Origin of the sequence: Microbispora bryophytorum, from assembly GCF_006874465.1 — a bacterium.
Classification (GTDB): Bacteria; Actinomycetota; Actinomycetes; order Streptosporangiales; family Streptosporangiaceae; genus Microbispora; species Microbispora bryophytorum.
Map to the genome: position 1 here is coordinate 57,672 of NZ_VIRL01000026.1, position 48,584 is coordinate 106,255.

The following is a 48,584-nucleotide window of genomic DNA, read 5'->3' on the forward strand; positions in this document are numbered from 1 at the left end:
CCTACTCCTACGACAAGTCCGGCAACACGACCGGGCGCAACGGCCAGGTGCTGACCTGGGACGCGCAGGGCCGCATCGCGACCCTGACCCAGGGCACGCAGAAGACGGCCTACCTGTACGACGCCGACGGCGGGCTGCTGATCCGCCGCGCGGTGGGCGACGGGGAGAGCGTGCTCTACCTCGGCGCCACCGAGATCCACTCGAAGAAGAGCGGCAGCGCCGTCACGAACTGGGCCAGCCGCTTCTACGCCGCGGACACGCAGGTGATCGCGGTGCGCACCACGCAGGGCGGGAAGAACGCGGTCTCCTTCCTCGCCGGCGACCAGCACGGGACCTCCTCGCTGTCGGTCGACGCGGCCGGTCAGGCGATCAGCAAGCGCTTCACCACCCCGTTCGGCGCGCCGCGCGGGAGCACGGTCGGCGGCGCGTGGCCCGACGACAAGGGGTTCCTCGGCAAGCCCGCCGACGCCGCCACCGGGCTCACCTACGTCGGGGCCCGCATGTACGACCCGGTCGCCGGCAGGTTCCTGAGCGTGGACCCGGTGCTGTCCACCGGCCAGGCCCAGTCGCTCAACGGCTACTCGTACGGGAACAACAACCCCGTCACGTTCAGCGACCCGACGGGTGAGGAGGTCGGCTCGCGGCCCAACTCGTGCCAGTACGACCTCAAGTACTGCGACAAGGAGACGCAGGCGGACGTCGGGTACGACCCGAAGACGGGCAGGGTCGACCCCGACAAGGGCGCCGCGCATCGGAAGAACAAGAAGAAGGCCCGGGCGACGCCGAGCCCCTCCCCGGGCCCGTCGCCCAAGCCTCCGGCGGGCGGCTGCCACTGCAAGCCGGTCCACCACGACAACGGCGTCAACCTGCTGAAGGCGCTGGCCACTCACCCGTTCCACTGGCGGAACAACCTGAACGGCGCGAACACGCTGGCGATCGCGATGTCATTCGCCAGCGACGGGTGTGAACGGCGCGCGCTGCAGTACGTCTGCTACGGCGCCACGCTCAAGGATGGCCGTCCGATGACCGTCGGCGACGTCCACTTCTATCCGTACTCGAGGAAGGATTTCGAGGAGCGGCTGCGGCAGGAGAAGCAGGCCAGGGACGACATCGCCAAGGTCGCCGGGCGTGCGACCGCGGACAAGTACGGGCCCGACCTCGAGAGGCACGAGGCGGTGCACTCCGAGCAGTGGTCCCATTACTTCAGCGCCACCGATTACATAATCGACTACGGTTTGGCCACCGCGAAATCGCACCTGGAGACGGGCAGCGACGTGGCCACCAACAGCTTCGAGGTGGGGGCCAACCTGTGGTGGGGCGGCTACGTGAACTGGCGGCCGCTCGAGTACCGCCTGCCAGGGACCTAGGCTCGCAGGCAGGCGAAGGGAGAGGGAGACGATGACGCGTGGAAGAAGGCCGGGGCGCGGGCGCACCGCCGTCGCGCTGGCCGCTCTGGCCTTCTTCGGCGCGGCGTGCGACACCACCGCGCCCACACCCAAGGGCGTCCTCGGCGTCGAGCGCGCCGAGGACGGCGGGGTCAGGCTGCTGCTCGGCGGCTGCCCCGGCTACGTCGCCAGCGACTTCTCGGTGCTTGAGGACACCGATGACGACGGCGAGCTCGTCACCTGGAGCGTGCACAACGGCGGCTGGACCGGGTCGGTGAACGAGATCCGGCTCTTCCAGGCGCCGCCCGAGGGCTGGCGGTCCACCGACGACAGCCTCACCGCGCTGCGGGAGGGCGTCCCCTACGTCGCCACCGTCAACGGCACCGCCGGTGACCTGAGCCTGCGGAGCAGGGTGCCGTTCACCGCAGCGGACCTGGCGGGGCTCGGCGGCGGGCAGGTGCTGGCCTGGGCGGGCGGCGAGGAGACCATGAAGACGGACCGGGACGTCTTCATGCGGGCCGACCCCGACCGCTGCCGTCCGTGACCACTGCCGTCATGACCCGCGCCTGCGCCCGGCGACATCGGGCGCAGGCGCGGGCCTAGGACCTGCGCCGTTCACTTATCGTGCGAAAAGATGTGAGGTGTGGCGCAGCTTGTGAAGCGGGCCTACAAGTACCGCTTCTATCCGACCCCTGAGCAGGCTGATGAGCTCGCCCGGACGTTCGGCTGCGTCCGGAAGGTTTGAGTGACCTCGTCCAGGACCTGATCGGAGTGTCCCATCGCGGCCAGCACCTGCAGCCGCCAGACCTCGTCGGCCAGTTGGTTCCAGGGGCCCAGGCCGGCCTGGCGGGTGTAGAAAGCCTTTTGCTCGGCCGCCTCAAGGGCCTCGGGCAGCTGCCCGGTGGACCGGCACAGCTCCAGCAGCCGCCCGGCGTTCGCCGACGCGGTTCGATAGTCGCCGCGGGCTGCGGCCTCGGCCATGGCGGTGCGTAAGAGCGCGACGGCGACTGGCGGGTCGGTCACCGCAAGCACCTTGGCCAGCACGCCCGGCCATTGGGGCTTGTGACCGGTGATCTGCCTGATGGCGGGCAGAACCGCCGCCGCATTGGCCCGCGTGGGGTCCCTGACGAAGGCAGCCTCCAGCAGGCTGGCGGCGTCGTCCCAACGGTGCTGGCGGAGCAAGTAGGGAACCGCGGCCAGCCCGGCCCGGACCAACAGCTCGGTATCCACGCTCTCGCCGCCCACCTTCCCGGACGCGCGCTGGTGAGCCACCGCGTCAGGCTTTCGAAGTCCCGGACCTCTAGCCGAAACAACCCCGCCGCTCGGTTCACAACCGCAGTATGTCTCCTTATGAAGGGCCAAGCCCGCATAAGCACAAAAGCCGCAATGGCTGTTTTTCCTGGGGCCGACGATGACAGTTCGTGCGACATCCTCAGGGACAAGACGTTCGAGACGAGGCTCCGAAGCAGGGAACTACAGGGAGCGGGTTGGAGCGAGTCGGGACCGGCAGTCGCACGACCTTGATCCGGCTCAGCAGCGCTATCAGTCCGGATCCTTGATCTCGAACAGGTCGAGGCGGTAGGGCAGAAGCGCCGCGATCGGCTCCCAGCGTTTCATGCTCATCGTCAGGATGGGCCAGTCGAGGTGCTGAGCGACCGCAACCGCATGCGCTGCCCCCGTGTCCGGCGTATCACCCAAATAGGTGAGCACGTCAGCAAGCCGCGCGCTCTCTTCTTCATCGGATATGAACGCGATCCAGACATGCGAGAGGATCTTCAGTGTGCCTGAGAGGATCAGCCTCTGATCCGGCGTCAGCGCCGCTTCGGCTACCGCCAATGTGAGCGCCGGTACCGTGGTGCGAAGGTCGTGTTCGTCGTAAGCCAGCAGGAGGGCATGCAGCTCCCGATCGGCTCGGCCCAGCTCCGTTAGGACAGTGTCATCGAGGACGAATCCGAGCGCTGTCACCGGCCCCGCTCGCTTAGATATGCGGCGTGCTGAGCGGCCCGCGCGCGAGCGCGCTCCATAAGCTCTCTATCTTCCTTCACCTCGTCATGGACTTGCTGGGCTGCCTGCCGGGCACGGGTCTCGTCGCTCTCGTACCGCCTAACCAGGTCGGCGAGGACCTGGGAGAGGGTGGTTCCGCGCCCGCGCTCGTCAGCGATCGCACTGATCCGATCACGCAGGGGCTTGGGGACCTTAATGGTGGTCATGTCAGCAGTCATACCACAAGGATACTCGGTATACCGCCAGTATCCCAGAGACGGGAGGGCGGCTGTAAGGTTGCCCACAGGATGTCAGCCTTCCCAGCTCGGCGGGGTGAAGCGAGTGAACATCTCCGCACGCCCCTGGAGAGCGTCCTGGACGGCCTCCTCGTAGCCCGGGCGGGCGTAAGCGAGCACACGAAGCCGCCACTGACGCAACAGCGCCTGCACTTGCTTGAACCGGGCCAGCTCGTACGCGGCGTCCAACGCCTCCTCACGGAACCGGGCCCGGTGCGATGGCGGAAGCGCCTCGAAGATCGCGGCCGGGTCCTCACTGGGATTACGTGACTCGATGCGCTCCATGGGCGGAGCGCTTCTCGCGGCCGATAACGGCATCTCGTACATGCAATATTGATCAACTAGCGATAACCTTCCTTATCGCTAGTTGATCACTCTGGCGTAGAACACCCGCGTCGCCTACCGGCGCGCCTGGGGACGGTCGGATCCTGATGCGAGCAGTACAGAGTTAACCCACTGCCGTGCGCCAGACGGTCGAACCCGGGATCCGGAAGCTATCGAGGTCGCTCTGGTCAGCCTGCGGTGGCGGAGGGTGATTCCTTCATCCAAGCTGGGATGTCCTGGCCGGTGACTATGCGGAACTCGTCGGTTACAGCGGTGGCATCTCCCGCATAGGCGAGACGTAGCAGGTCGGCGGCCGGGCCGATGATGTCTCCGGCGACGTACTCGGGCAGTTCCTGCGATGCCTGCAACGCCTCAATCAGCGGGGTGATGGCGGCACGGAATTGGCGGTCTGCGATCAACACATACCCTCGGGCCATGAGGCTTTGCAGGTAGTCCGGCAGGTAGGCGTCCCGGTTGAGCTCGGCCAGCTCGCCATACAGGCGGACAGCCTCCTCACTGACCGGGACCGCCTCGGCCTGCCGCCCGACCTCCGCCAGCCGCACAGCGTGGTTGTTCAACGAGCCGGCCAGGTTGGGCAGGTAGGCGTCCCGGTTGAGCTCGGCCAGCTCCCGGCGCAGGCGGACGGCCTCCTCACTGACCGGGACCGCCTCGGCCCGCCGCCCGACCTCCGCCAGCCGGTTCGCGTGGTTGTTCAACGAGGCGGCCAAGTCGGGCAGGTAGGCGTCCCGGTTGAGCTCGGCCAGCTCCCGGCGCAGGCGGACGGCCTCCTCACTGACCGGGACCGCCTCAGCCCGCCGCCCGACCTCCGCCAGCCGGTTCGCGTGGTTGTTTAACGAGGTGGCCAGGTCGGGCACGTAGGCGTCCCGGTTGAGCTCGGCCAGCTCGCCATACAGGCGGACGGCCTCCTCACTGACCGGGACCGCCTCGGCCCGCAGCCCGACCTCCGCCAGCCGGTTCGCGTGGTTGTTCAACGAGCCGGCCAGGTTGGGCAGGTAGGCGTCCCGGTTGAGCTCGGCCAGCTCCCGGCGCAGGCGGACGGCCTCCTCACTGACCGGGACCGCCTCGGCCCGCCGCCCGACCTCCGCCAGCCGCACAGCATGGTCGTTCAACGAGCCGGCCAGGTCAGGCAGGTAGGCGTCCCGGTTCAATGCGGCGAGCTGCTGCCAGAGCCGCAGGGCCCGGTGGCCTACGGCCAAAGCGCGTGCGTGCAGGCCCGCGTAGAACAGGCGGATAGCCAGGGCGTCATGAATGCGGGCACGGGCGGCCGGATCGGTGGCGGCGGCCAGCCGGTGCCTGGCCAGGCGGGACGCCACCGCGGCGGCCCCGATGTCGAGATCGATGTGCCGATGACCGGGCAGCAGCGCCTCAATGGCCGCCAGCAGCTCCGCGTCGATGTCATCCAGGTCGGCCAGGCTGGCCAAAGCGGCGCCACCTGCGTGCACAGCCAGATCAGGGGCGGCGGCCAGCAGCGGATACAACTGCCGCTGCGCCAGGTGGGGCCATCGGTGAGCGGCCTCGATCAGCGTGATCACCGCATGCCGTGCCCATACCGGTACGCCGCCGTGCTCGACCGGTCCGTCATCGGCGTCGGCGGGCGGGGCCAGCAGCCGGGCAGGCGCCGTCTGCGCCCACAGGTCGACGGGAAAATCGTAGGAATGGCCGGGGGTGGACAAGGCGAGGAAGTCCTCGCCCAGCTGGTCGGGATACAACGGCTCCAGCACCGTGGCACTCGCGTGAGCAGCCGAACCCCCCTCCGGCGAAGCCGGCCCGGGGCCGGAAGCCGCGGCGGGTGGGTAGCACAGCGCATGATCCTTCAGAAGCTGCCCGATCGCTTGAGTCGACTCGACCTCGGCGCGCGCCAGGGCGGCTTTGCCGTCGTCATAGCCGAGCCGACCGGTCAACGTCGCGGTGTAGACGATCTGCCCCATCGCCTCCGGCGAGGTCGCCATGGGCCTGTCCCGGCGCAGGGAGGCCATCGCCTCCCAGTGATCCCGCTCACGCGCCAGCAGGAACTCCGACACCCGCGCCGGGTCGACGGGCGCCACCTGACCACGCTCGGCGGCCAGCACCGCGGCCAAAGCGGCCATGTGCACGGTCAGCACCAGCTGAAAGGCCTCATGCCGCTCCAGCGCGGGCGGCGCGGCCGCCGCACCGGCCCCGGGCACCCGCAGCAGCTCGGCGAACCGATCACGGGCCGCGGCGAACAGCGCCGTACGAGTGATCCCGGTCTCCTGCTCCAGCGGCGCCAGCTCCCGCCGGGTGGGCAGCAGGCGCAGATCGCGCTGCATCCGCCCCTTCAGACTGTCCCACCAGGTGCCGGCCGGGCGGGCCAGCAACAGCACCCGAACCGGCACCCGTCCGGACACATGCGCGTCACGCAGCAGGGTGAGCAGGTCGGCGATGTCCCACCGCTCGGCGTAGTCCACCACCACCAGCACCCCGGCCGCCTCGTCGAAGGCGGGAACCTCGAAGTCCGCCGCGGTGGAGCGGTCACGCCGGTGGTGGGCCGCCAGCACCGCCCACCCCTGCTGCCGCCACAGGTGCGCCACGTGTCCGGCCAGCCGGGTCTTGCCCTGCCCGCCCGGCCCATGGATCAGACGCACCGCCACATCCTGCCCGGTGCCCGCATCCCGCCAGTCCGCCAGCTCTGCCAGCAGATCGTGGCGGCCGGTGAAGGCGACGAGCGCATGAGAGGCCCGCAGCAGCTCACTCGGCTGCGCCCGCGCCTCGCCCGTCGCCGGAGGCGGCGCCGGTGCAGGCCACAGGGCCCACCGGTACGGCTCCTCGCCCCCATATAGGATCAGGTCTCCGGCCGCCTGGTAAATCCGGGCCAGCCCCGAACCCTCCGCATGCTGGATCACCTTGCGTGACCCACGTGACGGCCTCACCGCTTGCCGATGTCGCGGCCGGCCTGATCCACCCGCCCGTCCTCGGCAGCCGTGGCCTGCTGACGCACCGGGCGTGCTTCATCGGAGGTGGCACCACTCCCCGCAGCATCGTCGTTGCTTCCTCTGGACCGCGACTGCCCGGTGTTGATGTCGCGGCCAGCTTGAATGACGCGGCCACGCCCGGTGGCCTTGGCCCGCTGCCGCACACCGCCGCCACCGCGTCTCCGCTCAGCGAACAGCCCGTACACCGCCACCCCCAGCCCGACCAGAGCCACGAACAGCCCGATCACACTGGCCAGCTTGTCCGCCTTATCCAGCCCCACCCGCGACAGGTAGACGCCCAGCGCCGCCAGGGCCGCCACCGCGACCCCGGCTCCACCCCATACCGCTCCCCATCCGCGCATACCGGCATCATCAGCCACCTATCAAGATCACACCATGTGATTCGCTCGGCAAATGCATCAGGCCTCTCGCGCCGTCCATGAAACGTGACTGTTGCCACGTGTACGCACGAGTTTCGGCGCGATCAGAACCCGTAGCTTCGACTCGACGCCCTGACCGCCGGCGGCTGAGAGCAGGTCGGCGGCGTCGACGATTTCGGCGCGGATGTTCTCGATCACGGGGGTTTCCAGCCACCAGTGGTAGCAGCCGTCGAGCACAGGTCCTCGGACCAGGGTGAGGGCGTCCCAGAGGTCGGTGGTGGAGTTGTGTTTGGCGCCGCGGTCGGCGAGCTCTTGAAAGCGGGTCCAGTCCAGGGTGATGGCGTGGACGCGGTACACGTAGGCGGAGTCGCACAGGATGCGTGCCTGGCCGTCGGGGGCCTTTCCGAGTTTGCCGCGGGTGCGGGTGATGAGTTGGCGCAGTTGGTCGGAGGGCTTGGTGGTGTCGGGGTCGGGGCCCATCATGGCGGCGAGCTGGATGTTGCGGAGCCCGGTCGGCCCGGCCAGGGCCAGGGCGAGCACGAGTTCGGCCATCTTCGGTTGGAGGTCGGCGACGGTGCCGGTGATCTCCAGCGGCCCGAGGATGGATACCTGCACCGCGTTCAGCGCCTCATCGCGCTGCGACTCGGGCTCGGCAGCTTCCGACTGTGCGGGCTCCCCCACCTCGAACGCCACGTGTTCCTGCTGGTCGTCAGCAAGTTCCGAGATGGCTGCCCCGTTCGCGCCACTCGCCGGCGGCAGCAGGCTCTCGCCCGCATAGGCGTCATACGGCGGGGCGTCTGCGGCTACGTCGGTGGTGTCGGCGGCGGCGGTGAACAGTTCCCCGAGCCGTTGGTAGGACTCGAGCGGCATCAGGTGCGGCCCTGGGTGAACGGGGCGGGTGGCGTACCGGCGGGCTGGGCCAGCAGCAGTTCGACGGTGCCGGCGCGGACGCGTGCGCCGAGCACGTGCGGCAGGTCGCGGCCGGCAGCGGCGGTGGCATCACCGAGGGTGGCCAGGGCCTGGCGGGCGGGTCCGCGAGCGTCGGGTGCGGCCAGGCGGTGTAGTTCCTGCTCGGTGCGCAGGGTGTCGGGGTCGGTGGGCAGGGTGATGCGGCGGCCGCGGCGGCGTGCTTGGCGTTGGGCGTGGCGGAGGCGGGCGAGGGTGAGCAGGGAGCCGACGGCCACTCCCCCGGCGAATGCCGCAACCGGTGCGCTGGGACCGCTGTCTTCCGCCTCTCCGCCGTCGGTCAGCAGGATCGCGGTCGGTTCCGGCGCCGATATACGCGCCTCCCGGGTCTGTGGCGTGTACGCGGGTGGGGCAGCGTCTCCTACGACTGCCGGTTGCTCCCCCTCCTTCGAGAACTCCTGGCTGGCCGAGGGCGGGGGCGAGGAGGGGGCGCCGTCGTGCGGGCGGGAGAACTCGGGTGCGGCGCTCGGGTGGCCGGAGTGGCGATCCGTGACGGGCGGCTGTGGCCGGTCGAGGTCGGTCGCGGTGGCCGGCATGCGCAGCACCCAGCCGGGACGGATCACATCGGGCTGGGTGAAACGCGCGCCGTCGGTCATGGCGCGGCCGGTGTTGAGGTCGGCGATTTCGGTGTAGCGGTCGCCGTCGCCGAGGTGGTGTTCGGCGATGGTCCATAGGCAGTCGCCGCGGCGCACCTGGTACGCCGCGTGCGTGAGCCGCAGCACTCGGGCGTGCGCCTGGCCGGACAGAGCGTGAGTCCCGGTCGTGGTGAACTGTCCAAACCCCGATGACGTGTCAGCGCCGGCGAAGCGTAGGGGATCGCGGCCGGCGTCCGGTGCAGCGGTGGTGGTGTCAGCCAGCGCGGCGGGGGCGGCGGCGACCACGGCGGCCGGCGGGACGGCGGCCATGACGAACGCGGCCGGGGAACCGGCGGCGAGCGCGACCGAGGAGATGAGCTGGGCCGACAGCCACTGGGCGGCGCCGAGCCCGGGCAGGTGCGGGGTGGCGCGGCCGCTGATGCGGGAGGCGAGCTCGACCAGGGTGCTGGCCACGAAGCCCGCCCACGCCGCCCAGCTCACAACCTTGACGACGGCGAGGAAGAGGGTGCCGTCGTCGCGGTGGGTGAGTGCGTGGCCGATCTCGCCCAAGCCCGGGAGATGGGCGGGCAGGGGGGATCCGGCCAGCGCATACAGCACCAGGGGCACGCCGGCGATGAGCGCGGTCAGGACGGTGGCGGCCAGCAGCGCCCGCAGCCCGTCCAGCAGGCGGAACCTCGTCATTGCAGTTCTCCCTCCACGCCGGGGACGAGGCGGGCGGTGGCCGTCCCGGTCACCGCGATGTCGTTGATGCCGATCAGGGCCAGGAACAGGGTGGGCTCGGTTACTCGTACGCGGACCTGGATGGCGTGGGTGCCGGCCGGTGTGGCGGTCCCGGTGTGGCCGGTGGTGGCGAGGTAGGAGCGCGCGGCGCGCAGGGCGGCGGCCCGGTCGACGATGTAGCGGCCGTCGGTGTAGGCGGCGCGCTGGTCGACGTATCCGGCGCCGGCCCGAGCCGCCTCTTCCGCGACATTGAAGGCTTCGCGGCCGGCGCGGAGTTTGGCGGTGCCGTCCCACAGGAAGCCGGCGAGCACCAGCATCAGCGGGAAGACCGCCACGGCGGTGAACAGGGTGACCGACCCGCGGTCGCGTGTCCTTGCAAAACGCGATGCCGCTGGGCGTGCGCGAGTGGAGGTGCGCCTGCGGCGCGGTCCATGACCGCGACGTCAACGCCGCCGCGAACTCCTCGCCGCCGGGCTGGCGGAGAGGTAAAACGCCTGTGGAGCTGGTGTAAGACCTCAACGGAGACCTCCGAGAGGGCAACCGGCAGTGAAAAACGAAGACCAACCCGTGAGGGTTGGAATCCCCCTCCTTCAGGAGGGGGAGGATGTCAAGGTGTCTCTCCTCCAACCGCGTATCGGGGTGCGGCTCAGACCACGGGGATGATGCCGCCGTCGACCCGGAACTGAGCTCCGGTGAGCCATTTGGCGCGGCCGGAGGCGAGAAACGCGATCATCTCGGCGACGTCCTCGGGTTCGCCTGGGCGCCCCATCGGCACCTTCAGGTGGTCCACGATCTGCTGCTTGACGTCGTCGATGCCGATGCCCCGGGTGTCGGCCATCTGCTGGAGGTGGGCGGCGGCTCCCTCGGTGACGACGAAGCCCGGCAGGACGCACACCACGCGCACGCCGTGCTTTCCCACCGCCGTCGCCAACTCGCGGCTATAGGCGTTCAGTGCCGCCTTCGACGCGGCGTACGACGCCTCGGCGGGTTGGGGAAGGTGACTGGCGATCGAGGAGACGTGCACCACGACGCCGGAGCCCCGCTCGATCATCCCCGGAACCAGGGCCCGGTCAAGTCGGACCGCGCTGAGCAGGTTCATCTCCAGGTCGGCGAGCCAGGACGCGTCCGACCGCTCAAGGGTGGGCATCGGTTCGGTTGCGGCTCCCGCGTTGTTGACCAGGACGTCGACGCCTCCGACGCTGTCCACCACTCGTCGGCCGAGTTCCGCCGCTCCCTTCTCGGACCGCAGGTCGGCGGGAATGAAGGTGGCGGGCAAGTCGTCCGGGGGTGCGGTTCTCGAAGCCGTCAGCACGGTGGCGCCGGCTGCGGCGAAGCGACGCGCCGTCGCCTCCCCGAGCCCTCGGCTACCGCCGGTCACAAGCACACGCAGGCCGGACACAGTGTCGTGCTCAATCATCGTGAGCGCACTCCTTCGGTAAGGTGAATCCGACTCCGGAACTGTACACTCAAACCGGAGTCCGATTCACCTTATGGAGGACCGTTGCCGTCATCACGTCCACTGCGCGCGGATGCCCGCCGCAACCGCGAAGCGCTCCTGGCCGCGGCCCGTGAGGCGCTCCTCGCCGACGACGCCGCCCATGTGGAGGAGATCGCCCGCCGAGCCGATGTGGCCGTCGGCACGCTGTACCGTCACTTCGCAACGCGGGAGGCGCTCGTCGCGGAGGTGTACCGCCAGGAAGTCGCGGAGCTCTGTGCAGCCCCCGCCCGACTGCTCGCACAGCACGCCCCGGACGAAGCACTGCGCGCCTTCCTGCTGCTGCTCGTGGAGCACGCGGCAGTAGGCAGAGGGATGGGCGAGGCGCTGGACAGCATCATGGCAACCGACTCGCCGGTCTTCGACGACGCGCGCGACGAGATGGCCCGCGCCCTTGACGAACTTCTCGCCGCAGGCGTTGCCGCCGGTCTCGTCCGAAGCGACGTTGAGGGACGCCTCGTCCTGCGCGCCCTCGGAGGCATCTGTGGGATGCGCGCCAAAGGCTGGAAGGACGATGCGCTGCATATCGCCACGATCCTGTATGACGGGTTGCGCTACGCCGCGCCGAACCACGGCTGAGACCCGTCAGCGCGGCTCCGGCACCGGCAGCAGGCCGAGGTTGGCGTCGAGGCCGCCGTCGACGACCAGGGTGGCGCCGGTGACGTAGCAAGCGGCCGGCGAGACGCGGGGGCCGAGGGCGGCGACGCCGGCGGGGGTCGTGTACGCGGGAGCGTGGGTGGTCGTCACGCGGTCGCCCTCCTCTCCAGCGCCCCGGTCACCTGCGCGGCGACTCGATCGGCCCAGTCGGCGAGGACGCGGTCGAGGTCGGGGATCTCGGCCTCGAGCAGCGCCAGGCCGGGGGTGGGCACGAGCGCGCCCAGCTCGACCAGCACGGGACGCAGGTGCAGCTCGACGGCGAGGGCGTGCCGGGGAGAGCCCATGACCAGCAGCGGCAGCGCCACCGTTCCGGTCAGCGCACCACCGGGGAGGCGGTCGAGAAACGCCTTGAGCAGGCCGGTGTAGGTGGCCTTGTAGGTGGGGCTCGCCACCAGGAGCACCTGCGCTCCGGCGACCAGCTCCAGCGCCACCTCCACGGTCGGCGAGGGCCCTGGGGTGAACAGGTGCGGCCCGATCCCGGACAGGTCCACGACCTCGGGCGGCGCCTCATGCCCGATCCGGCGCCCCACCTCCTCGGCCGCCGCCACGGCCGCGAGGTGGGTCCGGGAACCGCCGCGCGGATTGCCGACCAGCACCACGAGAGAGCTCACGAGGCCACCGCCTCGTGCCGCCCGGCCTGTCCTGTGTTCGTGCCGAAGAGCGTACGAGTGGTCAACAGAGGGTCCTCCAGATCGAAACGGGCGGTCCTGCCAAGCGAAAGCGGGATCACGGGTGGGCGATGAACCGGCCGAAGCGGCCCTGGTGATACAGCAGCGGACGCCCCGGCGCGCGCACCTCGGCCTGGGTGACCAGCCCCACGACGAGGACGTGGTCGCCCACGCCGACCCGCTCGTACGGCAGGCAGATCAGGTGCGCGGAGACGTCCTCGATCAGCGGCGCGCCGAGCGGGCCCGGACGCCACCGGGTGGGCTCGGCGAACCGGTCCGCGCCCTTGCGGGCGAACCGGGCGGCGAGCTCGGCCTGGTCGCTGGCCAGGACGTTGACGGCGAAGTGGTCCGCCGCGCGCAGCGACGGCCAGGTGGTGGACGACTGGTCCACGTAGAAGGAGACGAGGGGCGGGTCCAGACTGACCGAGGAGAACGAGGTCGCGGTCAACCCCACCGGCGCTCCCCCACTCCGCGCGGTGATCACGACGACTCCGGCCGCGTGCACCGCGAGTGCGCGCTTGTAGTCGCCGGCGTCCAGCCCGCGCTTGTAGTCGTCGGCATCGAGGCCGGGGCCGAGCAGAGTCTCCGTCATGGCAAACCTCCGGAAGGTCGCAGCTGCTCACAGGGTCGATCCCGCCCGCCGCGGGCACCACGGCACGCGGGATCAGGGATTGGGATGGAGGCGGGACCGGGCGTGACGCGGTCACGCCCGGCTCGCGAGGAGGGCGGCCGCGTGCCGCGGCCGGCTCCTCATCGGCACGAGAACGACGGATGATTCATGATCAACAACACTGTGCGCCGGCGACGTGGCCGTAGTCCACGCTCAAACGCCGGGTCAGACGAACGCCCTGGCTCATACCACCGAACGTACGATCACCGGTTCAGAAAGTCAATATTTCCTACTAGCTTTACAGGGAAATAAGCCAGCCGCAGGTACGCTCGCGCCGATCAGGGCTCGGCCCTACCGGTCGCCGATGCCCACCCGGCAGTCCTGACGTGGTTCCCCGGCTTCGGCCGCCTGCATTCGGGCTCCCGCGCACCAACGCGGCGGGCCGCAGGTCGCCGCCCTCCTGAGGGCCGGGGCGACCTGCGGCCCGGGAGTCGGGGGTCGGGAGGTCGGGAGGTCGGGAGGTCGGGAGATCGGGAGATCGTGGTGGGGAAAGGGAGGTCGTGGGTGGGCGGCAGGGAGCGGGTCAGCCACGGACCGCCAGTGATCGGAGGTAGGCGCGCCACCCTCCGTACGTGGTGATGTCGGCCGCGCCGCGCAGCCCTTCCGGAGCGCAGAGGAAGCCGGGCACGTTCGTGCCGTCGGCCAGCTCGACCCGGCCCAGCGTCATCGGGCGGGGAAGGGCCGCGAGCAGGTCGCCCAGCCCTTCGGCGGGAAGCTCCCACACCTCGCACTCGATGGCCGCGCCGTTCTCGGGACCACCGTCCTCAAGCGCGCGGACGAGCCCTGGTTTGGGCGGCTCGGTGGCCAGGGCGTGCAGCCGGTAGCGCGCGGCGGTCGTGGTCGTGGCCAGCAGGCGGGCGCCGCGCGCGGTGAGCTCGTGGTTGAGCGGTTGTCCCGACAGGTGCGCGCCGACCACAGCCAGGCGGACGGCCGGCTGGAGCAGCCGGGCGATGGCGACCAGGTCGTCGTCGGCGTGGGTCCGGCCGACCAGCATGACCCCGTACGGCAGCCCGTCCACCTGTCCGGCGGGCACGGCAAGCGCGCACATGTCGAAGAGGTTGACGAAGTTGGTGAAGCGGCCGAGGTCGCTGTTGACGCCGACCGGGTCGGCCGCGACCTGCGCCGGCGTGGGATGGCGGGGAGTGACCGGCAGGAGCAGGGCGTCGCGGTCGCCGAGCAGGGACAGGGCGTGCTCGCGCAGTGCCGCGAGCCGTTCCCCGTCGGCGAACAGGCGGTGGGCGGGCAGGTCACGAGCCGCGGTGATGATGGAGGCGACAGTGGGATCCAGGTCGGGGTCGCCCTTGTCGGCCAACGCCTCGACGAACGCGCCGACCGCGGTGTAACGCTCGGCGACGAAGGCCCCCTGGTAGAGCAGCGCGGCGGCCTCCAGGAAGGGGGCGGGGTCGATCGGGTGGATCTCGACGCCCGCCGAGGCCAGCCCGCCTGCCGCGGTCTCGAACGCCTCGGCCCAGCCCGGGGCCAGCGTGCCGAGGCCGGCGGTGGCGGGCACGGCCAGCCGCCAGGGTCCGGGGCGGCGAGCCGGGCGGGATGCGGGCAGTGCGGACGGGGTGGTCATGAGGGCCACGGCCCGCTGGGCCTCGGGGAGCGTACGGGCGAAGACGCTGACGCAGTCGAGGCTCCGGCAAGCCGGGACCACGCCTTCCGAGGGAATCAGGCCGTAGGTGGGCTTGACCCCGACGATGCCGTTGAAGGCGGCGGGGACCCGGCCCGAGCCCGCGGTGTCGGTGCCGAGCGCGAGGTCGGCCAGGCCGAGCGCGACGGCGACCGCCGAGCCCGAGCTGGATCCTCCGGAGATCCGGTCCGGGTCGGTGGCGGCACGCACCGCGCCGTAGGGGCTGCGGGTGCCGACCAGCCCCGTGGCGAACTGATCCAGATTCGTGGTGCCGAGCACGATGGCGCCGGCCTCGCGGAGCCGGGCGACGGCAGGGGCGTCGGCCTCCGGCCGGTAGGCGTAGGAGGGGCAGCCGGCGGTGGTCGGCAGTCCGGCCACGTCGATGTTGCCTTTCACGGCCAGCAGGCGGCCCGCGAGGGGAAGGCGGTCGCCGCCCGTCACGCGAGCGTCCACGGCGGCGGCCTCGGCCTCCACCTCGGCCTGCGGCCGCAGGTCGATCCAGATCTCCGGACGGTCCGTCTCGGCGATCCGGGCGTAGGCCCTGCGGACCCGGTCCAGTGCCGTCTCAGTCACGATCACTCCTCAGCACCACCAGCGGGGCGCCCGCCTCCACCTGGTCACCGGGGCCGACCAGGACTCCTTCGACCACGCCGTCGGCGGGGGCCAGGACGGCGGACTCCATCTTCATCGCCTCCAGCACGATCAACGGCTGCCCGGCGGCGACCCGCCGGCCCGGCGTGACGCTGATCTGCCAGACGCTCGCGGTGAACTCCGCTTCCACCACCTGGCAGCCCGGCGGAATTTCCAGCTCGGTCTCGGCCGTGCTCGGGGGCTGCTCCGCCCGGTCGAACTCGCCCGACGCCTGCCAGGCCGCCCGCTCGGCGGCGAAGGCGGCGGCCTGCCGCCGCCGGAAGGCCGCGATCGACTCGGCGTGCTCGGCCAGAAAGCGGTGGTGGTCGGCGAGCCGGAAAACCCCTTCCTCGATCTTGGGTTCGAGGCGCCCCGCCGCCAGGTCGGCGCGTAGTTCCAGCAGCTCTTCCGGCGTCACCGGATACCACCGGATGCGGTCGAAGAAGCGCAGCAACCAGGGAGAGCCCGGCTGGAACGCGCCGCGTTGCTGCCAACTCGACCACACCTGCGTCGTACGGCCCACGAACTGGTAGCCGCCCGGTCCCTCCATCCCGTAGACGCACAGGTAGGCGCCGCCGATGCCGACGGAGTTCTCGGCGGTCCAGGTGCGGGCGGGGTTGTACTTGGTGGTGACCAGACGGTGCCGGGGGTCGAGCGGGGTGGCCACGGGAGCGCCGAGATAGACGTCGCCGAGCCCGAGGACGAGGTATTCGGCGTCGAAGACGACGCGGTGGACCTCGGCCACGTCCTCCAGGCCGTTCACCCGGCGGATGAACTCGATGTTCGACGGGCACCAGGGCGCGTCGTCGCGGACTCCCGCCATGTAGCGGGCGATGGCCTCCCGGGTGGCGGGGTCGTCCCAGGACAGGGGCAGGTGGACGACGCGGCTGGGCACCTCCAGCTCTCCGGTGGGCGGCAGACCGGCCTCGATGCGGAGCAGCTCGGCCAGCAGCTCGCGCTGGGACAGCGTCGCGGGGTCGAGATGGATCTGAAGCGAGCGGATGCCGGGGGTGAGGTCGACGACGCCGGGCAGGTCTCGGGCGGCGAGCGCCTCCGCCAGGGCGTGCACGCGCATGCGCAGGCCCAGGTCGAGCTCCATCGGCCCGTACTCGACGAGGATGTTGTCGTCTCCGCTGCGCCGGTAGGTGACGCCGGGCCGCTCGCCGGTCTCGGGGAGGCGGTGGAGCACGCCGCCGTCGCCGGGGACGCCGATCGCGGAAGGCACGGGGACGAAGGTGACGGTGTCTCCGGGCCGCAGCTGGCCGAGCTTCCAGCGTTCGGAGGTGACGACGGTGGCCGGGCAGACGAACCCGCCGAGCGAGGGGCCGTCGGGGCCGAGCACGACCGGCATGTCACCGGTGTAGTCCACGGCGCCCACCGAGTAGGGCGTGTCGTGGATGTTGGAGGGGTGCAGTCCCGCCTCGCCCCCGTCGAGGCGGGACCAGCGCGGTTTGGGCCCGATCAGTCGAACGCCGGTGCGAGCGGAGTTGTGGTGGACCTTCCACTGGGCGGCGTAGAAGTCGCGGATGTCGTCGTCGGTGAAGAACTCGGGGTTGGCGTGCGGGCCCTCGACCACGCCGATCCGCCAGGCGTGCCCGAACGCGGGCCGCTCCCCTGCTTCGTCGCCGCCGGAGGCGATGCGTCCCCCGTGCTTGACAGACTCCCCGAGCTTGAGGGACTCCCCGTGCTCAGGGTGGTAGCCGTGCTCAGGGTGACCGCCCTGCTCGGGGTGGCCGCCGTGCAGGACGTCTCCGGCGCGCAGCGCCCGGCCGCCGTGGCCGCCGAACCCGCCGAGCGTGAACGTCGCGGCGCTGCCCAGGTAGTGGGGAACGTCGAACCCGCCCGCCATCAGCAGGTAGACGCGCAGCCCCGGCCCTTCGGCGGCGCCGATGTCCAGCACGCCGCCGGCGGGCACGGTGACCGGCTCCCACTGGGGGACGGGCGTGCCGTCCACCGTGACGGGCGCGGGCGCGCCGGTGACGCAGACGGTGGTGGCGTGGCTGAAGCGCAGCGCCGGGCCGCGCAACGTGCACTCCAGTCCGGGTGCGCCGGGGTCGTTGCCCAGGGCGGTGTTGCCGTGCCTGAACGAGCGGTCGTCCATCGGCCCCGACGGCGGCACGCCCACCTGCCAGTAGCCGGTCCGTCCCGGCCAGTCCTGCACCGTGGTGAGAGTGCCGGGCCGCACCACCTCGATGCGGCGGGAGCCGTCGGCGAGACCGGCCAGGGTGGCGGTGCCGTGCGTGGCCTCCCGTACGGAAGGATCCTCCGCCGCGGCGCGCAGCAGCCCGAGGTTGGTCTCGACACCGTCGATCCTGGTCTCGGCCAGCGCCGCGGCCAGCCGGTCCAGCGCCTGGTCCCGGTCGGCGCCGTGCGCGACGACCTTGGCGAGCAGCGGATCGTAGGCGCTGCTGACCTGGGTGCCCGTCTCCACCCAGCCGTCCACCCGCGCGCCCGCGGGGAACGCGACGCGGGTGAGCAGGCCCGCACTGGGCCGGTGGTCGCGGCTCGGGTCCTCGGCGTAGACCCGGGCCTCGACGGCGTGGCCGGCGGCCGCGGGCGGGTCGTGCAGGGCGGCGTGCACGTGGCTCGCGTCGCCCTGGGCCAGGCGCAGCATCCATTCGACCAGGTCGACGCCGTAGATCGCCTCGGTGACGGGGTGCTCCACCTGCAGGCGGGTGTTGACCTCCAGGAAGTACGGCTCGGCGCGCACCGGGTCGTAGATGAACTCGACGGTGCCCGCCGACCGGTAGCGCACGGAGGCGCACAGGCCGGCGGCGCTGTCGGCGAGCCTGGCCCGAACCAGCGGCGGCAGGCCGGGGGCGGGGGCCTCCTCCAGCACCTTCTGGTGACGCCGCTGCAGGGAGCAGTCGCGGTCGCCGAATGTGACGACGCCGCCCATACCGTCGCCGAAGACCTGGACCTCGACATGCCGGCCGCCCTCGACCAGGCGTTCCAGGAACAGCCCGGCGGAGGCGAAGCTGGCGGCGGCGGTGCGCTGGACGCTGTGCCACGCCTGGGCCAGCTCGCCGGCGTCCCGGCAGGCGCGCATGCCGATGCCGCCGCCTCCGCCGGTGGCCTTGAGCATGACCGGGTAGCCGATGTCCTGCGCCGCGCTCAGGGCCGCGTCTACATCGGGGAGCAGGCCGGTGCCGGGAAGCAACGGCACGCCGGCCCGCTCGGCGGCGGCGCGGGCGGTGTGCTTGGCGCCGAACAGGTCGAGCTGCTCGGGAGTGGGACCGACGAAGGCCAGCCCGGCGGCTTCGACCCGGCGCGCGAAGGCCGCGTCTTCGGACAGGAAACCGTAACCGGGGTGGATGGCGTCCGCGCCGCTGTCCAGGGCGGCCTGAAGCACCCGGTCGGCGTCCAGGTAGCTCTCCCGGGCGGGGGCGGGGCCGAGCCGTACGGCGTGGTCGGCCAGGCGGACGTGGGCGGCGCCCCGGTCGGGGTCGGAGTAGACGGCGACCGTGCGCAGGCCCAGGCGGCGGGCGGTGGCGATGACGCGGACGGCGATCTCGCCCCGGTTGGCGATGAGGAGGGTGTTCATCGGACCGTCATCCGCACGGGCGTGGGGTCGAAGCCGTTGCACGGGTTGTTGATCTGCGGGCAGTTGGAGATCAGGACCAGCACGTCGGTCTCGGCCCGCAGGGTGACGGCGAGGCCAGGAGCGGAGATGCCGTCCACGATGCCGAGCGTGCCGTCGGGTTCGACCGGGACGTTCATGAACCAGTTGATGTTACTGACCAGGTCGCGTTTGCCGAGCCCGTGGCGGCTGCCCTCGATGAGGAAGTTCTCGACGCATGCGTGCTGGGAGTAGGTGTGGTGTCCGTAGCGCAGCGTGTTGGACTCCTTGGAGCAGGCGCCGCCGACGGTGTCGTGGCGTCCGCAGGTGTCCGCGACGACGGTCATCAGCGGGGTGTGCTCGTTGGACAGCAGCACGCTGCCGGTGGTGAGGAAGATGGCGCCCTGGGCCTGGATGGTGTCGGGGGCGCTGTACCGGACGGCGGTGTCGTGCGCGTCGTACAGCAGGCAGTCGACGGCCTGGTTGCCGCCGAGGTCGGTGATGGTCAGCTCCTGCCCGGCGCGGATGATCGCCGACCAGGGGGCGCGGGCGGGCACGGTGACATCAAGCACGGGCGCATCGACCACGGGCACGTCCATCACGGGCACATCAGGCTCGGTGACATCGCGCTCGGTGACGTGGGGCCCGGTGACGTGGGGCTCGGTGACGTGGGGCTGGATCATCGGGTCACCTCGGCGGTGTTGAGGAAGGCGCGGCGGCCTTCCGGGCCGGCCTGCCACAGGGGGTCGCCGGGGCCGGTGGGGCGGGCACGCCAGGCCAGGACCTCCAGCGGGGTGCAGGTGTAGGCGGGACGGGGGTCCACGGGGTGGGCGGTGTTGGCGATGAGCACGGTCAGCGGCATCTCGGCGCGCAGGGTGACCGACGCCCCGGGACCGGCGGAGCCGGTGAAGGTCAGGCCGCCGTCGGGGCCGACCGTGACTCCCTGGAAGAAGGAGATCGACGGGGGCAGGTCCCGGGGCTGGAGCCCGTGCTTGGCCGCGGCCAGCGTGAACAGCTCGCGTCCGGCCGGGGCGGGGCCGTGCGGGGAGCCGTCGCCGTACCGTTCGGTGTTGCGCCGGAGGGTGGAGGTCCCGCACACGGTGTCGTGGCGCCCTGAGGTGTCGGCGACCACGGAGGCCAGCACGCGGCCCTGATCCGACAGCAGCAGGTGGCCTTCGCCGAGGTAGGCGTTCCACAACACCTTGACGGTGTCGGCGACGTTGAGCCGCTCCCAGGGGCGGCCCTCGACGTAGAGCAGCAGGTGCGCGCAGGCGTCGCCGGCCAGGTCGGTGAGGCGCAGCTCGGTGCCCCGGGCCAGCACCTTGTGGGTGTAGCCGCCTCCGGCGACGGTCTCGGCCCACACGAGGTGGGCGGGGTCGACGCCGTCGGGCGGGGTGGGCCAGGCCGAGGCCGGCAGCACCGGCATGGTGCCGCTTGTGGTGCCCTCCTGTGCTCGGGCGTGCTCGCGCGCGCCGTAGGTCGTGCTGGTCGCCATGACGCCTCCTCCTCGGGGGGTGGATTTCTGTCGCACGACAGAAATTAGGCGGGGTGTGTTTCCGCTCACGCGCCCCCCGGTTTCCCGCCTGTTACCGGAAGCGCACAGCCGCGGCGGCCGGAGGCAGGTGTGCGAGGATCGTCCGGTGAGTGCCCGTTCCACCCAGCCCGGTAGCACCCAGCCCGGTGCCACCGAGCCCCGTTCCACCCAGCCCGGTACCGCCCAGCCCGGTTCCACCCAGCCCGGTTCCACCCAGCCCGGTTCGGGCGTGCGGAGGGTCGGCAGGCCGCGAGCCGTCGCGCGTCCACGAAGTGAGCTGAGCCCGCGCGAGGAGATCCTGACGGCGGCGGCCGAGTTGTTCACGACCAACGGCTACGCCGCGACCTCGACGAGGGCGATGGCCGAGCGGGCCGGCATCAGACAGGCGTCGATCTACCACTACTTCGACGGCAAGGAGGACATCCTCGCCGAACTGCTGGAGAGCACGGTGCGGCCCTCGCTGGAGACCGCCCGCGCCCTGACCGGCGGCACGCCCGAACAGCGGCTGTGGGAGCTGTGCCACTGCGATGCCCGGCTGTTGTGCTCGGGCCCGCACAACCTCGGCGCGCTCTACCTTCTGCCCGAGGTGCGCACCGAGCGGTTCGCCGCCTTCCTGCGCATGCGCGGCGAGCTCAAGGACACCTACAGGCGGCTGCTGGCGGCCACCGCCGCCGGTGCGGCGCTCACGCCCGCCGACCGGGCGCTGCGCACCGACCTGCTGTTCGCGCTGATCGAGGGCGTCATCCTGATCCGCAGGGACGCCCCGGGCGAGATGGCCGCCGACGTCCTGGAGACGCTGGCGGCCGCCACCGCCGACGCGGCGCTACGCCTGGCCGGTGTTGCCGACCGGGATCTGCCCGACCCGCGCGAGGCCGGCCGCGGGCCGGCGTAGCCGCCGGTAGAGCGCGCCCAGAGCGACGACCGCCGCCAGGAAGAGCAGGGTGAACCACTGGAAGAACCAGTGGCCGGTGATCGGGGCGTACACCTCGGTCCTCGGCCAGGCCAGGTTGACCATCATCGCCAGGCCGTAGCAGAAGGCCAGCGCGTTGACCGGCAGGCCCCAGCGGCCCATGCTGAACAGCCGGCTGCCGTCCTCGGCGAACCCGCCCGGCGCTCCGCCCCGCCAGCCACCGCGCAGGCGCTGGAGCAGCAGGGGGCCCGTCACCATCGCGTACGCCAGGTAGAGCAGCACGATGCAGGTCGTGCCGATGGCCAGGAACGCCTCGGGAGAGGCGAAGTTGAGCAGCAGGATGGCCGCCGCGCCCACTCCGGTGACCAGCGCGGGCCCGGCCGGCATCCCGGTGCGGGGCGAGACCCTGGACAGCGCGCCCGACAGGGGCATCGCCCCGTCGCGTGCCATGGAGAACAACATCCGGGTGGCGGCGGTCTGGATCGCCATGGTCGCCACGGTGATCGCCAGCACCACGTCGGCCAGCAGCAGCTTGCCCACCCAGTCGCCCAGGCTGCTGGTGAGCACGTAGGACAGGCCCTCGGAGGCGAGCCTCCCGTCGGTCAGGCTGGGAGCGGCGAGCAGACCGGCGAACAGGATGAGCCCCCCGAGCACCCCGGCCGCCGTGAGCGCGGTCAGGATGGTGCGCGGCGCCACCAGCCGGGGGCTGCGGGTCTCCTCGCTCAGCTCTCCCGCGCTGTCGAACCCGATGAGCACGTAGGCGGCGGTGAACGAGCCGACCAGCAGCGCGCCGATGGCCCCGCCCTGCCCGCCGGTGCTGAACGTGATGCCGGGACCGTGCTCGGCGTGGGTGAGCAGCAGCACGACGATGAGGATCGCACCGACGATCTCGGCGGTGACGCCGATGCTGTTGATCCGGGCGAGAACGCGGTTGTCGACGACGTTCACGGTGGTGGTGAGCGCGAGCAGGATCAGGCCGAGAATCGCGGCGTTGGCGGCGCCCGTGGCGGTGGTGGGCGCGGGATCGCCGCCGACGAGCTGGAAACCCGGCCAGATCGCGGGCAGCACCATCTGCAGGGCGAGCGCCGCGGCGGCGATCACGACGATCTGCCCGAGAATCATGATCCACCCGGCGAACCACCCGAACGTCGCCGTGCTGAGCCGGGTGGACCACTGGTAGATGGAGCCGGAGATCGGATAGCGGGCGGCCAGCTCGGCGAAGCACAGGGCGACCAGGATCTGTCCGGCCAGCACGACGGGCCAGGTCCAGAAGAAGGCCGGGCCGCCGAAGGCGTACCCGAAGGCGAAGAACTGGAAGACCGTGGTCAGTACGGAGATGAAGGAGAAGCCGGCGGCGAAGGAGGCGTACCTGCCCATGCTGCGGTGCAGCTCCTGGCGGTAGCCGAACGTCTGCAGGGCGCTCTCGTCGGTGGGAGGCGATGAAGGGGCGGTGACGGCCATCGGGACTCCGGGCGCTGGAGAGATTTCTGTCGGTTGACAGTTATGTACGGGGCCGTCGTTTCCGCGTCGTCACGGCCGCGTTCATCCGCCGTAACGCATCCCTCACCGCATCCCTCACCGCGCCCCTCGACGGGGAATCCTCCTCGACGACCCGGCGCCAGGGCCACCGCCACCGTCTGCGTCACCCGGCGCCGCACACATCCGCCCCGGGACGGACATCGCCGTCCCCGGCCGGCGCTCGCGCCGCGAGCACCCTCTCGCCTCCGCCGGTCCCTGCGGTGACCTGCGGGATCACCGTCGACGACCGGGTCAGGTCACGAGGACGGGATGGCGCACCACCGCGTCAAAGCCGTAGCCGAAAACGTTGTACGCCGCGTGGCCGGGCTGCACGGCGCCCGTCTCGTCGGCGGCCCGGACGAGCAGGTGGAGGTTCCCCGCCTCGCGTGGGGTCCAGGGGAAGGTCCAGCGGACCCAGCCGTGCGGGTGCCGGTCGCCGAGCAGGCGGGCCGGACGCCACGAAACGCCCTCGTCGTCGCTGACCTCGGCCCGGACCACGCGCCCGCCGCCCGACCACGAACGGCCGCGCAGCAGATGCTCGCGCCCTGCTTCGAGACGGGCCGGCCAGGGCAGTTCGAAGGCGCTCTTCACCCCCATCCGGGTCAGCGGCGGGCCGCCCCCGGGCGGGTGACCGGGGCCGTGCATCCGGTAGAGCCGTGTGCTCCAGGGCGACTCCAGCGGCTCCGCCGACACCTCGACGTCCCCCAGCCACTTGATCGAGGCGGCGCCCACCCAGCCCGGCACGACCAGCCGCGCCGGATGACCGTGGTCGGGCGGCAGGGGCCGCCCGTTCATCTCGTAGGCCACCAGCACGTCGTCCAGCGCCTTCGCCACGGGAAGCGGGCGCCGCACCCTCCCCAGGTTCTCCCCCGCCTCGACGTAGTCGGCGTCGAGCCCGCGCGGCATCAGCGCGACAGCCCTGTCGCTCATCCCCGCCCTGTCCAGGAGCGCCGCGAGGCGCACGCCCCGCCAGCGCGCCACCCCCACCGCGCCCAGCCGCCAGGGGGTGCCGGACACCTCCTGGTTCTGCTGCTCGCCGTACAGGCGGCGCCCGTTGCCGGCGCACTCGATGAACGCGGTCACGGTCTCGGCCGGCATGCCGAGCAGGTCGCGGTAGGTGAACGCGACCGGCCCGCCGCGCAGGGCGTCGCCCCACAGCGTGAGCCGCCAGGCGGCCGCGTCGATCAGCGGCGTCGCCGTGTGGTTGCGGACGAAGAAGAGGCCGTCCGGCGTCAGGTAGTCCTCGCCGCGCAGCGCCTCCCAGCGGGTCTCCGCGTTCGTGCCGTGCACGGCGAACAGGCGGGGCGGCAGCGGCTTGCGGATGCCGGGCGGGGGTGCCGTCTCCGGCGCCGTACGCCGTGTTGCACATCTGTCCCTCATGGAAGTCATGCGCCTCCTCACCTGCCGCTGTCAGCCGGCCGGCCTCCGCAGGGCGACGGCCGGCATGGGAATGGGCGGAAAGGGGTTGTCGGGCAGCAGGATCACCCGGCGCGGCCGGTCCGCCTGTCCCGCCGCGTCCAGGTGCAGCAGGGCCGCCCCGATCCCCGCCGCCCCGGTCAGATAGCCGGTGTCGGCCGACGCCTCTCCGGGACGGTGCCGCCGGTATGCCTGATACCAGCGGTATCCCCGGCCGTCGTAACCGGTCGCCCGGCCGATCAGGTGGTCGGCGAGCCTGCGGGCGAACTCCAGGTGCTCCTGCTCCCCCGTCGCCGCCCATAAGCCCACGTACAGCTCGATCAGTCCGGCGGTGCCGCAGCACTGACAGGCGACGTTCCACAGCCCCGCGGTCTGCCGGAAGGGCGCGCCCGACTCCCTGACCCCCCTGGCGAGCCGCTTCGCCCACTCCAGGTCGCCGCCGTCGCCGCTCACCCGATACAGCTCGTAGAACATGCGCGCGATCCCGGCGGACCCCGAGCAGTAGCCCAGGTGGTCGGTGACCGCCGCGCTCTCCCCCGTCAGGACGCCGGCGGCCCGGACGAGGGCCGCGCCGCGGCGCGCCGCGTCGAGGAAGGCCTCCTCGCCCGTCGCACCGTACAGGTGGGCGAGGAGGAAGGCCGTTCCGGCCGTTCCGGCGAGGAAGCCGGGCGGGGCCGCCTCCGCGGGCAGGGCCGGGCACTCCGTGGGCCGCTCGCGGGGCGCGGTCAGCCGCGCGATCCGCCGTCCCGCCTCGACGGCCATCTCCTCGTAGGCCGGCACGCCAAGCGCCGCCGCGGCGCGCAGCAGCCCCAGCACGACGCCGCCGTCACCGCGCAGCGTGACATCGCCCGACCAGCCGATGCCGCCGTCGTCGAACCCCCGGGCGCTTCTGACGATCCTGTCGGCCGCCGCGAGCGCCGCGCTCTCGAAACGCTCCTCGCCGAGCGCCCAGCCGGCCTCGGTCAGCGCGAGGACGACACCGGCGAGGCCGTGGTGGAGCGACGCGTCGGCCTGCCGCCGCCAGGTCGACGCGAGGTAGCGGGCGCCCGCGCGGGCGTCCTCCAGGTAGGCGTCGTGCCCGGTCCCGGCGGCGAGCTCCAGGAAGAACAGCACGATCCCGGCCGCCCCGGAATGGAGAGACGCGGCGTGGAGAGACGCAGAGTGAAGGGACGCGGGTCCGCCGGGCGTCGCCGCCCGGCCGTGCGGGTCGGGGTTGGCCCGCCACCGCCTCCCGCTCTCGTCGTCGACGGCGGCCGTGCGTATCCACCGTCCCGCCATGATGGCGGCCGTCAGCGGAGTCTCTGCGCGCTCATCGGATGAGCGGAACGGGTCCGGGCCCATGACCTCACTATCCCACAAACCTGGTAGGTAATAGCAAGTATCTGCTCCAAGCCTTTCCTGTATTCCCTATTGACTTGATGGGTATTAGCGCTCCACAGTCGAGCCGAGCACTCGACTCCCGAGAAAGGCGTCCGGCGTGAGCAACGAAGACCCCCCGACCGTCGGCGAGCACACCCGTGCCGCGATCAACGAGGACTGGGCCGCCACCGTCGTCGGCCTCGTCCTCCTCGCGCTGGTCATCACCGGCGTGATCCCGACGGGGCTGGTGCCGTGATGAGCAGCGAAACGGCCCTTCCCGCCACGACGCGGGCCACGACGAGGGCCACGGCGTGGCACTGGCCCGCCCTCGGCGTCCTCACCGTCCTCGTCCTCGCCGCCGGCACCAGAGCCCTGGAGAAGGGCGTGCCCGAGTGGTTCGCGGGCTCCGGCCTGGCCAAGACGATCGAGTTCCCCGTCTACGCGATCGCCCTCGGCCTGCTGGGCAACGCGGTGCTCACCGCAACCGGGCTGCGTGACCGCCTGGCCGCCGGCTTCCGCACCGAGTTCTTCATCAAGACCGGCCTGGTGCTCCTCGGAGCGTCGATCAACCTGAAGGTGATCGTCACCGCGGCCGGTCCCGCGATCGTCCAGGGCATCGTGCTGATCAGCGCGGTGTTCCTGTTCACCTGGTGGCTCGGCGGCCGCCTCGGGCTGGACGACAGGCTGCGGGCGCTGCTGTCGGCCGCGGTGTCCATCTGCGGCGTCAGCGCCGCCATCGCGGCGGCGGGAGCCGTACAGGCCAGGCGCGAGCAGCTTGCCTACAGCGCGAGCCTGGTGATCGCGTTCGCCCTGCCGTCCATCTTCGTCCTCCCCGCACTGGCCTCGGCCCTGGGGCTGAGCCCGGAGGTGGCGGGCGCCTGGATCGGCGGCAACATCGACACGACGGCGGCGGTGACCGCGGCCGGCACCCTCGCGGGCGAGAACGCGCTGGCCGTCGCCACCATCGTCAAGGTCACGCAGAACGCCCTGATCGGCGTCGTGGTGGTCGCGCTGACCGCCTGGTTCGCCTTCCGGGTCGAGCGCCGTCCCGGCGCCGAGCGGCCGGGCGCGGGCGAGCTGTGGCGCCGGTTCCCGAAGTTCGTGCTCGGCTTCCTGGCGGCCTCGGTGGTGACCACGTGGTATCTGACCACGGTCGGCGCGGCCGAGGGCAAGGCGGTCGTCGGCGTCGCCAACGACCTGCGCACCTGGTTCCTCATCCTGGCCTTCGTCAGCATCGGCCTGGAGTTCCGGGTGGCCTCGCTCCGGGAGGCGGGCTGGCGTCCGGTCGCCGTCTTCGCCGCCGCCACCGTGGCCAACGTGCTGCTGGCCCTCGGGCTCGCCACGGTCCTGTTCAGCGGCTTCACCGTCACCTGAGCCACCGGCCGAACCAGCCGGACACGGCGCCCTCGTCCTCCTCCGGCGCCGCGTCGTCGTCCGGCAGGTCGTACCAGTGCGTGTCCCCGGGGAAGGGGTCCGGGGGCACGCCGGGCGCACCGTGTCCGCTGATGCGTCCGCTGATGCGTCCGCTGATGCGTCCACCGATCCGCTCGCCGCGCTCGCTCATGCGGCGGCCCCCTCGCCTCGCGGCTGGGGGGAGCATGGAGCCCGGCGCATCGTGCCGACCGATGCGCTCGCCGCGCTCGCTCATGCCCGCGCTCCCGCCGGGACCGCGCTCGGACCTTCGGCCCCTTCGGCCCTCTCGACCCCTTCGGCCCGCGCGGCGTCCAGCGCCTTGCGGGCGTAGGCCCGGACGTCGGCGTCGGAGTCGCCGAGAGCACCCCGCAGGGCCGCGGCCACCTCCGTCCGCGCCGCCCACGCGGACAGCGCGAGCACCGCGGCCTTGCGCACGTCGAGGTGCGGGTCGGCCAGCGCCGCCACCAGCGGTTCCACCGCGAGGGCCGGGTCGGCGGCGGCCAGTCCCCGCGCCGCGCCCACCCTCACCTGCCAGGCCTGATCCGCCAGGGCCCGTACGGCCGTCTCCGCGAGGCCCGGATCCTGCTGGAGAACCCGGCCCAGCCCGGAGAGCGCCTCCAGGGCCGCCGCCCGGACGAGCGGGTCGGGATCGGCGGCGAGCCGCGCGACGGCGGGGGCGCCGCCCGGCAGGCCGACGACGCCGAGCCCCCTGGCCGCCCAGACGCGCACCTCACGGTCCCGGTCGCCGGCGGCGAGCGCCACCCGCTCCGCGTCGTCGAGCGCGACCAGGCCCCCGACCGCCTCGATCCGCACCCTCGTGTCAGCGTCGGCGAGCGCGGCCTCGAACAGCGCGGCGTCGCCGAGGCGCAGCGCCCGCAGGACGTCCAGGACGGCCGCGCGGACCACCGGATCTCCCGCTCCGCCCTGAGCGGCTCCACCCTGACCCGCTCCGCCCTGGCCGACTCCGCCCTGGCCGACTCTGCTCTGGCCGACTCCGCTCTGGCCCGCTCCGCTCTGGCCCGCTCCGTCCCGGCCCGCTCCGTCCCGGCCCGCTTCCGGGTAACCGGCGACGGCGCGGAGCGCGGCGCCGAACCCCTCGGTCGCGGGCAGCACCTCGACCAGCTCGCGCAGGCCGGTGGCGGCCGCGCGCCGCACCGTGCCGTGCGGGTCCGCGAGGGCCAGCGTCAGCGCGGTCTCCACGCCCCGGGGCGCGGTCTCGGTCAGCGTCGCGACGGCCGCCCTGCGGACCTTGGGGTCGGCCTCCGCCAGGTAGGGGGTGATCTGGTCCAGCGCCGGCTCGCCGTCGGCGAGCCGCAGGAGTTCGAGGATGCGCGGCGAGCGCCCGATCGCCTCCACCGCGAGCCGCCCGCCCGCCCTGCGCCGCGCCGGGCCGGCCGGGCCGTACGCCCCGACCAGGACGGGCTCGGCCGGGCGGGGGGCGAAGCCTTCGACGGGCACGAGGTAGGGCTCGACCGGGCGCTTGACGAACTCCATCGCGCCGTCGGCGTTCTTACGCAGGTTGAGGTGGTAGAGCCACTCGTCGTCGTTCCGCTCGGGCAGGTCGGCGCGCTCGTGGTAGAGGCCCCACCTGCTCTCGGTGCGGAGCAGCGAGGACCTGGCGGCCATCTCGGCACAGTCCCTGATGAACGTCACCTCGGCGCAGCGCATCAGTTCGTGCGGGGTTCTCGCGCCCATGGCCGCGATCTCGTCGCGCATCCGCTCGAACGTCTCCACCGCGATGTCCAGCTTCCTGGCGGTCTTCGGCGGGGCGACGTAGTCGTTGACGAACCGCCGCAGCTTGTACTCGACCTGCGGCTGCGGCGGGCCGTCGGGGTTGCGCAGCGGGCGGTAGATCAGCTCGTGCGCGGCGGCGATCTGGTCCTGCGGCAGTCCCCCCGGCCTGCGGTGGTGCTCGGCGGCGTGGGCCCCGGCGAGGTCGCCGAACACGAACGCCCCGATCATGTAGTTGTGCGGCACGCAGGCCAGGTCGCCCGCGGCGTACAGGCCCGGGACGGTGGTGGCGGCGTTCTCGTCCACCCAGACGCCCGAGGCCGAGTGGCCGCCGCACAGGCCGATCTCCGAGATGTGCATCTCGACGTCGTGGGTGCGGTAGTCGTGCCCGCGTCCCGCGTGGAAGGTGCCCCGGGTGGGGCGTTCGGTGGTGTGCAGGACGTTCTCGAGCGCGGTGAGCGTCTCGTCGGGCAGGTGGGTGGTCTTGAGGTAGATCGGGCCGCGGGCCGAGGCGATCTCCCTCGCCACCTCGGCCATCATCTGGCCCGACCAGTAGTCGCAGTCGACGAACCGCTCCCCCTCGGCGTTGACCTGGTAGCCGCCGAAGGGGTTGGCGACGTACGCGCAGGCCGGGCCGTTGTAGTCCTTGATCAGCGGGTTGATCTGGAAGCACTCGATGCCGCTGAGCTCCGCGCCCGCGTGGTAGGCCATCGCGTATCCGTCGCCGGCGTTGGTCGGGTTCTCGTAGGTGCCGTAGAGGTAGCCGCTCGCGGGCAGGCCGAGCCGTCCGGACGCGCCGGTGGCCAGGATCACCGCACCGGCGGCGACCGTGACGAACCGGCCCGAGCGGGTGTCGAACCCGGCGACGCCGACGGCCCGCCCCTCGCTGGTCAGCACGCGGACCGGCATCACCCGGTTCTCGATGCGCACCTTCTCGCGGATGTCGCGGCGGCGCAGCACGCGGTAGAGCACCTTCTTGACGTCCTTGCCCTCCGGCATGGGCAGGACGTAGCTGCCCGACCGGTGGACCCGGCGCACCGCGTACTCGCCGTGCTCGTTCTTCTCGAACTTCACGCCGTAGCGTTCCAGCCGCTGGACCATGTCGTAGCCGCGCGTGGCCGTCTGGTGCACCGTGCGCTGGTTGACCACCCCGTCGTTGGCCCTGGTGATCTCGGCGACGTAGTCCTCAGGGGTGGCCTTGCCGGGGATGACCGCGTTGTTCACGCCGTCCATGCCCATCGCCAGCGCCCCGCTGTGCCGCACGTGCGCCTTCTCCAGCAGGATCACGTCGGCGCCGCGCTCGGCGGCGGTGATCGCGGCCATGGTCCCGGCGGTGCCGCCGCCGACCACCAGGACCTCGCACTCCAGATGCGTACGGTCCGCCGGGGAAGGGATGTCCACTCTCACAGCTCCTCGATGATGCGGGCGCGCAGCCCGGCGCGGTCGATGTCGGGGGTGCGCGGCTCCGGCACCTGCAGGACGCATCCGACGCCGCCGCGGCCGAGCACGACGACCCGGTCGGCGAGCAGCAGCGCCTCGTCCACGTCGTGGGTGACGAAGACGACCGTGGCGAGGGTGTCGCGGAGCACGTCCAGCAGCAGGCGCTGCATCTCGCCCCGGGTCTGCGCGTCCAGCGCGCCGAAGGGCTCGTCCATGAGCACGGCGCGCGGCGCGCCCGCCAGGGACCTGGCGAGCTGCACCCGCTGCCGCATGCCGCCGGACAGCTCCCGGGGCAGCCGGTCCTCGCAACCGGCGAGGCCGACGCGGGCGATCCAGCTCGCGGCGGCCGTCCTGCGCTGCCGCCTCGGCACGCCGCGGATGCGCAGCGGCAGTTCGACGTTGCGCAGGACCGTGCGCCAGGGCAGCAGCGCGTCGTCCTGGAAGACCATCGCGCGGTCGGCGGAGGGCCTGGTGACCGGCACGCCCTCGGCCAGGACCCGGCCGGCGCGCGGCGCCAGCAGTCCCGCGATCGCCCGCAGGACGGTCGACTTGCCCGACCCGGACGGACCGACGATCACCAGGACCTCACCGGGGGCGATGTCGAGGCGCAGGTCCTCCAGCACGGCGTGCCGCCCGTAGCCGAGGGCCACGCCCTCCAGCCGGATGGCGAGCCCGGCGCCCACCCGTGCGGCCTGCACGGCCGATCCGGCGGTGCGTGCGCTCATCGGGCGCCGCCTTCCGCGCCCGCGCCGGCCCCCGCATGCGCCCTCGCATCGGCCCATTCGTCGGCCCCTCGATCAGTGGCTTGATCGGCCCCTTGATCAGCCCCTTGATCAGAACTGTGCAGCCACCGGGTCAGGCGCCGGCCGAGCAGTTCGATCGACGCCGAGGCGACCCAGCCGAGCACGCCGATCGAGGCCATGCCGACGAGCACCGCCGGATAGTCGACGACCGTGTAGGCGTGCCAGGTGCGGTAGCCGACGCCGAACTCCCCGGAGATCATCTCGGCGGAGATCACGCAGATCCAGGCGACGCCCATGCCGACGGACAGCCCGCCGAAGACGCCCGGCAACGTGCCCGGGAGGACGACGTTCCACAGCACGTGCGCGCGCCCGCCGCCCATGGTGCGGACCGCGTCCTCCCACAGCGTCGGCAGCGCCCGTACGGCGTGCCGCGTGCTCACCATGATCGGGAAGAACGCCGCGGCGAACGTGATGAACACGATGCCCTGCTCGTCGGTGGGGAACACCAGGATCGCGATCGGGACGAGGGCGATCGCCGGGATCGGCCGGACGACCTCGATGGGCGGCAGCAGCACGTCACCGGCCCATCGGGACCGCGCGACCAGGACGCCCAGGGCGATGCCGGCCACGGCCGCCAGCGCGAATCCGGTGAGGATGCGGATCATGCTCTGGGCCAGGTCGAGGTAGTAGATCCGGGTGCCGAGTTGCCGGCCGAGCTCGGCCGCGACCTCGGCGGGCGAGGGCAGCCGGTCGAACCGCAGCCCGACGCGGGCGTCCGCGGTCGTCAGCCACTGCCACACCGCGACGACGGCCGCCAGGGAGGCCGACCTGACCGCCCATCTGCGCAGGCCGGCCGCCGTTCTCGTCCGGCCCGCCGATGCGGCGCCCGCGCCCGCGGCGGCGGGGGCGGCGGGGCCGAGCGTCGCGTCCAGCGCCGGAGTGCTCATCGCGACGCACCTTCCCCAGCCGTCTTCGGCTCCCCCGCAGCCGCCTTCGGCTCCCCCGCAGCCGTCTTCGGCTCCCCGGCCGCGGCCTTCAGCGCCTCGTCGTATCCGACGATCCGCGCCCGGGGGTGCTCCTTCACGTACGCCTGCGCGCCGTCCGCGGTGGTGAAAGGCGCGAACCGCTCGTTCTCGCCCGCCGATGGGTCACGGACCCAGACCGACCTGTCCGCGAACCAGTGCGTGCCGGTGGCCGCGTCGGGCACGTAGGCGGCCCGCACGGTCCCGCCGGCCGAGGTGGCGGCGGCGATCTGGCGCAGCAGGCAGGTGGGGGTGGCCGCGGGGCGGAGCCGGTCCTCCCCGGCGAGCCAGAGCTCGCCCGCCTTCGCCGGGTCGCCCACGGCGGTCCCGCAGGCCTCGTCGGTCCCGGTGATCCTCGCCGCGTTGGCGGTGCTCGCGGTGCCCGCGTCGTAGGAGGCGCCGTACGCCTTCCTGATGAAGGAGTCGTTCGCGAACTTCGTCACGTCGACGTCGGTGAAGTCGGTGCCGATGATCTTCAGGTACTTCTCGTCGTGCCGCAGGGCGGCCACCAGTTCCGGCTTCACGGTCACATCGAACGAGGCGATGCCGTCACGCCCGTTGTAGAGGTAGACCACCTCGGGCGGCAGTCCGGTTGCCTCGGCGACCGCCTCGGCCGCCTCCACGGGATGCTCGTGGAGGTAGTTCGTCGCGTCGATCTGCGCCTGGAGGAACGCCTGGAGCACGTCGGGGTGCTCCTTCGCGTACGCCTGCCGTACGACGACGCCGTGGAACGTCGGCACGCCGAGCGCCGAGCCGTCGTAGACGAGCCTGGCCTGGTTCTTGAAGACGAGCAGCCCCGGCCAGGCCACGAACTGGGCGTATCCCTGCACGTTGCCCGACTGCAGCGCGGACGCGCCCACCGGCGGCTGCTGGTTCACGACCTCCACGTCCGTAGCGGGGTCGAGCCCGGCCCGCTCCAGGGCCTGCACCAGCGTGCCGTGCCCGGCCGAGCCCGAGCTGGCCGAGACCTTCTTCCCTTTCAGGCCGGCCAGGGTCCGCACGTCCGACGACGGAGGCACGACGACCGCGTTCAGGCCGCCGCGCAGGTTGTAGCCGGTCACCGAGACGAGCTCGGTCCGCGCGGAGGGCACGCCCTGGGTGCGGGAGGCGTTGATGAGGAGCGGGTAGTCGCCCATCGACCCGATGTCGATCTTCCCCGCCACCATCTTGGCGGTGATCGGAGCGCCGGTGTCGTAGTCCTGCCACTCGACCCGGTATCTGGCGCCGAGGCGCTTTTCGAGGTAGCCGAGGCCGCGCAGCAGCGTCCCGGCCGTCACCGTGTTGATGGTCTTCGACTGGTATCCGACGACGACCGTCTGCCTGCCGTCGTCGGCGCCCGCGGACACGGAGCACCCGGCCGCGGCCAGCAACGCCACGGCGGCGATGAGCTTACGCATTGGGGGGTGTCCTTCTATCGGAGCAGGTAGGGGATGTTCACCGTGACCGCGTCCGCCGGGCACCGGTCGGCGCAGGGGCCGCAGTACCAGCACTCGTCCACGTGCATGTACGCCTTACCGCTGACCTCGTGGATGGCCAGCGAGTCGAGCGGGCAGACGTCCACGCACAGCGTGCAGCCCTCGATGCACAGCGACTCGTCGATCGTGACGGGCACGTCGACGCGGCTATTGACCAGGGTCATCGGTGTTCCTCCAGAGATGGCCACGCATGGTGAGGCGGTCGCCGCGGAACCTGACGAACTCCAGGTCGACCGGACGGCCGTCGGACAGATGGGTGAGGCGCTCGACCATCAGCAGCGCCGCGCCGCGCGGCGCGTCGAGGACGGCGGCGGTGTGGGCGTCGGCGCTCACGGCCTCGATCGTCAGCTCCGCCACGCCGAGCGGCCGGCCGGCGACCCGTTCCAGCAGCACGAACACGTCGTTGTGCACGAGGTCGGCGTCGAAGAGCGGCTCCCCCACCTCGCGGACGAGGTAGGTCAGGTCGAGCGAGAGCGGCAGCCCGTTGAGCCTGCGCAGCCGCTCCATGTAGACGACGGGCTCGCCGGGTGGCAGGCCGAGCCGTTGCCGGACGGCGGCCGGAGGCGTGGTCAGCCCCATCGCGCGGACCTCGTTGGTGACCTCACCGTGCTCCCGGAGGGTCTCAGCGAGGCCGAGCAGCCGGTGCAGGCCGTGCGGGTACTTCTCCGCGGCCACCGTGGTGCCCACTCCCGGGCACCGCTCGATGAGGCCCTCGTCGCGCAGCAGGTCCAGAGCCTCCCTGATCGTGTTGCGGGAGGTCCCGAACTCCCGGGCGAGGGCGGACTCAAGCGGCAGGTGACCACCGCCGAATCCGCCGTGCACGACCTCCCGCCGCAGCAGGTCGGCGACCTGGCGGGCCCTGTCCGCCCGGCGCCGTCTCGCGTCCGCCAACTCCATGAGGCATAAGCCTAGTGTTCAGGTAGGGATATGCGGATAACGGCGCGATTACGCCACTCCGGAAGATCGTGAGACAGCCTTTACCTGCGGCTTCACATCGATGCGGCCGACAACCGCCACCCCCGGGGAGGTCAGGCGGCGAAGAACCGGTCGGCGAAGGCCTCCCACTGGGCGAGGAAATCGATGCCGCCGTCACGCAGCCAGTTGAGCTGCAGGCCGTCGAGGAAGGCGAGCAGGTCCACGGCGGCCTGACCGGGCCGCGGATGCCAGGCCAGCAGGTAGCACTCCAGCATGGCGCGGCCCTCGCTGAGCCGTGTCCGGAAGTAGACGTGCGCGGGGTGCGCGGGGTCCAGCGCCTCGGCCGACAGCACCGTGTAGAGCTGCACGAGCGAGCGCTGCGCGAGGTTGCGGCGGACGAACCCCGACATGACGGCGCGGGCGACGGCCGCGTCGGGCGCCGGTTCGAGTGTGTCGGCCACGCTCGCGAGGTCGAGCGTGTCCCGGCGTTCGAGGACCGCGATGAGCAGTTCCTCCCGGGAACGGAAGTGATGCAGCAGCCCCGCCTTGGTCATGCCACAGGCCGCCGCGAACGCCTCCAGGGTGACGCCCTTGAATCCGGAGGCCGCGATCAGCTCGGTGGCCGCCTTGAGGATCTCCTCTCGGCGTTCGGCGGGCGGCAGCCGGCGCCGTACCGGCGAGGGGGTCATGCCGTCCTGGCTCCTCGGAGGCGGGGGTTGCTTTCGATCACGATACCAGCCTAAGTTATCTACCGTTTGGTAGATAGCGCTGTCGCGCCTGTTCAGAGAGTTGTGTGCGCATGTCGACGCCCTCCTCCCCGACCGCATTCTCCGCCGCCGTCGCCGCAGTGCGCGCCGGGCGGCCCCTCGACGAGGCGGTCGACGAGCTGCTGTCGCAGACGACCCGCGAGGAACGCCTGTGGCTGCTCGACGGGGACCTGCCGTTCTGGCAGGGCATGGCCGACATGATGACCAACGGGTACAACCTCACCCCCTACCCGATGGGCCGCGTCGAACGGCTGGGCATCCCCGGCCTGCTGTTCTCCGACGGCCCGCGCGGCGTGGTGATGGGGCAATCGACCGCGTTCCCGGTCTCCATGGCCCGTGGCGCCACCTGGGACGTCGAGCTCGAGGAGCGCGTCGGCACCGCCATCGGGCTCGAGCTTCGCGCCCAGGGCGCCAACTTCTTCGGCGGCGTGTGCGTGAACCTGCCCCGCCACCCGTCGTGGGGCCGGGCCCAGGAGACGTACGGCGAGGATCCGATCCTGCTCGGCGAGTTCGGCGCGGCGCTGACCCGGGGCGTGCAGCGCAACGCCATGGCCGTCGTCAAGCACTACGCGCTCAACAGCATGGAGAACGCCCGGTTCAAGGTCGACGTCACCGCCGACGACGCGGCCCTGCACGAGGTCTACCTGGCACACTTCCGGCGGATCGTGGAAGAGGGCGTGTCGGGCGTCATGACCGCCTACAACTCGGTCAACGGCGAGTGGGCCGGGCAGAACGAGCACCTGATGGAAGGCGTGCTCCGCGGCATGTGGGGCTTCGAGGGCGTCACCGTCTCCGACTTCATCTGGGGCCTGCGCGACGCCGCCGCCTCGCTGCGCGCCGGGCTGGACGTGGAAGAGCCCTTCCGCCAGCAGCGCGCCGAGCACCTGTCCGCCGACCTGGAGGCGGGCAGGGCGAGCTGGGACGACGTCGACCGGGCGGCCCGCCGCATCCTGCGCACCCAGGTGCGCCACTACGCCGCCCTCACCGAGCCCGAGCCCTCGCTCGACGTGGTGTTCAACCCCGGGCACCGCGCGCTGGCGCGCGAGGTCGCCGCCCGCGGCATGGTGCTGCTCAAGAACGAGCCGGTCGGCGACGCGCCCCTGCTCCCCCTGCGCCGGGACGCGCTCACCTCCCTGGCGGTCATCGGGCGCCTGGCGGACGTGGCCAACACCGGCGACAACGGCTCCTCCGACGTGCGCGCACCGGAGGTGATCACCGCGCTGCAGGGTCTGACGGAGGCGCTCCCGGGGGCCCGGATCACCCATGTCGCCGACGACGATCCGGCCGCTGCCGCCGCCGCTGCCGGGCAGGCCGATGTCGCCGTCGTCGTCGCCGGCTACACCGCCGCGGACGAGGGCGAGTGGATCGGCGGGGACGTGCTGACCGATCCCGGCCTGCTCGCGCTGTTCCCCCCGCCCGGCGACGACCCCGCCGGACAGTCGTTCGCGGCCTTCCTGGCCGAGCCCGGCGCGGTGGACTCCATCAACGGGGGAAGCGCCGGCGGCGACCGCGCGAGTCTGCGGCTGCGGCCCGTCGACGCCGACGTCATCCGGGCCGTGGCGGCGGCCAACCCCCGCACCGTCGTGGTGATCGTCACCGCCGGGGCCGTCATCACCGAGGAATGGCGCGACGCCGTGCCCGCCGTGCTGGTCTCCTGGTACTCCGGCTCGGAGGGGGGCCGGGCCCTGGCCGACGTGCTGCTCGGCGACGTCGACGCCGCCGGACGGCTGCCGTACTCGATCCCGGCCGCCGAGGAGCACCTGCCGTCCTTCGACCGCGACGCCACCGCCATCACCTACGACAAGTGGTTCGGCCAGCGGCTGCTGGACCGGGACGGCCACGCGCCGGCCTTCCCGCTCGGGTTCGGGCTGTCCTACACGAGCTTCGCCCTCGCCGACCTCACCGTGGACGCTCCCGAGGGTGACTCCTTCACGGGCGTCGTGACCGTGACCAACACCGGCTCGCGCGCGGGCCGCCACGTCGTGCAGCTCTACGGACGGCCCACGGGCATCGACGCGGCCGCGGACGACTTCCCCACCCGGGTCCTGCTCGGCTTCGCCACCGTCGACCTCCCGGCCGGGGCATCGGCCCGGGTCACCGTGCCCGCGTCGGCCCGGCCCCTGCGGAGGTGGACGCCCACCGGGTTCGTCCCCGCCTCCCCGACAGCAGTGATCGAGGCGGCGTCCTACGCGGGCGACCCCGACGCCGCCGTTTCGACCGTCACGCTGTGATGGCGGCGGGAGGTCGCCGCAGTCGATCACGTCGCGGGCGCGCCGTCAGCGCCTCTTCAGCAGGAGCTCGGTGTTGCGGTCACCGGGCAGGCCCGCCAGCCCGCTCCGCATGCCCGGGGAGTTGAACGAGAGCTCCCGGTAGAGCGCGGCCAGGCCGCTCTGGGACAGATCGGTGAAGTCGGTGCGGTGCGGCGCGGCCGACTCCACCAGCGTGGTGAACAGCGACAGTGTCCCGTCGTGGTTGTCAGCCAGCTCGACGACCCTCGCCAGCTGCGGATAGTCGACGTGGGAGGCGGTGGAGACCTCCCAGAAGCCGCCCTGCGGGACGATCTTGTTGAGGTGGGAGTGCCCGTTGATCCACGCGGCCACGTTGCGGTGCTTCCTCAGCACCGCGAGCAGTTCCTGCCCGCCGTGGCGCCTGTCGTGCGGGCGGGCCGGATTGGGGGCGAGGTTGGTCATGGCCCAGCTCGGGTGGTGACTGAAGATCAGGGCGATGTCGCCGGCGTGGGCCTTCAGGGTCCGCTCCAGCCAGGTCAGCTGCCGGGTGCCGACCGATCCGCGGTAGTCGCCGCCGCGGTCGGTGGTGTCCAGGCTGATGCCGACGACCCCGTCGGCGATCCGGAAGGAGTAGTCCAGCCGGCCGCTGTCGAGATTGTCGCGGGTGTAGCCGTGGCCGACGGGTCCCGGGCCGGTGTACGCCGGGTCGAGGTGGGCGGCGATGTAGGCGTGCGGGCTCAAGGGGGCGCGGCGCTCGTCGGCGGTGACCGTGCGGGCCCTGCCCCGGTAGCGCTTCCACAGGGCGCGGAAGCGGGCGCCCGTGGGGTCGCCCCGGCGCAGTGCCCGGTAGACGGCGCCGGCCTCGGAGGCGGGCAGATCGAAGAGCTTGCGCGAGCCGGTGGCCAGGTCGGCGAAGAAGCCGCCGGCTCCGGAGTAGGCGCCGCCGAAGAGCTGGTCGTGATTGCCGACGGTGGAATACCACGGCACGGCCAGGCCGGGGCTGCTCACCTCGCGGATGGCCGCCTCCAGGAAGCCGTCCAGGTGGGGGAAGCCCGCCCGCTTGTCGATGTCGCGCGTGCCGGAATCGGGCTGCCAGTAGAGGCCCAGGCCGGAGTTCTGCACGCCCTCGTACCCGCCGGGGTCGCCGGTGTTGGTGGTGAAGCGGCCGCCGGTCATGGCGGTGAGGAACCACTCCAGCTCGATCCGGGAGTTGTTGTCGGTGTTGTCACCGGTGGTCATGACGAACCCGATCGGCGCCCGGGTGGCCGGTCCGTGGTGCAGGGTGTTGACCTGTTCGATCAATGAGACGGCGCCGACCGCGGTCAACGCCTCCTGCGGGCGCCAGGAGCCCATGTCGCCGGCGCGCAGGAACTCATAGCGCTGCGGGTTCTGCACGTCGGTGATGTGCAGATCGGTGAACTGGACGAAGCAGGCCAGCGGCGTGCGGCGTTCGGCCCTGTCCTTCTTGGCGTCGGCCAGTTCGGTGCGGGTCACCCGCCGCCAGCCGGGGCCGTCGGACAGCCTGCGGTATCCGCCGGCCCCGCGCGGTCCGGCGACGGTGTGGACCGTCGTCATGGGCGTCGTGGTCGTCGTGGTCGTCGTGGTCGTCGTGGTTCTCGTGGTCGACGGGGTCACGGCCGCGTCGGCGGCCGGGGTGGAGGAAAGCGCGATCTCCAGCGCGACGCCCGAGGCGGTCATCCCGGAGGCGAGCAGGAAGGCGCGGCGGTTGAGGGCGGGACCCATGATGCTCCCAGTGGTGGCGTCGAGGCGAACGTCCACTGGGAATGGTTGACAGCGGGAATGACTCCCGGCCTAACACGGCTGAAACGCCGGCCAGCCATCTGTGGCCGAGAAATAGCCGTAGGCGATACGGACACCCGGGGGCAGCGGGCCGGACGCCTGCCGCTTTCCCGCCGTTCGGAAGAGCACTGTCCCGAGCTCGTGAGGCCGCCTGTCGGGGTAACCGGGCGGGCTGCGGCGGGCGGCGTCGGGCGGGGCGGTGACGACGGCGCGGACCAGCCGGCTCGGGCGGCCGAAAACAGGTTGCGGGACAGGACGAAACGCGGAACGCTCCCCGGCGTGAAGATGCACGCCGACCAGCTGACCGTGACACAGGAGACCGTGCGCGTCTTGGTGGGCGAGCAGTTCCCGCAGTGGCGGGGCCTGCCCGTCACCGGCATCGCCGCCTGTGGGACGACCAACGCCATCTTCCGCATCGGCGACCACTTCTCGGCCCGGTTTCCCCTGCAGCCCGAGCCGGTCGACGCGACGCGCCGCCGGCTGGAGTCCGAAGCGGAGGCGGCCCGCGAACTGGCGGGCGGCACTCGCTTTCCCACACCCGAGCCGGTCGGGCTCGGCGAGCCCGGCGCGGGATATCCGCTTCCGTGGTCGGTGCAGACATGGCTGCCCGGCGCCGTGGCGATCGACGAGGACCCCGGCGAGTCGGTCGCGTTCGCCCACGGTCTCGCCGATCTCATCGCCGACCTGCGCGCGGTCGGCACGCGCGGCCGTACGTTCTCCGGCAGTGGGCGGGGAGGCGACCTCCGGTCGCACGACGCGTGGATGGAGACCTGCTTCGAGCGCAGTGAAGGACTGCTGGACGTTCCCCGGCTGCGCCGGATGTGGGCGGGGTTCCGTAGCCTGCCGCGTGAAGCGGCCGACGTGATGACCCACGGTGATCTCATCCCCGGCAACGTGCTCGTGTCCGACGGCCGGCTCGCCGGGATTCTCGACGCCGGCGGCTTCGGGCCGGCCGATCCCGCCCTCGATCTCGTGAGCGCCTGGCACCTGCTGGAGGCGGAACCGCGCCGGATGCTCCGTCTCGGCCTGAAGTGCGACGATCTGGAGTGGGAGCGGGGGAAGGCGTGGGCCTTCGCGCAGGCGATGGGGCTCGTCTGGTACTACCTGGAGACCAACCCGGTCATGGCCCGGATGGGCCGGCGCACCCTGGAACGCCTCCTGGCGGACGCCGGGCCCGTCTGAACCTGCGGGCCCGGCCCCGAAGCTCCGCCGACCGGCGTGCGGCTCAGCTCACGGTGAGCCTGCGGACCGGCGACTTGCACGAACGGCGCTGCGACGGCGCCTGCGAGTCGAAGCGGACCTGCCATTCGCCGGTCGACGGCACCTTCTTCCGCAGGGTGAACCTGCCGTCCGAACCCGTCGTCGCCGTCCCCCTCACCGCGTCGGCGCCCGTCCCGGACGGGTCGAACCAGAGACGGACGCGCTGCTGGGGTAGCGGGTCCCACCGGGCGGGCTGCCCGGCGGGCTGCACCCGGACGAACAGCGTGCCCGCGTGGGTCGCCTTCCTGTTCCGCCGGCCGCTCTTGGGGTTCGCCGAATAGGTGATCTTGGTTTGCGCCCCGGCGGAGCTCACGGCCGAATGAACCTCGGCGCTCCTCGCGGCGGTGACGCGTCCGGCGTCCCTGACCGCCCTGGCCTCCCTGGCCTCCCTGGCCTCCCTGGCGTCTCCGCGGAACTCCGCCGACCAGAAGCCGGACTCCGTCGCCGTGACCGTCGCGTCGAACCGGCCCGACCTGTCGGTGACCACGCGCGCCACCTCCCTGCGGGCGAGCATGTCGTCGGGCCGGAACAGCAGGGCGACCGTCCGGCCGGGAAGCCCGCCCCAGTCCTCCTTCCCGGTCACCACCTCAAGGAGGCCGGAGACGGTCAGGGGGCTCCCCTCGTCGACCGGGTCGGGGGACAGCTCGAAGCCGTCGATCCTCGACCGCCGCAGCCCCTCCTCGGCGCTGACCTCGAACTCCCGCTCCTCGGTGCCGCCGCCGGCGCCGACCACGACGCGCCAGGTCCCCGCCGCCGCGTCCCGGCCGAACGCGTGCCGGGACCGCCACCGCTCCTCGAAGGTCGTGCGCTCCTCTCTCTCGAAGCGCAGTTCGGCGCGGGACTCGTCCGGAGCCACCAGGTCGCCCGTCACCTCGGCGGACGGCCCGCTGGTGACCACCTCGAAGGTCGCCACGACCTGGTCCTCGCCGCCGATCGGGACGGGGTCGGGATCGACCTCGACCGACTCGATCTCCACCGATACGGTCTCCACCGGCTTGATCTTCGTGGGGGCGCCGTCGCCTCTGGGCCGTCGCAGGAGCCGCGCGAGCAGGTGGTGGATGATCGTCATGTCGCTCAGCACACCTTCCGGTAGGGCGCCTCGGGCACGAGGCGCCGCCAATCGTCATCTCCCAGCCCGCCGCCCGCCCGCGCGCACACCTCGGCCGCGGCCCGTTGCGGGTCCATCGTGTAGCGCCGCAAGGTTCCGTCCTTTCCGGCGCTGTAGAGGTAGCGCCCGTCCGCTCCGAAGGCGAGCGCGAGCACCGGGCCGGCGTGGACGGCGTACGGCAGGCCCAGCGGCGACCGGGCGGCGGCGTCCCACAGCCGGACCTCCCCGCTCGTGCCTCCGGTGGCGATCAGCCGCCCGTCCGGCGAGTAGGCGAGGGCCACCACGTCGTCGAACCGCCCCTTCTCCGGCGCGAGCGTCCCCGCCCGTCGCAGCGTGCGGGCGTCCCACAGAGCCACGCCCGCCTCGTGGAAGCCGGTGGCGATGACCGAGCCGTCGGGGCTGAAGGCGATCGATCGCACGCCGTCGAGCACCGGCCCGAAGGGACGGCCGGTGGACGTGCCGGCGACCAGGTCGACCAGGGTGGCGTCCCGCCCGCCGACCACGAGGACCCGGCCGTCCGGGCTGACCGCCATGACGTCCCATCCGGTCCTGCGCGGGACGGGAACCTCCAGGCCGCTGGACAGGTCCCACACCCGGACGGGCTCGTAGTCGCCGGCGACGGGCGCCGCGGCGAGCACGTGGCCTCCGGCGGCCAGCCCGCCCACGGAGGCGGCCCGCGCGATAGGGATCCGGCGAAGCGGGCGGCCGTCCGGCACGCTCCACAGGCTCAGGCTCACGGTCGCGGTATCGCCGGAGCCTCGCGCCTCGTCCGGCCGGGAGACGGAGGCGTGCGAGACGGAGGCGTAGGGGACGGAGGCGAGTGTGCGGCCGTCGGAGGCGAAGGCGAGCGCCCCGGCCGGTGTGCCGCCGAGGGACGGCCCCAGGCGGGCGCCCGAGACCGGGTCCGACAACACCGGCCCTGCTCCGGCCGGTGAGACGGCGAGCGTCCGCGCGCCCGGGGCGAAGGCCGCGGCGACCGCCGACGGGGACACCGCCGTCGAGCGGGCGCCCGCCGCCGCGTCCACCGTGGCGACCCGGCCGCCGCTCAGCAGGTAGCGCAGCACCGGCCCGCCCGCCTCACCCGTCGCGACCCTGATGTCCGGCATGCCGGTGGTGTCCTCCGGTGTGGAGTAGGCCAGCAGGCCGCCTCCGTCCGCGCTCCACAGGCCGACGCCGGTGCGGTCGAAGGTCAGGACGAGGCGACCGCCGTCGCCGTACGCGAGCCACTCGGCGGAGGCGCCCTCCAGGACGGCGCCGCGGCGGCGGCCGGTGGACAGGTCCCAGAAGGCGACGTTCCCGCCGCGGCCGACCGCGAGGGTGCGGCCGTCGGGGCTGAAGGCGACGGCGTCCCCCCGGCCGCCCGCGGGAGCCGGGAGTCTCCGTGCCCCGCCAGAGTGCTCCGAGCCAGAGTGCTCCAAGTCGGAACCCCCCGAGCCGGAACGCACCGAGCCGGAACGCACCGAGCCGGAACGTCCCGAGCCGGAGCGCCCCGCCGCCGGCTCGTACAGCCGGAACCGGCCGTCGTCCAGCAGCACGGCGGCGCGCCGCGCGGAGACCGCGACCCCCTCCGCACGCTCGTCGCGCACGTCGAGGAGTTCGACACCGCGAAGGGCCTCCCAGACCTGGCCTCGATGGCCGGGGGCGAGCACGGCGAGGCGCCGCCCATCCGGGCCGAACGTCATCTCCAGCGCGCCGTTCCCGAACGCCGGTCCGAGCGGACGGCCGGTGGACAGGTCCCACACACGCAGACGGCCGCCGCCGGAAACCGCGAGGCGGCGGCCGTCTGGGCTGAGCGCGACGGCGTCGGGGGCCACCGCGACGCCCTGGGCGCCCCCCGCCACACGGTGGGCGGCCACGTCCCACAGGACCGCCCGGCCGGCGTCGGCGACGGCGAGCAGCCGGCCGTCCCCGCTCAGGTCGAACCGGGCATCGGCGGTGACGGGCGGCGGCGGGTCGATCCGCCGCAGCGGCTGGGCGAGCGAGCTGTAGAGGGCCGCCCGCGCCTCGGGCACCCCGGCCAGCCGCCAGGCGGCCACGCTCAGCGCCATCGCCCGGGTGGGATCGGACGAGCGGGAGGTCTCGGCCAGGGCGGCGAGCCGCCGGGCCACGGCCACGTCCCGCTGCCGCTCGGCGGACGACTTCTGGTCGAGGGCCAGCCCGGCCGAGGCCGCGGCGACGGCCACGAGCACGGCGAGCGCGGCGGTGAGGCGGCGGCGCCGCCGGGCGCGGTCCCGGGCGAGGGCCCGGGACGCGTCGAGGAACGCCTTCTCCAGCGTGTTCAGCGTGACGTGATGGCGCGCGGTGGCCGCCCAGCCGACCGCCGTCTCCAGCGCCGTCCCCTGGTAGAGGTCGCCGGGACGCCGCCCGTTCAGGTCCCACGTCCGGGCGGCCTCGGTCAGCGGCCGCTGCACCCGCAGGCCCGCCCGATCCGCGTCGACCCACCCGCGCAGCCGGGGCCAGGCCCGCAGCAGGGCGGCCGCGGCGAGCGCGACCGTCTCGCCCTCCCGGACGACGAGATCGGCGCGGGCGAAACCCGACAGCACCCGGCCGGCCGTCTCCCGGTCGACCACGCCGTCGAGGAGCTCGTCCTCGGGCACCGGCCGGGGAGAGTCGTCGTTCCCCTCTCCCGGCGCGACCATCCGCAGCAGGATCCGCGGCACCAGCGCCTGGTCGGCCGGGACGAGCGCGCCGTACGCCTCTTCGGCCACGGCCGCGAGTGGGGGCGGCGCGAGGGCCCGGAGCGGCCCCAGGCCCTCGGCCGTACGGGTGCCTTCCGCCAGCAGCGCCTCGCCCCGCGGCGACGGGTGCCCGAGCAGCGTCGAAAGAACGGTGTCCGCGTCGGGCCTGGCCTCCGGGTTCTTGTCGAGCGCCCGGGCCACCAGGCCGCGCAGCGGCTCCCCCAGCGCGGTCAGGTCGGGGTCGGCCGCCAGGATGCGGTGCAGCAGGGCCGCCACCCCGGTCAGCGCCTGCCCCGCCGCCTCCGGACCGCCGCCGGGTACGGGCAGACGGGCGGCCCCCTCGGCGAACGGCTCCCGGCCGGTGGCGGCGAACAGCGTCACGGCTCCCCAGGCCCAGACGTCGACGGCCGGGCCCACACGTGCTCCGAGCACGCTTTCCGGGGCCATGAAGGCCGGCGTGCCGGCGACGTGCCCGGTCGTCGTCAGCGACATGTCGGAGGTCCGCGCTATGCCGAAGTCGATGACCCGCGGGCCTTCGGGGCCGATCAGCACGTTGTCCGGTTTGAGGTCGCGGTGGACCACCGACGCCCCGTGGATGGCGGCCAGCGCCGTCGCGATGCCCGTGGCGAGACGGTGCAGCTCCTCCGGCCCGTACGGCCCGTCCCGTGCGACCGCCGCGCGCAGGCTCGGCCCGGCGACGAACTCGCTCACGATGTACGGCTGGGGGCCCTCCAGATCGGCGGCGATGACCCTGGCCGTGCAGAAGGGCGCGACCCGCCGCGCGGCGGGTCGCGCCCTTCTTGGCGAACCGCGCCCTCGCCCGCGCGTCGCCCGGCCCGCCCGCCGAGCGGAGGACCTTGACGGCCACCCGGCGGCCGGCCTCGTCGTAGGCCTCGTAGACGACGCCCTGCCCGCCCTCGCCCAGGCGGCCGGCGAGCCAGTAGCCGCCGAGCCTGCGCGGGTCGCCGGGGAGCAGGACGGTCGCCATCCAGACCTCCCGCCGGCCGCGGACCGCATGCCCCGATCGTGCTACGGAGATCCAGCCCCGCCAAGACCCACGCGGAGCGTTCGATCAGGCTCGGGGCCCGCGCAGGGCGTGTCTTTCTCGACCGGCGCCGGCATCTCCTCGACGCCCTAGCCGGACCGGTCGAAGACGGGTGGCAGACACATACCGAGTTGCGCGTACACCTGCAACTGGTCGTAGTAGAAGCGCTGACTCGCGATCAGATCGTCGACCACGTTCCAGAAGCAGGAGCAGCGTGCGCTGACGGAACGGCCCGTCGCCTCCAGCACCTCACCTCCGACCAGGAGATACGGCCCCGTCTGGGTACCGCAGGCCACCATCTCCGTCGCGATCGCATCACCGCATGCGGTCTTCTCCCACCGTGTGAAGCGGAGATTGGGAAATGCCTCCCACATTTGCGTGCAGTAGGAGCCGATCTCCTGAGGGTTGCCCGCCTCCATATCCGGCCATGTCGCGACCGCGTCGGGCAGATAGCAGCGCATCACCGCATCCACATCATGGGTGTTCAGTGCGCTGATCAGCCGGTCCACCACATCGGCCATCGAAGAACCCCCTTGACAAGCCTAATGAGACAGGGGCAATGAGAGGCCAAAAGACCTCTTGCAGGCCGTTGTCCTCGGAGCGTGGACAGCCGACGAGGTCGCCCGCCGTACCGATCGGTCAGCACACCGAGCACGATCCGTCCCAGCGACGACCGGAAGCGCGACCAGCACCGACGCCTCGAACAAGGGTCGGCCTGAGCATCTCCGTGTACGCCGCGCTGAGCGGGCAGAGCATCCGCCGGATCGGATGTGCCGCCTTATGCGCCGGGGATGAGGACCTTCGGCCGTTCCCGCGCAGGGGCGGCCGGCGGGACGGTTGAGTCATGACGATCCCGAGCAGACGACCCCGTCCGATTACCCGCCGCCAGGAGGACGAGCAGGACCATGACCAGGCCACGGCTCCCCTCGCGCGGCTCGCCGTGCGCAACGCCCTGCGCGAGGCGTTCACCGACCTGGTGGACGACGTCCGCCTGACGGAGGTGGACGGCATGGCGCACGTCTACGTGTCCGTCCGCCTCGCCGCCTCCACGTGTCCGGAACTCATCCGCGCCACCGCCCGTGAGGCGTACCGGACCGTTCGCGGCGAGCCGGTGGTCGCTCACGTGTCCGCGGCCTGCCCCGCTTGTCGACGCCGGTGACGTCCGCGACGCGCTCCCGGGGGCTAGAGGACTCACTCGCCACTGCGCAGCGCGGCGCGGGTTCGGGGACACCATGGTGGGCGGCCGGCAGTTCCGGCAGCGGGGCGGGGATCAGGTGCTCTTCGCGGTGCCGTTCAGACGCAAGGCGGAGATGAGGAAGAAGACGCCGCCGGCGGTCGCGTACCCGGCGAGGCTCGTCAGCGATGCGGCCGGCGTACCGGCCTGGAGGATGAACGCCGTCCCGGCGATCGTGGAGATCGCTCCGCTGAGGATCATCGCCCATTGACCGCCGAGCCCGCGTCGGCTGACGGCCACGATGAGCTGCACGATTCCGGCGGTGATCGCCCAAGCGCCCCAGACGCGCAGCATGGAGGGCACGCCGGAGGTGGCCGCGACGGCCAGGCCGATGGCGGTGAGCAGGCTGAGGGCCAGGTTGACGTACAGGGCCGCGGTGGGGCGCGCGGTCGCCGAGGAGCGCAGATCGACGATGGCCGCGGCGACGTCGAACAGCGGGTAGATCACGAGCAGTGCCACGCTTACGGGGCCAGAGGGCCCGGCAAGGAACAGCAGGACCGCCCAGATGAGGGCGAATCCGAATCGCACCACGTAGAGGTTGCGCAACGCCACGGCGGTGCGGCGGGTGTTCACATCAGTGACGGTGGTCATCGTCTCTCTTCTCGATCGGAGTAGGTAGAATGACTAGTAACTCTACCGCGCTGACAGTAGCTCGGCGGCCGGGTCCGGCACAAGGGGTGAGGAGGAGGGACCGCGTATGATCCCAAGCGTGAGCAGCCCCATGCGTGAGCGCCTCCTGGAAGCGGCGGCCGAGCTGTTCTACGCACACGGGCTCCGCGCGGTGAGCGTCGACAAGGTCATCGACCTCGCCGGCACGACGAAGGTGACGTTCTACCGGCACTACAAGAGCAAGGACGACCTCGTCGTCGCCTACCTCGAACGCCGCGCCGCACTCGAACGGGACGGCATCGGTGCGGCGATCAAGCAGGGCGAGGGCGATGTCGATGCCACCCTGCGGGTGATCGCCGAGGCGATCGGCATCATCGCCTGTGCGCCCGGCTTCCGCGGCTGCCCCTTCATCAACGCCGCCGCCGAATACCCCGACCCGGACAGCCCGATCCGTAAGGCCGTCGACGCGCATCGCCGCTGGAACAAGGCGACGTTCGAACAGCTCATCGCCCCGCTCGGTCTGAAGAACTCCGGAGAGGTCGCCGACGACCTGATGCTGATCCGCGACGGCGCCATGGTCGCCGGATATCTCGACCAGCCGGCGACCGTCGCCGCCTCGTTCCTCCGCAGCGGCCGGGCCCTCATCGGCACCGGCGATTCGCCCCGGAGCTGAGCCCGCCGCCGTCGACCGTGTCGCTCGACGCGGCGGGATCGCGCCCGGCTCCTGGTGGCACAGCCGGCCCGGTCGCACCGTCGGCCTCCGAGTGCGGGAGGAGCCGGACGTGGTGGTCCTGGGGATCGACCTCCCCTATGAGGCCCCCGGCGTGTGCGCAGGCGTCGGCGAGTTCGGCAGGGGCGTCATAAGGCTCGACAAGCCGCTGGGTGACCGCGTGGTCCTGGACGCGACAAGCGCACTGCCTGTCCTGTGCCGTCGTGCGCAGAACACCTGCCGCGCCGGGCAGGGGTGACGCCCCTGTTCGGCCGGGGCCTCGATAGCCCCGTCTGCCGGACGTGGGCCGAAGGTCCCGCGATCACGGGACTTCGGGACGGCCGGAGCGTGCCGTACGGCTCCTGTGGCACACCCGGTGATCGCGGTTTCCTTGAGATGTCACCAAGAGAGCAAAGACGTTGAAAGGGGCCGGTCATGGCCACCATCGAAAGGCGCGACCACGGCGACCACGTGCACGCCGCCACTCCCCCCGTCACGGCCCAGACCCCCGCGCCCCGGGTGACCACACCGCCGACCACACCGGCCACCACCGCCGGCCCGGTCCGCTACGTGTGGGCCGCCGCCCGCATCGCCATCGGCTGGGTGTTCCTGTGGGCCTTCCTGGACAAGCTGTTCGGCTGGGGCCTGGCCACCCCCGCCGCCAAGGCCTGGACCAACGGCGCCAGCCCCACCGCCGGCTTCCTCAAGGGCACCGCCGACCACACCCTCGGCGGCCTGTTCACCACCCTCGCCGGCC

General features: G+C 72.4%; 44 protein-coding genes and 2 pseudogenes (1 of these 46 only partly in view). 14 read left to right on the forward strand and 32 right to left on the reverse strand.

Annotated elements, in window-relative coordinates:
* The 3 genes and pseudogenes from FLX07_RS38595 to FLX07_RS32280 all read left to right on the forward strand — a co-directional run.
* Nucleotides 1-1,367: the 3' portion of an RHS repeat-associated core domain-containing protein gene (locus FLX07_RS38595; RefSeq protein ID WP_142575469.1), read on the forward strand. 5,110 nt of this gene lie to the left of the window's left edge; only the last 1,367 of its 6,477 coding nucleotides appear in the window; the start codon falls outside the window, past its left edge; it ends in the stop codon at nucleotides 1,365-1,367.
* Nucleotides 1,368-1,398: 31 nt separating this feature from the next.
* A complete protein-coding gene (locus tag FLX07_RS32275; protein WP_142575470.1) occupies nucleotides 1,399-1,929 on the forward strand; it encodes a hypothetical protein in 531 nt (176 codons plus the stop codon).
* 99 nt (nucleotides 1,930-2,028) lie between these two features.
* Nucleotides 2,029-2,127 (forward strand): annotated as a pseudogene (locus FLX07_RS32280) (helix-turn-helix domain-containing protein); the annotation flags it as partial.
* Between the two features lie 800 nt (nucleotides 2,128-2,927).
* On the opposite strand, the gene FLX07_RS32285 reads toward FLX07_RS32280, so the two are convergent.
* The 8 genes from FLX07_RS32285 to FLX07_RS32320 all read right to left on the reverse strand — a co-directional run bounded on the left by FLX07_RS32285 (nucleotide 2,928) and on the right by FLX07_RS32320 (nucleotide 9,948).
* Nucleotides 2,928-3,350, reverse strand: a complete 423-nt coding sequence (locus FLX07_RS32285) for a hypothetical protein (RefSeq protein ID WP_142575471.1) — start codon at nucleotides 3,348-3,350, stop codon at nucleotides 2,928-2,930.
* Nucleotides 3,347-3,607, reverse strand: a complete 261-nt coding sequence (locus tag FLX07_RS32290; RefSeq protein WP_142575472.1) for a hypothetical protein — start codon at nucleotides 3,605-3,607, stop codon at nucleotides 3,347-3,349. The genes FLX07_RS32285 and FLX07_RS32290 overlap by 4 nt, the downstream gene beginning before the upstream one ends.
* A 72-nt stretch (nucleotides 3,608-3,679) precedes the next feature.
* A complete protein-coding gene (locus tag FLX07_RS32295) occupies nucleotides 3,680-3,949 on the reverse strand; it encodes a DUF6247 family protein (protein ID WP_142575473.1) in 270 nt (89 codons plus the stop codon).
* 227 nt (nucleotides 3,950-4,176) lie between these two features.
* A complete protein-coding gene (locus FLX07_RS32300; protein WP_142575474.1) occupies nucleotides 4,177-6,870 on the reverse strand; it encodes a tetratricopeptide repeat protein in 2,694 nt (897 codons plus the stop codon).
* Nucleotides 6,871-6,893: 23 nt separating this feature from the next.
* On the reverse strand, nucleotides 6,894-7,259 hold the full coding sequence (locus FLX07_RS32305; protein WP_142575475.1) for a hypothetical protein: 366 nt from the start codon (nucleotides 7,257-7,259) through the stop codon (nucleotides 6,894-6,896).
* Between the two features lie 99 nt (nucleotides 7,260-7,358).
* Nucleotides 7,359-8,189: an AfsR/SARP family transcriptional regulator gene (locus FLX07_RS32310; protein ID WP_142575476.1), complete on the reverse strand. Its 831-nt coding sequence runs from the start codon at nucleotides 8,187-8,189 to the stop codon at nucleotides 7,359-7,361.
* The gene (locus FLX07_RS32315) at nucleotides 8,189-9,562 is read right to left on the reverse strand and encodes a LysM peptidoglycan-binding domain-containing protein (RefSeq protein ID WP_142575477.1); all 1,374 of its coding nucleotides are present in this window, start codon (nucleotides 9,560-9,562) and stop codon (nucleotides 8,189-8,191) included. The genes FLX07_RS32310 and FLX07_RS32315 overlap by 1 nt, the downstream gene beginning before the upstream one ends.
* Entirely contained in the window at nucleotides 9,559-9,948 is a 390-nt protein-coding gene (locus FLX07_RS32320) for a pilus assembly protein TadG-related protein (RefSeq protein ID WP_223854059.1), read from the reverse strand. The genes FLX07_RS32315 and FLX07_RS32320 overlap by 4 nt, the downstream gene beginning before the upstream one ends.
* Before the next feature lie 38 nt (nucleotides 9,949-9,986).
* On the opposite strand from FLX07_RS32320, the gene FLX07_RS32325 reads away from it, so the two are divergent.
* Nucleotides 9,987-10,112: a zinc ribbon domain-containing protein gene (locus FLX07_RS32325; RefSeq protein WP_373292632.1), complete on the forward strand. Its 126-nt coding sequence runs from the start codon at nucleotides 9,987-9,989 to the stop codon at nucleotides 10,110-10,112.
* 135 nt (nucleotides 10,113-10,247) lie between these two features.
* Here the strand turns inward: FLX07_RS32325 and FLX07_RS32330 are convergent, their stop codons facing one another.
* The gene (locus FLX07_RS32330; RefSeq protein WP_142575478.1) at nucleotides 10,248-11,018 is read right to left on the reverse strand and encodes an oxidoreductase; all 771 of its coding nucleotides are present in this window, start codon (nucleotides 11,016-11,018) and stop codon (nucleotides 10,248-10,250) included.
* Nucleotides 11,019-11,102: 84 nt separating this feature from the next.
* On the opposite strand from FLX07_RS32330, the gene FLX07_RS32335 reads away from it, so the two are divergent.
* Nucleotides 11,103-11,675, forward strand: coding sequence for a TetR/AcrR family transcriptional regulator (locus FLX07_RS32335; RefSeq protein ID WP_142575479.1), 573 nt, complete (start codon nucleotides 11,103-11,105; stop codon nucleotides 11,673-11,675).
* 6 nt (nucleotides 11,676-11,681) lie between these two features.
* Here FLX07_RS32335 and FLX07_RS37245 read toward each other — a convergent pair whose 3' ends face one another.
* The 7 genes from FLX07_RS37245 to FLX07_RS32370 all read right to left on the reverse strand — a co-directional run bounded on the left by FLX07_RS37245 (nucleotide 11,682) and on the right by FLX07_RS32370 (nucleotide 20,408).
* Nucleotides 11,682-11,843, reverse strand: coding sequence for a hypothetical protein (locus tag FLX07_RS37245; protein WP_208762501.1), 162 nt, complete (start codon nucleotides 11,841-11,843; stop codon nucleotides 11,682-11,684).
* Nucleotides 11,840-12,364: an NADPH-dependent FMN reductase gene (locus tag FLX07_RS32345; protein ID WP_142575480.1), complete on the reverse strand. Its 525-nt coding sequence runs from the start codon at nucleotides 12,362-12,364 to the stop codon at nucleotides 11,840-11,842. Before FLX07_RS32345 ends, FLX07_RS37245 begins: the two co-directional genes overlap by 4 nt.
* A 115-nt stretch (nucleotides 12,365-12,479) precedes the next feature.
* Nucleotides 12,480-13,013 carry a flavin reductase family protein gene (locus FLX07_RS32350; RefSeq protein ID WP_142575481.1) on the reverse strand — a complete coding sequence of 178 codons (534 nt, stop codon included), beginning with the start codon at nucleotides 13,011-13,013 and terminating at the stop codon, nucleotides 12,480-12,482.
* A gap of 601 nt (nucleotides 13,014-13,614) precedes the next feature.
* Nucleotides 13,615-15,297 (reverse strand): allophanate hydrolase, encoded by a 1,683-nt coding sequence (gene atzF / locus FLX07_RS32355; RefSeq protein WP_142575482.1) that lies wholly within the window; start codon nucleotides 15,295-15,297, stop codon nucleotides 13,615-13,617.
* Nucleotides 15,290-18,898 carry a 5-oxoprolinase/urea amidolyase family protein gene (locus FLX07_RS32360; protein ID WP_142575483.1) on the reverse strand — a complete coding sequence of 1,203 codons (3,609 nt, stop codon included), beginning with the start codon at nucleotides 18,896-18,898 and terminating at the stop codon, nucleotides 15,290-15,292. Before FLX07_RS32360 ends, atzF begins: the two co-directional genes overlap by 8 nt.
* Nucleotides 18,895-19,596 (reverse strand): urea amidolyase associated protein UAAP2, encoded by a 702-nt coding sequence (locus FLX07_RS32365; RefSeq protein ID WP_208762502.1) that lies wholly within the window; start codon nucleotides 19,594-19,596, stop codon nucleotides 18,895-18,897. The genes FLX07_RS32360 and FLX07_RS32365 overlap by 4 nt, the downstream gene beginning before the upstream one ends.
* The gene (locus tag FLX07_RS32370) at nucleotides 19,593-20,408 is read right to left on the reverse strand and encodes an urea amidolyase associated protein UAAP1 (protein ID WP_142575484.1); all 816 of its coding nucleotides are present in this window, start codon (nucleotides 20,406-20,408) and stop codon (nucleotides 19,593-19,595) included. The genes FLX07_RS32365 and FLX07_RS32370 overlap by 4 nt, the downstream gene beginning before the upstream one ends.
* Nucleotides 20,409-20,553: 145 nt before the next feature.
* On the opposite strand from FLX07_RS32370, the gene FLX07_RS32375 reads away from it, so the two are divergent.
* Nucleotides 20,554-21,339: a TetR/AcrR family transcriptional regulator gene (locus FLX07_RS32375; protein ID WP_208762503.1), complete on the forward strand. Its 786-nt coding sequence runs from the start codon at nucleotides 20,554-20,556 to the stop codon at nucleotides 21,337-21,339.
* On the opposite strand, the gene FLX07_RS32380 is transcribed toward FLX07_RS32375, so the two are convergent.
* The 3 genes from FLX07_RS32380 to FLX07_RS32390 form a co-directional block, all read right to left on the reverse strand.
* Nucleotides 21,271-22,818 (reverse strand): amino acid permease, encoded by a 1,548-nt coding sequence (locus FLX07_RS32380; RefSeq protein ID WP_142575485.1) that lies wholly within the window; start codon nucleotides 22,816-22,818, stop codon nucleotides 21,271-21,273. The two genes, FLX07_RS32375 and FLX07_RS32380, sit on opposite strands and share 69 nt — an antisense overlap.
* A 309-nt stretch (nucleotides 22,819-23,127) precedes the next feature.
* Entirely contained in the window at nucleotides 23,128-24,264 is a 1,137-nt protein-coding gene (locus FLX07_RS32385) for a sulfite oxidase (RefSeq protein ID WP_142575486.1), read from the reverse strand.
* Nucleotides 24,265-24,285: 21 nt separating this feature from the next.
* Nucleotides 24,286-25,632, reverse strand: coding sequence for a lanthionine synthetase LanC family protein (locus FLX07_RS32390; protein WP_142575487.1), 1,347 nt, complete (start codon nucleotides 25,630-25,632; stop codon nucleotides 24,286-24,288).
* A 136-nt stretch (nucleotides 25,633-25,768) separates the two neighbouring features.
* Here FLX07_RS32390 and FLX07_RS36750 point away from each other — a divergent pair, with 136 nt between their 5' ends.
* Together FLX07_RS36750 and FLX07_RS32395 are read left to right on the forward strand one after the other, a co-directional pair.
* The gene (locus tag FLX07_RS36750) at nucleotides 25,769-25,906 is read left to right on the forward strand and encodes a hypothetical protein (protein ID WP_167748475.1); all 138 of its coding nucleotides are present in this window, start codon (nucleotides 25,769-25,771) and stop codon (nucleotides 25,904-25,906) included.
* Nucleotides 25,906-27,024, forward strand: coding sequence for a YeiH family protein (locus FLX07_RS32395; protein ID WP_142575488.1), 1,119 nt, complete (start codon nucleotides 25,906-25,908; stop codon nucleotides 27,022-27,024). The genes FLX07_RS36750 and FLX07_RS32395 overlap by 1 nt, the downstream gene beginning before the upstream one ends.
* On the opposite strand, the gene FLX07_RS32400 is transcribed toward FLX07_RS32395, so the two are convergent.
* The 8 genes from FLX07_RS32400 to FLX07_RS32435 all read right to left on the reverse strand — a co-directional run bounded on the left by FLX07_RS32400 (nucleotide 27,017) and on the right by FLX07_RS32435 (nucleotide 35,078).
* Nucleotides 27,017-27,214, reverse strand: a complete 198-nt coding sequence (locus tag FLX07_RS32400) for a hypothetical protein (RefSeq protein WP_142575489.1) — start codon at nucleotides 27,212-27,214, stop codon at nucleotides 27,017-27,019. The genes FLX07_RS32395 and FLX07_RS32400 overlap by 8 nt on opposite strands.
* 80 nt (nucleotides 27,215-27,294) lie before the next feature.
* The gene (locus FLX07_RS32405; RefSeq protein ID WP_142575490.1) at nucleotides 27,295-30,195 is read right to left on the reverse strand and encodes a fumarate reductase/succinate dehydrogenase flavoprotein subunit; all 2,901 of its coding nucleotides are present in this window, start codon (nucleotides 30,193-30,195) and stop codon (nucleotides 27,295-27,297) included.
* 2 nt (nucleotides 30,196-30,197) lie between these two features.
* Nucleotides 30,198-30,959 carry an ABC transporter ATP-binding protein gene (locus tag FLX07_RS32410; protein ID WP_142575491.1) on the reverse strand — a complete coding sequence of 254 codons (762 nt, stop codon included), beginning with the start codon at nucleotides 30,957-30,959 and terminating at the stop codon, nucleotides 30,198-30,200.
* On the reverse strand, nucleotides 30,956-31,924 hold the full coding sequence (locus FLX07_RS32415) for an ABC transporter permease (RefSeq protein ID WP_142575492.1): 969 nt from the start codon (nucleotides 31,922-31,924) through the stop codon (nucleotides 30,956-30,958). Before FLX07_RS32415 ends, FLX07_RS32410 begins: the two co-directional genes overlap by 4 nt.
* Nucleotides 31,921-33,396 carry an ABC transporter substrate-binding protein gene (locus FLX07_RS32420; RefSeq protein WP_142575493.1) on the reverse strand — a complete coding sequence of 492 codons (1,476 nt, stop codon included), beginning with the start codon at nucleotides 33,394-33,396 and terminating at the stop codon, nucleotides 31,921-31,923. The genes FLX07_RS32415 and FLX07_RS32420 overlap by 4 nt, the downstream gene beginning before the upstream one ends.
* Nucleotides 33,397-33,410: 14 nt before the next feature.
* Nucleotides 33,411-33,638, reverse strand: a complete 228-nt coding sequence (locus FLX07_RS32425) for an indolepyruvate ferredoxin oxidoreductase subunit alpha (protein ID WP_079312946.1) — start codon at nucleotides 33,636-33,638, stop codon at nucleotides 33,411-33,413.
* Nucleotides 33,622-34,371, reverse strand: a complete 750-nt coding sequence (locus FLX07_RS32430; protein ID WP_142575494.1) for a GntR family transcriptional regulator — start codon at nucleotides 34,369-34,371, stop codon at nucleotides 33,622-33,624. Before FLX07_RS32430 ends, FLX07_RS32425 begins: the two co-directional genes overlap by 17 nt.
* A 131-nt stretch (nucleotides 34,372-34,502) precedes the next feature.
* Complete coding sequence (locus FLX07_RS32435; RefSeq protein ID WP_167748476.1) at nucleotides 34,503-35,078, reverse strand: TetR/AcrR family transcriptional regulator; 576 nt, start codon at nucleotides 35,076-35,078, stop codon at nucleotides 34,503-34,505.
* 110 nt (nucleotides 35,079-35,188) lie between these two features.
* On the opposite strand from FLX07_RS32435, the gene FLX07_RS32440 reads away from it, so the two are divergent.
* The gene (locus FLX07_RS32440) at nucleotides 35,189-37,387 is read left to right on the forward strand and encodes a beta-glucosidase family protein (protein ID WP_142575496.1); all 2,199 of its coding nucleotides are present in this window, start codon (nucleotides 35,189-35,191) and stop codon (nucleotides 37,385-37,387) included.
* A gap of 45 nt (nucleotides 37,388-37,432) precedes the next feature.
* On the opposite strand, the gene FLX07_RS32445 is transcribed toward FLX07_RS32440, so the two are convergent.
* On the reverse strand, nucleotides 37,433-39,127 hold the full coding sequence (locus tag FLX07_RS32445; protein WP_142575497.1) for a TIGR03767 family metallophosphoesterase: 1,695 nt from the start codon (nucleotides 39,125-39,127) through the stop codon (nucleotides 37,433-37,435).
* 342 nt (nucleotides 39,128-39,469) lie between these two features.
* Between FLX07_RS32445 and FLX07_RS32450 the strand changes: the two genes are divergently transcribed.
* Nucleotides 39,470-40,366 (forward strand): aminoglycoside phosphotransferase family protein, encoded by an 897-nt coding sequence (locus tag FLX07_RS32450; RefSeq protein ID WP_142575515.1) that lies wholly within the window; start codon nucleotides 39,470-39,472, stop codon nucleotides 40,364-40,366.
* 43 nt (nucleotides 40,367-40,409) lie between these two features.
* Here FLX07_RS32450 and FLX07_RS32455 read toward each other — a convergent pair whose 3' ends face one another.
* From FLX07_RS32455 to FLX07_RS32465, 3 genes are all read right to left on the reverse strand, one after another.
* Entirely contained in the window at nucleotides 40,410-41,513 is a 1,104-nt protein-coding gene (locus tag FLX07_RS32455; protein WP_142575498.1) for a hypothetical protein, read from the reverse strand.
* Nucleotides 41,514-41,518: 5 nt separating this feature from the next.
* Nucleotides 41,519-45,247, reverse strand: coding sequence for a serine/threonine-protein kinase (locus tag FLX07_RS32460; RefSeq protein WP_142575499.1), 3,729 nt, complete (start codon nucleotides 45,245-45,247; stop codon nucleotides 41,519-41,521).
* Between the two features lie 117 nt (nucleotides 45,248-45,364).
* The gene (locus tag FLX07_RS32465) at nucleotides 45,365-45,796 is read right to left on the reverse strand and encodes a nuclear transport factor 2 family protein (RefSeq protein WP_142575500.1); all 432 of its coding nucleotides are present in this window, start codon (nucleotides 45,794-45,796) and stop codon (nucleotides 45,365-45,367) included.
* 323 nt (nucleotides 45,797-46,119) lie between these two features.
* Between FLX07_RS32465 and FLX07_RS32470 the strand changes: the two genes are divergently transcribed.
* A complete protein-coding gene (locus FLX07_RS32470) occupies nucleotides 46,120-46,434 on the forward strand; it encodes a hypothetical protein (protein ID WP_142575501.1) in 315 nt (104 codons plus the stop codon).
* Nucleotides 46,435-46,545: 111 nt separating this feature from the next.
* Here FLX07_RS32470 and FLX07_RS32475 read toward each other — a convergent pair whose 3' ends face one another.
* Nucleotides 46,546-47,100 carry a hypothetical protein gene (locus tag FLX07_RS32475; protein ID WP_142575502.1) on the reverse strand — a complete coding sequence of 185 codons (555 nt, stop codon included), beginning with the start codon at nucleotides 47,098-47,100 and terminating at the stop codon, nucleotides 46,546-46,548.
* A gap of 118 nt (nucleotides 47,101-47,218) precedes the next feature.
* On the opposite strand from FLX07_RS32475, the gene FLX07_RS32480 reads away from it, so the two are divergent.
* The 3 genes and pseudogenes from FLX07_RS32480 to FLX07_RS32490 all read left to right on the forward strand — a co-directional run.
* On the forward strand, nucleotides 47,219-47,791 hold the full coding sequence (locus FLX07_RS32480; protein ID WP_229689927.1) for a TetR/AcrR family transcriptional regulator: 573 nt from the start codon (nucleotides 47,219-47,221) through the stop codon (nucleotides 47,789-47,791).
* A gap of 109 nt (nucleotides 47,792-47,900) precedes the next feature.
* Complete coding sequence (locus FLX07_RS32485) at nucleotides 47,901-48,086, forward strand: hypothetical protein (RefSeq protein WP_142575504.1); 186 nt, start codon at nucleotides 47,901-47,903, stop codon at nucleotides 48,084-48,086.
* A gap of 176 nt (nucleotides 48,087-48,262) precedes the next feature.
* Nucleotides 48,263-48,584 (forward strand): annotated as a pseudogene (locus tag FLX07_RS32490) (hypothetical protein); the annotation flags it as partial.

Coding starts and splice junctions, on each gene's coding strand:
- FLX07_RS32370 (WP_142575484.1), bottom strand. CDS start 20,408: ATGGCGACCAGCACGACCTACGGCGCGCGCGAGCACGCCCGAGCACAG.
- FLX07_RS32415 (WP_142575492.1), bottom strand. CDS start 31,924: ATGAGCACTCCGGCGCTGGACGCGACGCTCGGCCCCGCCGCCCCCGCC.
- FLX07_RS32275 (WP_142575470.1), top strand. CDS start 1,399: ATGACGCGTGGAAGAAGGCCGGGGCGCGGGCGCACCGCCGTCGCGCTG.
- FLX07_RS32385 (WP_142575486.1), bottom strand. CDS start 24,264: ATGACTTCCATGAGGGACAGATGTGCAACACGGCGTACGGCGCCGGAG.
- FLX07_RS32420 (WP_142575493.1), bottom strand. CDS start 33,396: ATGCGTAAGCTCATCGCCGCCGTGGCGTTGCTGGCCGCGGCCGGGTGC.
- FLX07_RS32290 (WP_142575472.1), bottom strand. CDS start 3,607: ATGACTGCTGACATGACCACCATTAAGGTCCCCAAGCCCCTGCGTGAT.
- FLX07_RS32365 (WP_208762502.1), bottom strand. CDS start 19,596: ATGATCCAGCCCCACGTCACCGAGCCCCACGTCACCGGGCCCCACGTC.
- FLX07_RS32440 (WP_142575496.1), top strand. CDS start 35,189: ATGTCGACGCCCTCCTCCCCGACCGCATTCTCCGCCGCCGTCGCCGCA.
- FLX07_RS32475 (WP_142575502.1), bottom strand. CDS start 47,100: ATGACCACCGTCACTGATGTGAACACCCGCCGCACCGCCGTGGCGTTG.
- FLX07_RS32455 (WP_142575498.1), bottom strand. CDS start 41,513: ATGACGATCATCCACCACCTGCTCGCGCGGCTCCTGCGACGGCCCAGA.
- FLX07_RS32330 (WP_142575478.1), bottom strand. CDS start 11,018: ATGATTGAGCACGACACTGTGTCCGGCCTGCGTGTGCTTGTGACCGGC.
- FLX07_RS32465 (WP_142575500.1), bottom strand. CDS start 45,796: ATGGCCGATGTGGTGGACCGGCTGATCAGCGCACTGAACACCCATGAT.
- FLX07_RS32295 (WP_142575473.1), bottom strand. CDS start 3,949: ATGGAGCGCATCGAGTCACGTAATCCCAGTGAGGACCCGGCCGCGATC.
- FLX07_RS32430 (WP_142575494.1), bottom strand. CDS start 34,371: ATGGAGTTGGCGGACGCGAGACGGCGCCGGGCGGACAGGGCCCGCCAG.
- FLX07_RS32390 (WP_142575487.1), bottom strand. CDS start 25,632: ATGGGCCCGGACCCGTTCCGCTCATCCGATGAGCGCGCAGAGACTCCG.
- FLX07_RS32310 (WP_142575476.1), bottom strand. CDS start 8,189: ATGCCGCTCGAGTCCTACCAACGGCTCGGGGAACTGTTCACCGCCGCC.
- FLX07_RS32400 (WP_142575489.1), bottom strand. CDS start 27,214: ATGAGCGAGCGCGGCGAGCGGATCGGTGGACGCATCAGCGGACGCATC.
- FLX07_RS32350 (WP_142575481.1), bottom strand. CDS start 13,013: ATGACGGAGACTCTGCTCGGCCCCGGCCTCGATGCCGACGACTACAAG.
- FLX07_RS32325 (WP_373292632.1), top strand. CDS start 9,987: ATGCCGCTGGGCGTGCGCGAGTGGAGGTGCGCCTGCGGCGCGGTCCAT.
- FLX07_RS32445 (WP_142575497.1), bottom strand. CDS start 39,127: ATGGGTCCCGCCCTCAACCGCCGCGCCTTCCTGCTCGCCTCCGGGATG.
- FLX07_RS32410 (WP_142575491.1), bottom strand. CDS start 30,959: ATGAGCGCACGCACCGCCGGATCGGCCGTGCAGGCCGCACGGGTGGGC.
- FLX07_RS32425 (WP_079312946.1), bottom strand. CDS start 33,638: ATGACCCTGGTCAATAGCCGCGTCGACGTGCCCGTCACGATCGACGAG.
- FLX07_RS32360 (WP_142575483.1), bottom strand. CDS start 18,898: ATGAACACCCTCCTCATCGCCAACCGGGGCGAGATCGCCGTCCGCGTC.
- FLX07_RS32460 (WP_142575499.1), bottom strand. CDS start 45,247: ATGCGGTCCGCGGCCGGCGGGAGGTCTGGATGGCGACCGTCCTGCTCC.
- FLX07_RS32435 (WP_167748476.1), bottom strand. CDS start 35,078: ATGACCCCCTCGCCGGTACGGCGCCGGCTGCCGCCCGCCGAACGCCGA.
- FLX07_RS32315 (WP_142575477.1), bottom strand. CDS start 9,562: ATGACGAGGTTCCGCCTGCTGGACGGGCTGCGGGCGCTGCTGGCCGCC.
- FLX07_RS32395 (WP_142575488.1), top strand. CDS start 25,906: ATGAGCAGCGAAACGGCCCTTCCCGCCACGACGCGGGCCACGACGAGG.
- FLX07_RS32450 (WP_142575515.1), top strand. CDS start 39,470: ATGCACGCCGACCAGCTGACCGTGACACAGGAGACCGTGCGCGTCTTG.
- FLX07_RS32470 (WP_142575501.1), top strand. CDS start 46,120: ATGACGATCCCGAGCAGACGACCCCGTCCGATTACCCGCCGCCAGGAG.
- FLX07_RS32380 (WP_142575485.1), bottom strand. CDS start 22,818: ATGGCCGTCACCGCCCCTTCATCGCCTCCCACCGACGAGAGCGCCCTG.